This is a genomic window from Parachlamydia sp. (assembly GCF_050255895.1).
Lineage (GTDB): Bacteria > Chlamydiota > Chlamydiia > Chlamydiales > Parachlamydiaceae > Parachlamydia > Parachlamydia acanthamoebae.
In genome coordinates, this window is record NZ_JBFWIR010000014.1 from 1 (window position 1) to 46207 (window position 46207).

Genomic DNA, 46207 nt, shown 5'->3' on the forward strand with positions numbered 1-46207 from the left:
TTTCGAAACTTCGGGAAATAGTTTAAAGCGCAATAAAAGTGAAAAAGCTTTGCAAGCTGTGATTGATGGCTTAAATCAAAAAGATAACTTTTTAATCTATCCCGGAGGCGGTTTAAAACAAACTGCTCGCGAGATTTTGGGGGGAAATTCGGGTGTCCATCGTATTTTACAAGCGGCTCCCGATACTAATATTGTCCTTGTACGCGTTAAAGGATTGTGGGGAAGCTCTTTCTCACGCGCATTGACAGGCCAAACGCCAAATATGTTTAAAGTCATTATGGATGGAGTCAAAAGCGTTTTTAAAAACCTTTTGCTTTTTACTCCCAGACGTGAAGTTATTATTGAATATGAAGTTGCTCCGGCAGATATGCCTGTTCACGGTAGCCGCTTAGAATTTAATCGTTATTTGGAACATTGGTACAATCGCCCCGATGGACTAACGCAGCAAGAGGGTGAATATCCTGGTGATTCTTTAATTTTTGTTTCGACTAGTATGTGGGGAGAGGTTTATCCTAAAATAACCGTCGAAGATAACAACGATGATCCTGATGTAAACATCGCTTCAATTCCACCGGGTATTCGCGAAAGCGTTCTAAGCAAATTGCAAGAAATGACAGACATTTCGGCTGCGAATATCCATCCAGAGATGTCATTGTCCTCAGATCTTGGCTTAGATTCTTTAGATATTTCTGAATTGAATGTGTATTTAAAAGATCAGTTTGATGTCGATACCGTCCCTTTTAAAGAGTTGACGACTGTCGGTAAATTAATGGCTTTGGCATCCAAACAGATTGTCTGTAAAGAACAAACTCAAAACGAAGATAAAGATTTTTCGAAATGGAATAAAAAATTTCCTCGGCATGAAGTAAATTTAGCCCCAGGTCAAACGATTCCGGAAGTCTTTCTTAATCAATGTGCAAAAAAGAAGGGGACGATTGCCTGTGCAGATGAACGTTCTGGCATATTAACCTATTCACAACTGAAAATGCGTGTGTTGCTATTGGCCGCCTATATTCAAAAGCTGCCCGGTAAACGTATTGGTATCATGCTACCCGCTAGCGTTCCTGCCTATGTAGTCATTTTAGCAACCCAAATAGCGGGCAAAGTTCCTGTTTTGATTAACTGGACAGTGGGAGCTCGTCATTTGGAATCTGTAGTCCAATTAGCTGGTTTAGAGACTGTTTTAAGTTCGTGGGTTTTTATCGATAAGCTGCATAACGTCGATTTAACACCTATTGAAAACCAGTTGATTTTACTTGAAGATGTGCGACATGAATTTAGCCTCTCTGACAAATTAAAAGCCTTTTGGTGGTCGAAAAGAAGTACGCGAGCGATTTTGAAAAAGTTTAATATGCAAAATATCTCAAAAGACGATGAGGCCGTTCTACTTTTCACGAGCGGAACAGAAAGCTTGCCAAAAGGGGTTCCTTTGACACATGAAAACTTGTTAAGTAATCAGAGAACCATTTTTAATGTAATCAAAATTTATTCTGACGACGTTTTTTATGGATTTTTGCCTCCATTCCACGCATTCGGATTTAACATTTGTGGGATTTTATGCTTGCTTGCGGGAGTGCGAGTGGTTTATTCTCCAGATCCAACAAACGGCAAAGAATTGGCTCGAAATGTCGAAAAGTGGAAAGTCACGATTACCTGTGGGGCCCCTACTTTTCTAAGAGGAATGATTAAATCTTCAAATCCTGGCCAGTTGGATTCCTTACGTTTATGTGTAACAGGTGCAGAAAAAGCTCCCCCTCAGTTATTCCGAGAAATGGAGCAAATCGGAAAACTAGATGCGCTTCTTGAGGGATATGGAATTACCGAATGTTCACCTATTTTGACCGCAAACGAAGTGGGCAAACCGAATCGAGGTGTTGGAAAAGCTTTCCCCGGAATCGAGATTGTGATTGTGCATCCGGAAACATATGCATTTCTTCCGCAAGGTCAACAAGGATTAATTCTGGCAAGAGGTCCAAATGTTTTTCAAGGCTATTTAAACCCGGGACTTGCATCTCCTTTTATCGACATTGAAGGAAAAACCTGGTATAAGACGGGCGACTTGGGTTTCCTCGATCCAGAAAGTAATTTAACGATTTCTGGCAGAATGAAACGATTTATCAAAATCGGTGCAGAAATGGTGAGCTTGCCGGCTATAGAAGATGTGCTCTTGCAGACAGCTCTTGAAAAAGGGTGGTCGGCAGAAGAGGGGCCTATTCTTGCCGTAAGTGCCAAGGAGCACGATGGAGGAAAAACAAAACTCTTTTTATTTACGAAGTTTTCTGTCACGTTGGATGAAATTAATAAAGCATTGCGTGATGCAGGATTTAGCAATTTGGTGAAAATTTCAGCCTTGATCCAGCTGGAAGAAATTCCATTAATGGGAACAGGAAAAATTCATTATCGTGAATTGGAAGCAGAATATATAAATAAGCAAACAGAAACATCTGAGTAGGAACAATGACATTTGTGGATACCAAGCATTTATCATTAAATTTCACAAACTGCCCAATTCAACTATTTAACACTGAGAAACGTGTCAAAGAAACCTTGGTCGCAGAAAAGGGGCAAATCACATTGTATACATGTGGACCCACCGTGTATAACTTTGCACACATCGGAAACTTTAGAACCTATGTGTTTGAAGATTTGCTGAGAAGAACTTTGAAATTTTTTGGTTTGAAAGTTAAACAGGTGATGAATTTGACTGATGTTGATGATAAAACCATTAAAGGGGCTATTTCTAAAGGAATTACGCTAAATGCCTTTACACAGCCTTATAAAGATGCTTTTTTTCAAGATCTTGCAACTTTGCACATTGAACCTGCCGAAGTTTACCCGGCTGCCACTGACTATATCCAGCCGATGATTGAGATGATTCAAACACTCATCGATAAAGGATTTGCCTATAAAGGGCAAGATGGCAGCATTTATTACGCTATTCGAAAGTTTCCTCGCTATGGATGCTTGTCTCATCTTAAATTAGATGAGTTGAAGGTTGGTGCATCGGAACGGGTGGCTGCAGATGAATATGACAAAGAAAACGTATCAGATTTTGTCTTGTGGAAAAATTATGATCCGCAGAGAGATGGAAAAATTTATTGGGATAGCCCCTTTGGTCCTGGCCGTCCCGGATGGCACTTAGAATGCTCAGCCATGGCCATGCAATTGTTGGGAGATACCATTGATATCCATGTGGGTGGGGTTGATAATATGTTCCCTCACCATGAAAATGAAATTGCGCAATCTGAAGCATGTTCAGGAAAGACATTTGTTAAGCACTGGATGCATGCTGAGCACTTGATTGTGGATGGGAAGAAAATGTCTAAGAGTATGGGAAATTTCTATACGCTGAGAGATCTCTTAGCCAAAGGATTTTCAGGTGTCGAAGTACGTTACATGCTTTTGCAAACGCATTATAAAACACAGTTGAATTTTACTTTTGAGGGACTGGACGCTGTTCGGCACAGCTTAAGAAGAGTGCAGGATTTTATCAGACGAGTGCAAGAGATCAAGGGATCTGCAGACTCGGGATCAGTGGCACCAGTCATCGAAAGAACGCTCTATGCATTTGCTAAAGCTCTAGCGGATGATCTCAACATTTCTGTTGCATTAGCCGCTTTGTTTGAAATGATTCGAGAAATCAATACTTTGTGTGATAAGGGGCTTGTGGGAGATTCTGAAGCTGCAGAAATTTTAGAATTTCTGCAAAAAATTAATCAGGTTCTGGCCATTTTTACATTCGAAGTGCAAGCAGAGCAGATTCCTCAAGAATTACAAGACGCGCTTGAACAGCGCAATATTGCTCGACAGAATAAAAACTGGTCTGAAGCTGATCGATTGAGAGATTTGATTCATTCTCATGGATATATCATTGAAGACTCTGTTAAAGGGGCAAGGTTAAAAAAAATAGAAAGGTCTACTAAATGAGTCGCGCTAAAACAAAAGATGAACGCTTCATGATTGCTGTATATGAAGAGGTGCAGGATGATTTTGATCGAGAAGTCGATCGTTATGAAATGGGAAATCGGATCGGTTTACAATCGCGTGGTGTAGATGCCATTTGCAATATGCTTATCCAAGCAAATTTTCTTAAAAAAAGAAGCCCATTGACAGTTTCATTGACTGAAAATGGAAAGAATCTGGTTTTAAGAGTCCTTCAAGAATAAGGATGGATCGTCAGCATTTCTTTGCATCAGCTTTTAGGAAGATTGTTTCCAGTGGACTGAGTTTAATTGAAGACCATCCCATAGTGAAAAAATTGGAATCCATGGCAGACGAAACACAAAAAGTCCGCCCGCCAGGAGCTTCCTCTTCCGAAAGAACTTTCCAAGAATTATGTACAGGCTGTGATGCATGCATGGCAGCCTGTCCGGCAAATGCCATCTATATAGAAGATTTGGAAAAAAGGCATCCTTTGCTCTATCCGCAAAGGCAACCCTGCTTGCATTGTTCAGATTATCCTTGCATGAAAGTGTGTGAACCGCAAGCTCTATCTTTGACAAATGGGACTGAATTGCGAGAGCTGCTTTAATTACTGCATCGTTATATTTGCGAGAAGGTTGTCCAGTCCCTTTTGTAAAGGACACCATTTGAGTTTCATTTTGAACCATTCAATTTCTTTTAATTTAAATTCGACGGCATGATAAGCGGGTAGTCTCCACAGACCTAGAGCAGATCCTGGTTTTCCAAGAAACATGATGTGCATTGGCTTATTATTTTCATCAAATCCAATGACAACATCGCCTGGCTTTCCTTGTGTTGTCATTGACTCCATGTCTTCAAATTGATGTGTATCAAATCCATAAAAATGGGTAGAAATTGCAGAGGCTTGATCATCCATCATTTGTTGTTGTCTGGCACTTTGGTAGATCTGCAAAATTTGATCTTTAGTAATAACTTTTGCTTTGTACAATGATAAATAGAAAAAATCTGCACACGACATAAAAATAGGAGAAGGGTGCTGATTTGGATGTTCTAAAATCTGGGAAATGTTCATCTTTGAATCAGATAGTTGTTCACTATCAGATCTCTCATTTAGCCATTCCAAAAAATAATTCTTTGTGAATTTACTATTGAACAGTTTTAGTGTTTCTTCTTTTCCAAAATAGAACATACAATGGCGTGATCCATAAAAATCTGGAACATTCATATACTCGTCTGGAAAAGGACCCTCAGAATTTGTAAAAAGGGGATGAGGCATCCAATAGAGCAATTTTTTCTCGGCAATTTTCGCCGCCTGTGTATAAACCAGAGTATTTAATTCAGAAGTTGATATTGTTGTATATGTATCGGAAATTGTAGAGACTTTCTGCTGGGGCGAAATATCATTGAATTTCTGAGAATTTAAGCCATGAATTAGCGCCATGTCTGTAGAGGCTCTCTGCTCAGACTGAATTTTTCCAAATCCCTGGTCCACAGTGAGCTTTTTTTGAATTCGAGAAGCTATAAATTGGGTTAAATCCCCATTATTGCACTTTTTTTGTTTCGCTAGTTCTTTTTTACTAATTTCAAATCTTTTTCGCAAACTATTTGCATTTACTTTGATATAGCCTTCATTAGATTTTAGTAGAACAAACCTTTTGTTAGCAAAAAAACCTAGCTTGGGAGGCACCCCATTTTTTGTCTGAATAACTGAATCGTAAGCAATTAAGTATCTGTCTGTTCCTTCTAGACTAGAAAATTCAATCCGTTTTTTGCTTTTTCCTAAACTTTTTTCTGGAATAAAAAGTTTTTCAGCAGATTTATTTTTATAGAAAGCAACAGATAAAGTTGTCATGTGATTCTTCCAATTAAAGAAATAATTGTATTTTATCAAAAACCATCATTAACGACAAGAAGTGTAAAATATAATAACGTTCGGTTTTTATTTTGTTTAGTCAAACTATCTACTTATAAAAATGGACGGATAAGTTTTTTAAAGGAGGGAGTGTTACCATCAAATAAAAGAAGAGATTTAGCAGGATAGCCATTTGCTACCCTGCTTGAAAATGCTCTAGCTTTCACTCTTTTTGGCTGATAGAGCTAAGAGAACCCATGTCCAACCTAAGAGCAAAATGTCAATTCCTACAAACAATCCAATCACCCATAAACCTGATACAGGCCAATCGGATAAAATTAAAATACCCAAAATAAAAGTGATTAAACCATTAAAGAAAACCCAGCCCCACTGAGAAAAGCGAAGTACGATCGCATTAAACATTTTGACTAGTCCACTAATTAAGCAAAAAGCTGCTATCAAAAGAGTTAATGCTATAGCACTTGAAGTGGGCCTAGCAAAACAAATTACTCCTGTCACAAGATATAGAATCCCAAGAGCCGCGGAAAGGAACAAGCCGCTCCATTTTCTAGCCCAAAAACTTTGAATAATTTGAAGGATACCAGCCGAAGCCAAGAAAGCACCCAGAATAAAGATAGAAAAAAGAGTTGTAAAAACTGAAAATCCAATTGCCGCACTACCGATAATAATCAATAAAATGCCTATTGCAAGAAAACCGGTCCAATTTCGACGAATTTGATCGAATTCCTGGAACCTGTACCCGAGTCCATATTTTTCATCCATATAAATTCCCCTATAGAGATTTAGTTATCTTTTTTTTGCTTAAAATATATTTAATTTTTTTACAAGATCAAAAGATGAATATTATTCTAAGTTGAAGAATATAAGTTATCGATAATTAGATTAAGTTTTTTGAAGATCTTTCAATCCTTTTTCTAAAGACACCATTTAAATGTTGTTTAAGTTGTTTAAGTCGAATTCTAAAGCATGAAAGGAAAAGGGTTGGGATTGAAGAAATGGCTTCATTGCGATTAATGTTTTCAAATGGTTCTTTGTAAATGGATTTTGCGTCAATTTCAGTGTTTCTTCTCTTCCGAGGTTTTAAAAAGAGGGGTGAGGCTTCCAGAAGATCTGCTTTTTTTGAATGATTTCAAGCGCTTTTTTTCATACACTTTAGAATTTAATCCTGTATTTCTTCACATTTGTCAATTTTTTTCTTTTCATTGCATGCTTTGGCACATTCTTGTTTGTTGAAAATAGGTGGGAATGTAAAAGAAAGATTATATGTGCTTAGCGTGGTTTCGATGACTCCTGATTTTTTTTCTTGAGGATTTGAAGGAATAAACTTTCGTCCATCTAATGGTCCACTCTGAATAAAAGAGGCCGAGGTAAAACCTGTGGTTTGGCTAGAAGCGCTTAGCTCATTTGTATTAACCTCGAATGTATTATTTTGTCTAATATTTTAAACTAATGAAGACTAATTAATCCTGGAAATGTTTTCAGAAATTTAATAAGAAAATGAAGTTCACGATCAAATTTAAAGAGTAATAATGAAAAATACCATTGTTAAAATTGTCTACCTATTTATTTCATTGTTTCTTTTAACAAGTTGTTCATCTGAAAGAACAATTGTTCATGGAATTAGAGAGCAAGACGCAAATGAAATTATCGTTTTTTTGAATAGCAAAAATATTGAATCGACAAAAGTTGAAAGTTCAGAAGGCGGCGGAACTGGACCTCAAAAAGCCGTTTTTTGGGATATCCAAGTTCCCGAAAATAAAGCCATGGATGCGATGAGCTTTTTGGATGAGGAAGGGCTTCCAAGAAAGCATCAAGAAAGTTTACTCGATATTTTTGGGTCTTCGAGTCTTGTTCCTTCCGAAACGCAGGAAAGAATTCGATATCAGGCAGGATTAGCGCAACAGATTGCCAATACAATTAAAGAGATCGATGGTGTGATCGATGCAAATGTGATGATTTCTTTTCCAGAAGAAAATCCCATTACAGGGACGACATCTGGACCTATCACAGCTTCTGTTTACATCAAACATAACGGGATTTTAGATGATCCAAATAGTCAACTAAGGTCTAAAATTCGACAGCTTGTTGCGGCGAGTGTGACGGGATTAAAATATGATAATGTAACCATTATTGGAGAACGAGCTGCAATTACTGAACAACCTTTCCGGATGCATTCAAATGCATTGCAATTGGAAAATATTTGGTCGATCGATCTTGCAAAAGAATCAGTATCACGATTTCGTTTTATTTTCTTTTCGCTTTTATTTCTAAATTTAATTCTTCTCTTTTGTCTGATAGGGTTGATTTGGAAATTATATCCTATTTTAAAAAAGTTTATTTTCTCAGATTATTTGTCTTCTAAGCAGCTTGATCTCAAGCAAAAAGAACCTAGCGTTGTCAATGAAGATGCTAAAAAGAACTCTGAAATAAAAAAAGAGCATTAAAATTAATGAAGAAGGCAAGAGTGTATAGCTCTTGCTTTCTTCTACCGGTGTTTGACTAAGCTGAAGGGGCTTCTTTTCCCTGCATTAGCAATGGTGCAGTGAAGCATCCTTCTAGGTGTCGATATTTTCCCATATCCACAATTAAAAAATTAGCCAAATTGGCTGAAGTTTCACAATCAACCATTTATGTGTTGTTTCAATCAAAAATGGAGATTCTCTGTGCCCTTAATGAACGAAACTTTTTTTGATGAGTCATTTGTGCTTCTCGTATAGTTAAAACTCTAAATAGTTCGGATATCATCGAATAACTAATAAATTAATTTATTACTAAAAAATGGAAATATGGTATTATATTTTATAAAATTAATTTGTTTATAAGGGATTTATGCATGTCAATTTCATTTCCAAGTTTTAATTTTTATTCTAATCAGCTTGGAAGGGATTTATGCATGTCAATTTCATTTCCAAGTTTTAATTTTTATTCTAATCAGCTTGCAGAAAAACTTCCCAATAGTTCGGGCAAAAGAAAAAAGCGCATTGAATTTTGCCCGGAGGATTCTTCCAACCGGTATTTAATTGCCTACGATAAAATTATTCGTGCAAATGTAACTCCTCAGCTGGATTTTTTTGCAAGAAAACGATTTTTTTTGATCCAAATATCTGATACGGAATACGCAAAAGTTAACAAAAATAGTTTTCTTAAGCGATTTGGAATTAGTAAAGAAACATTTAAAGAAAATAATTCTAAGGAAAAGTTAGCAAAATTAATTTCTTCCCAAATTGCGCAAGCAGAATCCATTCACCGCATATTTGGGCAGCTCTCTCCGAAGCAGATGAGCAAGCTCAAATCTGATTATGTGATGAAAGAGCTAAAGGACGATGCTGTGTTTTTGGGATGCGAAAAAAATGGCCTGCGTACAGGACATTGTTTATTAAAAACATCCACTGGAGAAAAATTTGAAGGCACTTATGTAGATGGTAAAGTTCACGGGAAAGCAAAAATGACTACTTCTCAGGGAGACACTTACGAGTATACTTATAAAAATGGTGCTAAACATGGAAAAATGAAAGCGACCTTGAAAAATGGAACTGTATTTGTTGGGGCGCATAAGGACGATGTTTTAGTGTATGCAATGATTTCTCAATACGAAAAAAAGGCTAAAGGTCATGTTGTGCGTCTAGTGGATGGCTCATATCAAATAACCACACCAGGGGGACTCTCAGGTATTTATAGAGGAACGCTTGATGTCTGGGGACGTTTTCAAACAGGCCATATAAACTTCGGAAATGGGGCTCGCTTTGAAGGCTCATTTAAAGACTTCGACTTTTTGAAAGGAGAGTTTTCACTTCCTTCAGGCGAAAGTTATAAAGGAGATTTTGATGGATCTGGAAACTATGCTGAAGGACTCATGACATTTGCTGATGGATCTTCTTTTGAGGGAAAGTTTTTCAATAATAAACCTTTCTTAGGGATCAAACAACTCCCAGATGGTCGGGTCCAGGATGGTCAGTTTAGAGGAGGTCTTTTTTTCTATGGAAAGCTCACAAATAATGGTGTTCTTGTTTTCGAGGGACGCTTTAACGAAAATGAGCAATTTGAGAAAGGAACCTATTACGCTACAGACAGAACGATTTATCAAGGTCTTTTTGAAGGCGAACACTATACTGAGGGGACTATTTCATATCCCGATGGAATCAAATTTATTGGAAAATTTAGTCATTCAGAGCCTATATCTGGGGAGATGTTATTTCCTCCTGAGCATCCGCAGTTTGTAAGATTTGAAGGAACCCTTGAAGATGGAAAAATGCAACAAGGAACGTTACTATTTAAAGACGGTTACAAATACGTAGGCCATATAACGGATGAAGTGTTTGATAGGTAACAATAGAAAAAATATGAACTTGAAAAAGGCAAAGAGTAAGATCTTTGCCTTTTCTATTTTTATGACCTGATAGTTTATATATATAATTATTGATATCATATATTTAAAGATGTATTACAAATAGGAAATAATAATGCATATTCTTCCATTGGATTTCAAAATCCTTCAAAATGCAGCAAAAGTGCCTGCGCCTGGAAAAAGTAAAAAGCGGATTGAATTTACTGATCTGAGCCATTCAAAAAGCTATTTAATCGCCTACGATTCGATTCTCAAAAGTAAGGATGCTTCTTCTCCCAAATTAGGCTATCTTTCTTCTAAACGATTTTTCTTGATTAAAGTATCCGATTCTGAATATGTAAAAGTGAACAAAAATAGTTTTTTAAAAAGATTTGGAATTAGCAAAAGAGAATTTTCAAAACAAAAAAAACTTCATCACGGAGACATAAATCCTGTTGTTGTTGCCCAGATTGAAAAGGCCAAATTGCTAGAAGAACATTTTGGTTATTTGACGCCTACCCAAAGGTCTAAAATTAGGCCCGATTATGTTATTGAAGAACATACAGATGGAAGTGTTTTTTTAGGGCATAAAAAAGATGGAGAACGTTCCGGCTATGGTTTTTTGAAATTACCAGATGGTAAAATGTTCGAAGGTCATTTTAAGGAAGGTCAATTCCATGGTAAGGGATTTATGAGTGATCCTAAAGGGGATAGATACGCTTATACGTTTAAGAATGGTCAAAAGGAAGGAATAGCCAAAATAACTTTTGCAAATGGGAATATTTTTTTAGGAAAATTTAAAGCGGATCGTATGATTCAGGGGAAAATGACTCATATTCATGGAAAAAAACTGAAGGCTAAATTTACGATGTATTCACCCGCAGAAGGTGTTCTCGAGATTTCTAAAGCTGGCCGAATAGATCGCTTTAAAGGAACATTTGACGAATGGGGGTGTTTAAAAGAAGGCTCATTGATTCTTTTCGATGGAAGTGTATTTAATGGAAAGTTTGAAGGATGGGAACCACATGATGGGCATCTTAGGTATCCTCCAGGAAATTTATTTATTGAATACCAAGGGAGCTTACAGCCAGATGGAAAATACGACCGTGGAAAACTCACATTTCATGATGGGAGTATTTTTGAGGGTCTGTTCGAGCAAGGTCGCATAAAACAAGGTCATCTTATCTATGCAGATGGAAGGGAGTTTAGTGGGACCTATGACAGGCGGGGATATTGTGAAGGGCTTCTATATTTTCCAGATGGAAGGCTATTTGCGGGACAATGTAAAAATGGCGGAGCTCCTCTAAAGGGCTTTATGCAATTTCCTGAGGGACATCATTTGATCAGTTACAATGGAACTTTTCGTCATAACGAGAATTTTCTTATGGGCAAGGTCTCTTATCCAGATGGCAGCTGGTATGATGGGCTTTTTGATGAGCAAGGTGATTATAAGGATGGTGTTGCTTTTTATCGGGTCAATGGTGAAAGCCAAAATGGTATACGAGCACAAGGCGAGATGTTTTTTCCAGATGGGCGTGAACTTTTTGAATTCGATGGGACTTTTTATGACGATGGCAGGATGAAAATGGGGGAACTGGTATTTGCAGATCATCGCACATTTATTGGCTTGTTGGATCAAGCGGGGAATATTATTCAGGGTAAGATGACTTATCCCGATGGTCGAGAACAGGAATTCTTGGATGAGTAAATGGCAAAGGTTTACTAAATTAATAATCATTTATTGGAATTAATTCATAATTATGTTATACTTGCTGAATTAATTTGTTTAAATGGGAGATCCATATGTCAACTTCACCTCTTAATATTTCTTTCCATCAAAATACGTCTGCAGAGAAGCTTCTAAATAGCTCAGGTAAAAGTAAGAACCGCATTGAATTCACTGGTGCGGGAGGTTCTACAAGATATTTTATCGCTTATGATTCAATTATCACGTCCAATGTGGCTAAGCCCCCAAAATTAGGATTTTTCGAGAAAAGAAGGTTTGTTTTATTAAAAACAAACGATAATGAATATGTAAAAATAAACAAAAATAGCTTGCTAAAACGATTTGGAGTTAGTAAACAGGCATTTGCTGCTCAGGAAAAACTATCAGGGGACCTAACTCAATTTATTTCTTCTCAAATTGCAAAAGTTGTAGTTATCGAAGAAACATTTGGCATCCTTTCTCCCAGGCAAATAGCTAACCTCAAATCAGATTATGAAAAGTTGGAACTAAAAGATGGATCTGTATTTTTAGGACATCACAAAAATAAGGAACTACTTTCCGGGTATGGTTTTATAAAGGACCTTAATGGAGAGATATTTGAAGGGACCTTTAAAAGAGGGCTAGCCCATGGTAGAGGAAAATTAACAAGTCCGGGTGGGATTTACGAATATACTTTTAAAAATGATGATAAATATGGGAAGGCCAAAGCTACCTTAAATGATGGAAGTGTATTCGTTGCGAAATTTAAGAAAGACCGATTAATTCAAGCTGTAATGACTGCTCATAAAGGAAAAAAAGTCAAAAATGTGTTCCGCGCTCGAGTTCAAAAAGACGGGGAAACGTATCACCTTCAAAATAAGGGATATAATGCCTTCTTTAAGGGGACATTTGATAAATGGGGACGTCCAATAGAAGGAGAAATTGTCTGCCCAAAAGATAGTCAGTTTAAGGGGAAATTTAAAGATTTAATGCCAGATAGGGGAGCTTTGCAATTCGTAAACGGCCCGATCCAAACATTCGCCGGTGAATTTGAAGATACTCAACCGAGAAGAGGAACATTATTTTTCAAGGATGGCTTTGACTATACAGGAGATATAACGAGTGAAGCTTTGGGAGGTAAAATAACCTTGTTAGATGGAGTTCGGTATGTAGCATGTTCCGATCAAGAAAAAAACTTTCAAGGAACTTTTGAGTATCTGAATGGATCTAAATTTACAGGAAGATTTGAACGTCAATATCCTTTAGAAGGTAAGATGCAATATCCTGAGGATCACGATATTGTGGAATTCGTGGGCACATTTGAAGGTGATATACCCAAACACGGAACAATCATTTTTAGAGATGGCTTAAAATTTACAGGTGAAATAACTGAAGAAATTCTCAATCGAAAAGTATAGAATTCTAAAAAGTGAAGAAAAGGCAAAGGATGATCACCTTTGCCTTTTTTAATTTCTTTTATTGGGGCTTCATCCAAGGAAAATACAAGACATCACGGATAGAGTGCTCATTTGTTAAAAGCATCACTAAACGGTCAATTCCAATACCAATCCCACCAGTTGGTGGCATACCTTGGTGAATAGCTTCGATGAACTCTTCATCAACAGGACTAGCTTCTTCATCCCCAGAATCTCTGCGTTTTGATTGTTCATCAAAAAGTTTTCTTTGCAGTTCCGGGTCATTCAGCTCGGAGTAGGCATTGCAAATTTCTCCTCCCAAAACAAAACTCTCAAATCTTTCAATTAATCCTTCTTCATTCGCTTTTGGTTTGCACAGAATAGCAGTCTCGATTGGGTGATCCGTTATATGATGGGGCTGAATCAAATGTTGCTCAACAAACGTTTCAAATAGTGCAGCGATCAGAAGACCTCTTGTGAGGGGGGTAATTTTTTTAGGATCACATGTTTCACTTGCCAAAAGCATTTCACGCATTTCTTGATCAGTAAGATCGTCAGGATTGATTTTGGCGTACTCGATTAAACTTTCTTTCATCGTGAGACGTTTCCAAGGAGCTTTAAAATCGATTTTAATCGGTTGTTGTGTCTCGAGTGAAAGTGCAGGTACTTCCGTTGTTCCGTAGAGGTGGAGGGCCATTTTCTCGAAAAGATTCTCACAGAAAACCATCATATCTTTGTAATCCCAATAAGAAGCATAGGCTTCCATTAATGTGAATTCTGGATTGTGGCTGCGGTCAATCCCTTCATTACGGAAAACTTTTCCAATTTCGTAAACGCGGTCTATTCCCCCGACAATCAATTTTTTCAAAGAAGGTTCTAACGAAATGCGCATGAACATTTCTTGATCGAGAGCGTTGAGTTTAGTCAAGAAAGGACGTGCTTCTGCACCTCCATACACACTTTGGAGGATGGGGGTTTCAACTTCAGTGAAGTGGGCATCATCAAGGAATTTCCGTACAAAACGGAGAATCTGTGTGCGCAGAAGGAATGTATTTTTTACGTGCTCATTGGCGATTAGATCAAGCCATCTTTTTCGGTATCTTTGTTCCTTGTCACTTAATCCAGCATGTTTATCAGGTAGAGGAAGGAGTGTTTTACAAAGCAGAGTCACACGTTTTGCAAAAATCGTGAGTTCCCCTTTATTCGTATGGAAAAGATTTCCTTCAATACCGATGATGTCGCCTAAGTCAATTTTCTTTTCAATAAATTTAAAGGGACTTAAAGCTTCTTCTCCCTGTGGTGTGTAACCAGTCACTTGGGTGAGATCGCGATTGAACATGATTTGTATACGTCCTGATGCATCTTGAATATGACCAAAAGCATTTTTTCCCATAGCTCTAAATAAAATTAAACGTCCAGCTACAGAGGCTGTTTGAGTAGATCCAGCAGCCGCATCCTCACTGTGACCAATTGCTGAATGGCCATAAGTGGTCTGGAGTTTTTGTGCTGTATCTTGAGGTTTATAGGAAGCTGGATAAGGATCAATTCCTAATTCTCGAATTTCTCCAAGCTTTCTTTTACGATTTTGATATTCTTCATGCTGGAGATACTCAGGTGTAATCGACATAATCTAACCAAATATTCAACGATTTTCTATGTTTTTAATGGATTCAGAGCTTTGATAATCATCTGATTTGACAAATTCAAGGCGTCCATAAGCATAGAGAGTAGAAGCAATAATAGCAATCATATAGATAACCCAGGTTAGGATAAAATATTGCGTTTGTCGAGTCGCATTTTTAAATTGCATAATCCAATGATGTCCCATAGTCCTTTCTCCCTATATCTTCAAGTAATCTAATTATGTCAGTCGAGATTAATTTGTGCCAAAACATTTTTTCATGCTTGCAGCTTATATCCCAGATCGTCTAATATCTTCCATTTAATAAATACATCAATCTGCACCGATAGCTCAATCGGATAGAGTACCCGGCTTCGAACCGGGTGGTTAGAGGTTCGACCCCTCTTCGGTGCGTTTTTTATTCCTGTTTCTACGTGACAGAAAAAATCTCAATTTTAGCACACACAGAAGAATCCTTCATCCATGCTATTGCTGAACGCTTAGGCAAGGGGCGTGTGCATGCTTCCCTAATTTATCAAGAATTTTTCCGCTCAGGCAGTTTAAATGCTGCACATCCTGCTTTTAATAATGCTCAAGAAATTCGCACTGCTATTCTAGAAAATGTGAGTGTTTCCCAACTTTCATTGGGAGATCGGAAAGAAGACGGAAAAACAGGAAAATTTTTGGGTAAAACCGCTGACGGTTTGGAAGTCGAATTTGTGCAAATCCCGATGCAGTCGGGTGGAACATTGTGCATTTCTTCGCAGGTCGGCTGTCAGATGGGATGTGCTTTTTGTGAAACTGGCAAAATGGGGCTTTTACGCAATTTAACAACTGAAGAGATTGTTTCACAAGTTTACCTTGCTAAACACCACAATCAATTTTCGTTTCGCAATCTTGTTTTTATGGGAATGGGTGAGCCCTTAGATAATTTTGATGCTGTGATGCAAGCAGTCCGCATATTTAATGATCCAAAAGGGTTTGGGTTTGGAAGACGGCGAATGACCATTTCAACAAGTGGATGTGTCGACGGAATTGATAAACTTGCAAATCTGGGTGGACAAGCACCTAATTTGGCCGTTTCAATTAATGCACCTACAGATGAATTACGCAATCGACTCATGCCCGTAAATCGCAAATACGATCTTCAAACACTATACGAAGCCATGCAGGGCTATTGTATAAAAACGGGACGGCAGATTTTAATTGCCTATGTCCTTTTGCAAGGACAGAACGATCAGATTGAGCATGCTCTTCAACTGTCGGAATATTTGAAAGGATTGAATGTTAAAATTAATTTAATTCCTTACAACCCACAAAGTCGCGATCGCTTTCAAGCTCCTGATTTAAATACGATTGAAGCTTTTACCCAATCTTTGCGTCAAAAGGGATATTACACGTTGCTGCGTTTGACAAAAGGGCAAGATATCATGGCAGCCTGTGGGCAGCTAGGGAATTTAAAGTTACGTAAGCAAATCTTTGAAAATCAAAAAAATGCTCTCATAACATTTCCTACAAATTCTCACTAAATATTGATTCTTAAAGGTTAAACACTGGAAAAGTCTTATCACGATCTGTCGATTACGGGCCTGTTGTATGATTTGCAGCAACAAAAACTGTTTGTGCAGGCGGAGTCAGAATCGAAAAATAAATTTTTACTAGAATTTAGCTCGGTTGAAGGTTGGGGGCTAAGCCCATTTGAAAATCAAAATATCCTCTTCGACTTATATGAATTTGATATAGATCGACTTCCAGAGCAGTTAAAAAATGACTGTCATATCCCCAGAAAATATCTAGAATGTATGAGATCTGACGAAAAAAAACTGTTTTATCTTGAGTCATCGGTTGGTATGAGCGGTTATGTCATAGCGACTAAGCTTTCGCATTTAGAGCAAGTTTTGGAGCCCATATTGATACAAAGACAACCCTTGTGTTAGGCAATATTACATATGAAAGTATCACAAGAAAATTGCATGAAATTAATCCTAAATAAATTTCCGGATTTTCTTCCTCTTTGGACTGCTTATAAAGCTGAGGAAGATGAATATTTTAAAACCTCTCTATGGGGGGAAATGAGTGAATTTTCTCACTATATATGGACATTGCTTGGTGCTAAAACTTTGGATCCAGCACGGGTAAAAGAAATTTTCTGTTACATGGAAGAGCTTCTTGTGAATGGAGACGATGATGTGCAAAATGCCATATGCACCTGTTTTTTAGAGAACATTCTCAATGTAACTCCTGAACAAGTTGATCCTAAGCAATTTGTTTCCCATTTAGGTCCAGAATCGCGCAAGTATTGCCTTGCTTGGGATGCATTTACAGGGGTTAAAACGGAAGGTCTTGATAAGTTAGATGTCCATTAATGGGCTATTCCGTGTATAGTTCCTCCAAAAAATCTCTTATATCAGGATCCATTTCTGGATCTAAGTCATTAAACCACTCTCCTGTGGCTTCCCACCGCTCAAGATATTCTTTTCTATCTTGGTCTGTTAAGGACTTCCAGTGGGCTTGAAAAACAGTGTGCATATAAGATTCACCACCAAATCTCCAAAAAATATCTCCCGGTGGGATTCCTGGATAAACAATCCATGGAGGCCTGACTTCATTTGATGGATTTTCAAAATGATTTTTCATTAGTTTAACTTCTTGATTAGGATGAAAGCAGAGTCTTTTTGTGATAAGATATTAAGAGAGAGCAGGTAAGTGTGCAAGTTGTTTTTTTTATCCATTTGGATGGGGGCGGAGATTAGATAACATATGGCAAATCTTTGAAAATCAAAGAGGTCCTCTCATTTCATTTTTATTGAATTTTCTCCAACTTTCTATTTCTGATTAAAAAACGGTTACCTCTTTTCAATATTTGTTCTAAAGGGTAGACTTCTAAATAAAGAGAGTTGATGCGCACTTTAATCTTTTTTAACAGGAAAATCAAAGTAGAGGTTGCTTATGAATCGCAGCAAAGTGAAAATAGATGAATCAGTACAGCCATACAACATTACCGTAACAGGTCGACATGTCCTTGTAACTGAGGCAATGAAGAACTATGCGATCGAAAAAGTCTCTAAAATAGACCGTTTAAGCCATCGAATTATTGATGTGATAATTACAATGGATATTCAAAAACTTGAACACCGCGTTGATATCGTTTTAAAAGTAGATCATATTAAGATTAAGAGTCATGCAGTTTGTGACGATATGTATGTATCTATTGATAAGGCGGTTGACAAGCTTGAACGGCAACTATTGAAATATAAAAGTCGAATTAGAGATCATCAAGCTAAAAAACTGACTGTTGTCGATATGAAAGTGAATGTTTATCAGGCACCAGGTCAAGAAGAATTGAGCGATGTTAACGAACAAATCGAAGATGAAAGTCAGCGTCGTCTAGAAGAAAATTATAAACCCCGTCATATTCTCTCTAGCGAAACAATTCCGTTAAAAATTTTGACGAATGAAGAAGCCATTATGAAAATGGAATTGTCCGGTGATGCATTTTTAATCTTCCGTTCAGAAAATGATATGAAATTAAAAGTCATTTATCGAAAAAGCGATCAAAATTACGGGATTATTGAACCGGAAGCTTAAGATTAATGGCATCGGAAAAAATTTATTGTCCTATTCGTCAAGAATGGGTTGCAGCTTTGCCTGAAGAATATGTCAGGCAGTCACTTATTACTAAAATGATTCGTCAATTAGGATTTCCTGTTGGATTGATGGGGGTTGAAAGAGAATTAAGTCTCATGCCCCATCTGTCTCAGGCGAAGATGATTCCCGATAGAAGAATAGACATTGTGTGTTTTGGGCAAGGCATCCATCCTGCGCATGCCTTGTATCCTCTACTAGTTATTGAGTGCAAGGCCGTGAATCTGAGCACAAAAGTTATCAACCAAGTCACTGGCTACAACCATTTTTTGGGAGCCTATTTCATTGCCGTAGCTAACCAACATGAGATTAAATTTGGTTGGCAGAATGCTTTGAAGAAAGAGTATGCCTTTATCGATTTTATTCCCACCTACCAAGATTTACTCAAGTCATGCCAAGGACTTCTCAATCCACCAAATAAATAACTCCGTCCTCAACATGAATGGGGATTTTGCGTGCATTTTCACCAGGCATATTTTCGCAGTAACCTGTTTGGATGTCAAATTGCCAACCATGCCATGGGCATGTGACGGCCCCATGTTCTATACAGCCTTCACCAAGCGGGCCCCCCATATGTGGACACGCATTATCAAGGGCAAACACCTCACCATTTAATTTGAAAAGCGCAATTTGCAATCCTTCAGGTCCTTCTACGATGATGGATTTCCCCTCTGGTATGTCTGAAACCAAACCAAGTTTGGTGCAATCCTGATTAATGTTTTTTTTGATTGTCATAATAATGTGAAACTCATTTTAGGTATGTCTTTAAAATCATACCAATAATACGATTACGCTGCATTACCTTTGTTAAGTGAGTTAAAAACCATGATCACCTCCCACAATTCCTACTGAAGATTCTGTGAAATAGTAGGTTGTTGTATAAGGATTCGAGGATTGGACGGTTAGCCAGCCAATATGGTATCCAAAAAAATCTTTTAAATCTACATGTTTGCTCAAGTCCAAAGTGAGAAATCCATTGGCAGGCAGATCGAGATGATAGACAAGTGTTTCGGGGTCCTTTTCGCGGAAAAACGTTAGAGTGAGCTTAGCGGTTTGCTCATATTCTACCTGAGGTGAAGAGTTCATGATCCACACGGTTGGGCGTGGTTGATCTGCCAGAAAGGGTAGCCATCTAAAAGTACTGGGTTTCCCTTCATATGCAGGATTAAAGGGTTGAAGATTCACGCAAATATTGCAAGGAAGTTGTTTTTGAGTTGAGCCAATATCCAATCCAATTTTTATACGTGAAGGAATAGGGTGATTAAGAATTTCATTTGCATATAGCCTAGCCGCTAGATTTTCTTGAGGCGCAATGTTTAATTCTTCGCATAAATCTTTAAGAGAAATTTTGATCAATTCAGAAGAGGGAGATAAAACTTCTGTGGTTGGATTTTTTGCACCCAACAAATGACCTTTTTCGTTATAAATCTCTATTCCGACAGAGAAGTGGGTAGGGGAATAAATCGGATAAAAATACACATTGGTAAAATGTTTGGTATCGGCACACACAGGAATCATCAAAGAGGCTGGGTGCCAACCGGATTTGGGAGTAAACCAATAGTCTGTTTTGGAGACTGCTTTTTCGCAATCATAATATGTATGTGTAATATTTAAAGCTTGAAAACGGTGGTTCCAATTTCCTGCAACCAATCTTGGAAAAGCCCAGTTCACCTTAAAATAAATTTTGGCTGTTCCAACATCCCCTTTTAAAAAATGCTTCAGATCGCACAATCGGGCTGGAAAGCAAAAAAAAGTTTGATAAGGAGCTAAAGAACCAAGTTCTAAGGTATGCGTTAATACTTCTTGGTCACGATTATAAAATTCCATAGTCACAGTGTTATTTTCGCAAGCTGCCGCCCCATTGATAAGGGTAAAAAAAGGCTCTTGATCATCTTTGGCGTAAATATTAAATCCGGATTCAGGGACAGCGGTTTGAGAATTATTGCGCAAGTCGTCAAAGTCGTTATATACCCTCTGGGCTGTATGCACGATTGTGCTAAATTGAGGGCCGTAGTAGTTGATATCAACCGCGGGATAGGGAAAAACAAGATTTTGGGTGGAAAAAAATTCAATTTCGAGGCTTCCCATAAAATCATCTGTAATGGATAAGCCTGCTAAAGCTAATTGATCGTGGAGCTCGATCCGATAGGTTTTGGACTCTGTAATGGACATCGTGGAGCGAGAAAGAACAGTCCCTTCTGTTGAACGTAATGTGATAACACAGGCGATTTCTTTAATATTTCGCTTCAGAATCCAATATCCCATAAACAAAATACGAGAAGATATTCCTTCAGCCTGAATGACTGGAAAAATTGCAGATGAGCGATAAACAGGCTTTGAGGGGATTGTGTTTTGAACGGCAGGTTTTGCCTGTTCGAGATGGGCATAATAGCTACGCATATGTTTATCTCCTTTCTTTAATTTTATTCTTTTTCCTTAGGAAATGCAAATATAGATCCCGCATTAAGAAATAAATTTAAGCAGGAAAATTGCAAAAAAATACATTTTCAACACAGCGTTATTTCACAGTCGCTGGCGATCGTGTTTGACTCCAAAGAAGAAGTAAAGTGCATTTGCTATCCTTGACCAACGTTTTCTTCTTTCTATCAAGGTGATGAATTCACTTTTAGATATACATCTCGTTATGCTTCTGCGTTTTAAAACATGGGCAATACATTCCATCTCTAAATTTTAAACCTTGATTAAGAATCTATCTTTCTTTTTAAAATAAGGATGTAATGCCTTTCTATAGAAAGGGTAAAATCAATAAAATTTAGGATTATTTATGCACGCATACGACGCTACTTCCTCCTCTACTGCCAATCCTTTAAAAGCCTTTTATCAAAGTGCTAAGAGGTTTTTTAGAAAGAATAATGATCGAATAGAAGAAGATACTCACTCAGTAAGTAAACGCTCTTTGGTTCCAAAAGAACAAGAAAATAAGCGTAAATATAGGACATCTAGTGCCATTTTTTTTGATAAAACTAACGAAACAGGTAATCCTGTTAAGGAAATCAGAGCGGTGAGTGTACGCTCGTTGAAACCAAAAAAAAATTCTCTCCAGAATCCTAGAGTCCATAGCACACCTTCTTTTGAGGAAGTCAGGAAGGAAAAAAATACTTTTTCAGGAGAAATAGAAACCGTTGAGAAAGACCTCTTGAATAACAGCGGTGCATTGCGAAATCGTAAATCGAAAGGTGTCAGAGTCGATTCTGATCAAGACAAGAAGGGCATAGAGCCTAGTCTAAAAGAAATGGAAATGGCTAGCGGGCAACCTTCTGGAAAGCGGATTCGCTCAGCAAGATTTAGTCATAGAACTTTGAGTGAATATTTCCCAGGAACCAAGAAAGAAGAAGAAACTCAACTAGATGGAGACGTTCGAACAGCTAGTGAAGGTGCTTTAGGGACGAGAAACCTGAGTCGAAAATTTAGAACATTGAGTGGCTATTTCCCGGGAATCAAAAAAGAAGTGGAATCTCAACAAGACGGAGAAACCCGAGCAGCTAGTGAAGGCGCTTTAAAGACCCGAATTCGATCAGCAAGATTGAGTCAAAGATTTAGAAGATCATTGAGTGGATATTTTCTTGAGGTCAAGAAAGAAGAAGAGGAGCCCCTTTTTTTTGAAGATGATAACTCAAGGAAAGAATATGAAATTTTTAAAACTTATGGATTGCAAGAAAAGCTCAAGTGTTTAGAAAAAATTTTTGATGAAGAAAAAAGCAAGCCAGCAAAATTGCGGTTCTTGTCTTCAAATTTTCGAGCTCAGTACGTCAACGTATCGATGGGACTATCGCCAAGAAATTCTCATGAAAAATTAAACGCCGCCTACAGAGAATTTCTCTTAAAAAAAGAGAACAATCGAAAGCCGCTTTAAAATAAAATACGCTCTTCTTCAAGCCCTGCTAGTTTGCTTGCCAATGTTTTCGTAGTTATGTATCCTCCGAGGGTTAACTATCGAAAATCCAATCAAATGAAAGCAGGGCTTGTTATGAGTATTGAAAGTAGTCTTCCAGATTTTTATTTCCATCTTAAAGAAAATAAACCTCTCCTATTCTCAGGAAAACGTTGGCAGGCTCCCCATGTTATTATCCGTTATTTATTACCCTTCTTAGTCGCTTCAAAAGCAAACATTGGCTTAAAGCTTTTGCATGCCATTGATCGATTCGAATTGCAAGGTAAGTGGAGACAACCGAAAGAGAAAACAATTAATGATATGCAGATGTATATTGAATGTGTTCAATTAGTCGTTAAACAACTTAATCGTTTGAATCCTAAAGAAAAAGAGCTTCGAGAGGAGCTTAAAATGCGTGTGGATATCTTGAAAGAACGCTTAGGGCAAGGAAAAAAAATTGATGAAACACGTGCGAATGCTTGGTACAAAAAATTAGAGGGAAGAGTTGAAGAATGGGCAAAAAATCGATGGAATACTCAAGAAAAAGATTTAACAGCCTCCCAAAAAGCACAAATTGAAAAGCTGAGACAGCATCCTTTATTAATGAAAAGGATTTTGCATTGCGATGCCCTATTTCAACGATTTGTGCACTGGAATTTAACTTATCAATGCGGTGGAGAAGACAGCATAGAAATTTTCCAAAGTCTTCCAGGATTAACGCATAAATTGATGAAAAGTGAACTCCATCGCCCTATTGGTTACCACGGAGGACTAAAACTTGAAAAAGATAAAACTGTATCGTTAAGGGCATTGCTTGAAAATCACAAAGGTAAATTGGAGCAAGGGAAAGTGAATCTCTTGTCGCCAAAAGAGAAATATCGATTTAAAAATGGGTATGAATGCTCAACAGCTGAGATTCTCAGAAATTTTTCAAAGTTTTATTGTCGCGGAAACATTCGTGAAACACATTTTGTTTACGAAGGTGATGGAATACAAAATTTCAATCCTTATCAGCATGGCAGCTGGAATCCTGAGAGCAAAGATTGGAAAAAAATTGACTTAACAGATGCTCATTATTACGAACATTTGCCAAAGTTTTACAAAAAATATGACAAGGAAGCGCTTGAAGAGAACTATCATACGACGATAAAGGCTGGCGAATGGTTGGTCGTTTTAGAAGCAGGAAGAGATTCCAATAAAGTGGAACCAGGAAATTCGCATGCCTGGATTAAAATTTTTAAACCTACAGATGATGATCAAATGGAGCTTTTGATGGCTTTTAGCCAGGCAGCTAAAGCGAATACGAATTCAATTTTGAAACAATTAAAAATTTTTATGGGGACAGTGCTGGCTGGAATTTGTATGCATGAACCACGCATTTATGACCAAGAGCAGCAATTTGGGGGACAAGGATTCAGTATTCCAGAAGAAAAAGCGGATGTTTTATTAGATTCCGTTAGACAGATCTTGCAAAAGGCAGAAAAAGAGCAGCTCTATTATCAAGTTGTGGGAAATAATTGTTTCCAGTTTGCTGTTGACTTTACCCGAAATATAGTTGGAAAGAGCCATTTTCAAAAAAAATGTAAGGAGGAAGATCTTAAAATTTCAGCATTGGACTTTCCATTTAAAATTATTCAACCCGCGCAAGCATATCTGAAAGGTCAGTCCCGTCTAATTCAAAAAATTTTCTTGGATTTTTTTGCGTCGCTTTTCGGATGCCATCGTGTATTAGAAATACGAGCTGGAAATGAGGTGCAAAAAATTTCAGTCGCTTCTCATTCCACATTTGCAAAAAATGGGGAGGTTTATGCCCCTCATCGTTTCATCGAATTAAAGCAAGGTTCCTTTATTTGATTTTAACACTCTTATTCTGAGTGTGTTTGCAAATATAGAGGGGGTTTGATATGGTGAAATTAAATATTTTAATTAGCTTTTCACCCCCACAGCCGGCTTCCCATGAAAAAAGAAGATCCTTTAGACAAAATGCTCAGTCAATTTACCCAGCTATTGGAATTAATTGAGGAGACCAAAAATAAAAAAGTCGTTGATGATTTGCCTCCTGATCTTGAAGATCGATTAAAAAGACTTGAAGTCGGGATCAATCTCCTTAAAAAAATCAATGAACAGGCAATGAGAGAATCTGGTATTACTGAAGAAACTCTCTTAGAAATGCAAAATAATCCTCCTCCGCGACATTCAAAAGAAGGCATCACCCTTGAACGTGCTAAAAAACTGCGTGGAGTTGTGCAAGAGATTGAACAATCTTATAAAATAGCGTATCAAATTGCTAAGCGTCGTGAAGAAATTTATGGAAGGAAAAAAGGCGCTAAGAATATTGCAAAAAATCGCCAAAAAAAATTCAAACGTCTCGGTGGTGACAAAGACTGGGTTCCACTTTAACTAGAGGTATAGATCAATGACAACGCGTGATCCGATTTTTCAAAAAAACCTGGGAAGATGGGCAAAATTTTCTCCAGAAAAAGCAAAACGCTTAAAAGACTATACTCAACGCTCCATGTCGATTGTGGCTAATCCAAATCAAGAATTAAATGCACTTTTTCCCGTCGGGGAAAAAATGGTTCCTTTGCACTCTACGGAAGATGCCAAGAAAGAAGCCGCGGATTGGTTTAAGTCATTGGAATTAGAAGATGAGACGGTCTTATATGTCTATGGTGTTGGATTAGGCTATTACTATCAGGCCGCTCGCGAATGGCTAAGAAATAACGACCAACACTACCTTGTATTTTTTGAAGACAGTTTAGAGGTTTTGCATCGATTATTTGAAACAGACCTTGGAACCCAGTTATTGAGCGACAAGCAGGTCTTTTTATTTTATTTTGACAGAGTAGATGAAGAGGATGAAGAGATCGATAAGCTCTTTACCACGCTTTCATTTCTGGAATATAAAATTTCTGCCCTTGAAAGCTATGAAACCGTGCGAAAACCCATCTACCAACAACTTAGAGCTAAAATTCGGTACTACATCAATTTCAAAGAATGCAGCGCCATTGAGTATATGAATTTTGGGCAGTTTTTCTTTCGGAATTTTTATAAAAATATTTTGTCGTTGCCGGATTCGCACTTAGGAAATGGACTTTTTGATCAATTTAAGGGAGTCCCAGCCATTATTTGTGGAGCAGGCCCTTCTTTGGAAAAAAATGGGGATTTAATTGCCGGATTAAAAGATAAGGCTCTGATTCTTGCCGGAGGGACAGCCGTCAATACCTTGAATGCCAAAGGAATTTTGCCTCATTTTGGGGTACAAATCGATCCTAACTGGTATCAAATGACACGCCTCATTATGAACCAATGTTATGAAGTTCCTTTTTTCTATCGAAATCGTTTTTATCATAATGCGTTTAAACTCATTCATGGAGATCGCCTCTATATTACTGGTAGTGGCGGATATGAGATTGCCAATTGGTTTGAAAAGCATTTAGGCATCGATGAAACACAAAATGTTTCGGAAGGACACAATGTCGTCAACTTCAGCCTTGCCATTGCCACAGCTTTGGGCTGTAATCCTATTATTTTTGTGGGACTGGATTTGGCCTATACCGAAGATAAATCTTATGCAGGGGGTGTAATTAGCCATCCTTTACATGATCGTAAGCAGCACTTCCAGACAAAAAACAGTATGGATGAGCTTATGGTTCGAGACGATATCAATGGAGAGCCTGTTCATACTCTTTGGAAATGGATTGCAGAATCTGTGTGGTTTGCAAGATTTGGATTGAGTAATCCCAATCTTACGTTGATTAATGCCACAGAGGGTGGTATTGGCTTACCGGGGATTCCTAATAAGACTTTAAAAGAAGTTTCGGAAGAATACCTTCAAAATCAGTATGATCTCTCAAACTGGATTCAAGGGGAAATTCAAGAGCATCCGATGCCTCCAACGGTCACGCGTGAAAACATTGAAAAAGTTATTAATGAAATGCGTGACAGTTTAGAAAAATGTCTTTGGTATTGCCAGGCTTTAAGTTTGGAATTCAACAGTCAGGCTGAGAAAATCAAAAATAACGAAGAGGTTAATCTCGATTTTCAAGATGACAAAATGATCGCTAATTTGCAGGCTTTGAATGAAGAGCCTGGCTATATCCACTTACTCCGTGTATTTAGCGATATGTACTTGCAAGCTTTTACCAAAAAAATTGAGCTTATTCGAATTCAAAGTGCAGAGGATGAACGAAAAGCCAATTTAAAAAAGGCCGAGCTTAATACGATGCGCTACCAATTTTTAGCTGAAACGGCGCGCGTGAATCTTTCACTGATTAAAAAAACCTTTGAAAGAATCTTAAGAAATTCCTCAAGAGACATTAAGGAACCCGGAGAGCCAGCTTTAAGTAAAGATTTTTCTGGTGATGTCTATACTTTTGAGAAGGGAGTCATCAAGATCGTAGATTTGGAATTAAAGCTAAATATCGAAGAAAAATTACCTGATGGGAGCTATCAAACGCAGAAAGTGGAATATCCAAATGGCCAGGTAAAAAAAGAATGGACTTGGAGAAATCATCTTTTGGAAGGCCCTTCCTCTTTTTACAGTGAAACGGGCGCACTATTAGGTCGAGATTGGTATGTGAAGGGAAAAAAACAAGGGAAATCCAAATGGTTCTATGCCACAGGTGCTTTACATAGCATACAGCGTTTTAAAGATGGTTTAGAAGAAGGGACTCAGGAATACTTTTATCCGAATGGGCAACTCAAAACGCACTTAGATTACCGGCAAGGTAAGTTGCACGGCGATGTAAAGCTCTATTTCTCAAATGGTCAGCTTAAGCGAGAGCTGCATTATGAGAATGGTAAGCGCAATGGGGTCGAAAGAATGTGGGCTCCGGATGGAAAGCTTGAGATTGAAGCGCATTTTCAAAATGATCAACCTGTCGGAATTTCGCGTGAATGGCGTGAAGATGGTCAACTGTCCAAAGAATATGCCTATGATGAGAACTCCAAAAAGTTGTACGCCAAGCAGTGGGATAGCAAAGGAGTTGAAATCGCCTCGCAAAAAATCAATCGCATGGATTATTTCGACCAAGTTGCCATCCAAACAGATGTTCTTACGCAATCGTTAGATAATGTTTTACAGCAACTCAATCGCTTTGTTCCCATTGTCAGCCAAGACAAAACAGTTGGATTAAAAGATGAAAGTGCGAAAGATATTCAACACGATCTAGAAGTTGTTCAAAAAGAAATGGAGCATCTGAAGAAAGTCGGACAAGATATGCTGGCTGAATCAGGCATAAATGTGGAAGGAGAAAAGGAGCAAATTTGGAAAACACCTTCTTCTAAAAAGGAAGTTGAAAAAATGCTAGATGAAGCCACCTCGAGAATGGGTGAAGAGATGGGAGAGCTTATGCAGCTTCTTCATGAAACCACTTCTCTGATAGCACATAAATTTAAAGAAGCTGCAGAAAAGAAAGAAAAAGAAGACAAAAAGTAACCTTTTAGGAAGTCAATAACATCAATTGCGTTAAATGCAATTGATGTTATTGAGTGGATCTTTATGCAACTGACTCTTTTTGAAAAAAATCTCGCCCTCTTCGCCGATACCCATCCTGAGGAAGCTCTCAGACTTAAAGATCCATCTTTAGCAGAAATCGAATTACGCCCTACCTGGGCCGGAGAAAGCAATCTCTACAATCAGGAAAATCACTTTTTTTATCATTCCAAACAAAATGCAAAGTGGGAAGCCAAAAAATGGTTTGAGAGCTTGAATTTAGAAGGTGTTCAGGCTTTATTTGTTATTGGTGTAGGTTTGGGATACTATTACTTGCCTCTTATGGATTGGCTTAAAAGGGATCCTGCTCGATTCGTTATTTTCATAGAAGATGATTTACGCGTATTTGGAAGGTTGCTTGAAACTGAAATTGGCACAGCTATCTTGACTCATCCACAAGTTGTTTTAAAATACTTTGAGACACCTACTGAAAGGGGATGGGGAGCTTTTCGAAGCCGGTTTAATTGGGTTTTTGAGGCATTTGCTTCTGCGACAGTGACAATTTCTGGCCTAAAAGAATATGCCGAAAATCGGAGAGCATTTTGCTTAGAGGTTAGCAATCAAATTTTGATGAATCTTGCCGAAAAAAAAGAGTTTTTAGACTATTTTCGGTTGGAAACACAGAAACAAGTTTTCACTAACTTTTATTACAACGCGCCCTACGTCAGTGAAGTTGGATGGGCACATGCGCTATACGGGCAATTCAAAAATGTGCCTGCGATAATTTGTGGAGCTGGTCCTTCACTTTCTAAGCATTTTGAACGTTTAAAACAGATGCATGATCAGGCAATCATTTTTGGAGCTGGTTCTGCTTTAAACGCGCTCACAACAAATGGGATTACGGCTCATTTTGGAGCGGGAGTTGATCCAACGGAGATTCAAGAAAATCGCATGCGCACCAATCATGCTTTTGGCGTGCCTTTTTTTTATCGGATGCGTTTTAATGCAGGAGCTTTTCAAGAATTACCTGGCCCCGCTTTGTATGTGGCATCTGGTAGTGATTATTACAGTACAGATTGGTTTGAAAGGCAGTGGGGGATTCATTCCCCAAAACAAATCGAGGCAGGTACCAGCACAACTCATTTCTGCCTGAAAATTGCCGAAGCCTTAGGATGTAATCCGATTATTCTCGTAGGAATGGATTTAGCTTATACACAAGGTAAACAATATGCGGAGGGTGTTCTAGTGCACCCAAGTTCGGGAAACAAAGAACGAGAGCAAATTTCTCGACTCAAACAGGAACAATGGGTCAAGGTCAAAGGGATTAAGGAGTCAGAGGTAAATACGACCTGGAATTGGATTCAGGAGGCGGCACTCTATACCGAGTTTCTGTTAGAAAATCCAAAGATACAATTAATCAATGCTACAGAAGGGGGAATGTCCATTTGGCAGATTCCTAATGAAAGTTTTGCCGATGTTTATTCCAAGCGATTAACCAATCAGCTCAATTTAGAGGGCCGTATCCAAACTCTTGTTCAAAATAGCCTGAAACAGCCTATTGATATAGACAAAGTTCTTACTTCGCTGAAAATATGGTCAGAGTATTTAAGACAGGCCATTAATTGTTGTCAGGATATCTTAAGTATTTTAAATGCAATGCGAGATGCAGTACTTTTTCAGAAATCTTCTTGGGATGAATTGCATACTCAATTTGATGCATGTCTATTTCAGCTTAAAAACGAGCTTGTTTACAAGGAATTTTTCCATAAAGTCGATGAGATTTTTACCAAACTTAGTTTGCGCGAAGAGTACCTTAACCAAAAGCGCGCAGATACTGAGAATAAAAAAGGAAAAAAACTCAAGTCTGTTCAGTTAAGAATCAAACGATATACATTTTTACTAGACCACCTCCAAATTCATCTGGAAGGCTGCTTAAAAGGGATAGAGTCTTTTTTAGATAATCAAAGGATCCTTCAAAAAAAAGAGCCCCATTCTTATACTTCCCAGCTGCATGATCATTCTCACTATGAGGTGAAAGAGGGGATTTTACGCCTGGAAGATCCTGAGCTTAATCTCTTCATTCATGAAATTTTTGAGGCAAAGGAAGTGGCTTTTTCAAAAGAGACCTGGAAAGATGTGTCATATTATCAAGGGGCTCTTTTGCATGGACCTTCGCGTATTTATGACTCTTCTAGAATACTTTTTAGCGAAACATGGTATGTGCATGGTGTGAAGCAAGGAAAAGCGAAAGATTATGACTTATCTGGACAACTTTGTCGACAAAGAGGCTATAAAAATGGGCTATTGCATGGTCTTCAACTTGAATTTTATCTTCCAGGCATATTGAAAAGCCAGCTTATGTATGTTGAGGGAAAGCTTGAAGGCGAGGCCTTGTTTTTTCACAAGAATGGAAGATTGCGCAGAAGATCAGAATTTCAAAATGGAAAAGCCGATGGTATAGAACAGTATTGGGATGCAGCTGGAAAGCTCATCATTGAATCGACCTATCGCCAGGGGATCTCAACAGGTATGTCGCAGAGGTGGTATAGCAATGGACAATTAGCCCGTTTGGTTGTCTATGGAGATCAGGGAGAGCCTGTGGAAATAAAAGAATGGGATGAGAAGGGATACGTGAAAACATGACTCAAATGATGGAAGCTCTTAGACGTTTTGCAGAAGATTGTGCACAGACACATTTCCAAAGGCTTCCACACGAAATCATCATTGAAAGAGCTGTCGATTTTGTGGAGAAAACGGAAGTTCAGCCACGAGTTTTTAGAATTAAAAATCTGCATAGCAATCTGCTTTTTGTGGTGAAGTTTTACCCATCCGAACGTTTTGATATCACGATGATTGAGCACTTAGCTGCGGCTGGAGGAATGCTGGGTCAATTGAAATTGCAAAAAAGCGTTATTAATTTACCTTTTGCTATCAGTCAATGTATCGAAGGTCAAACCATGTATTACCTCATCGCGTTTCCTGCTGCTGAAGGGCATTCTCTTTGGTTTTATCTTGAAAATGGGGATGCAGATATTTTACATGTAGCCATGCAAAAAATGGCCCTATCGCTTGCAGAGTTGCATTTAAAAGCGCTTAATGTTGCGGGAGAAATATCTTCCACATATGCATTGCAAGAGGAACATGCTTTGCGATTTTTTCAAAAAATGATGAAAAACTCTCCAGAAGTGCTTCCTTTAGACGTGGCGACCATTACAAAACGGTTCCATCAGTTACGTATAGAGATGTTAGCCTTTCCCTCTCCTACAGGATGGATTCATGGAGATGCGATGATTCACCACTTCTTTTATGCAATTGAAACGGATAAAATGACTCTCATTGATTTTGATCGTTTTATTTTTGCCATTCTCACGGATAAAAAAATGGGAGGGCCGATTGCTTATGATTATGCCTTTGTGATCAATTCCTTGTGGCAATTAGGCATTTATGCAGGAATTGATCAAAAAGTATTGCAGAGACTTGAGAAAGATTTTACAGGAACTTATCAAGCCCATATGGGAAATCTCTTTCCTTCCGAGCAATCAATCCGTTACTATTCCTTTATTTATTGTTTAAAAAAAGCCTGTTTAACCTCCAAACGACTGGAGCATTTTAGTCACGAAAATTCGACTTTTATTAAATTGAATCATATGCTCCAACATCTTGTGAATAAATTATGAATTTATATCAAAACATTGAACTCTGGTCTCAGACAGAGCCTCGTATCGCGCGCTTACTTGCCTATCAAGAGCCACAGAATGTGGAATTTTGTGAGTCTCAAAATGGACAGCTCAATTTAAAGAGAGGGGAGCTCCATTACCATTCACCTCTGAACCCTCTTGAAGAAGCTAAAGGATGGTTTTCAACAATCAATCAAAAAGATGTGCGCGTATTGTATGTCTACGGTGTGGGTTTGGGCTATTATTATGAAGCTGCTAAAGAATGGCTTCATCTTGATCCGCATCGACATTTGGTTTTTCTTGAAGATGATCTAGAAGTTATTTATCGGCTTTTGGAAACAGAGGGAGGAACGGCTCTTCTTGAAGATCCACAAGTCACATTGCATTATTTTGAAGAATTAACAGAAAAGTCGGAAGTTTTGGATGCCCTCTATTGGAATTTTGTGCTGGCTAGATTGCAAGTTTCAGCTTTGTTGCTTTATCAAAATGCGCGCCAGGAAAAGTATATAGAATTGCATCACAAAATTGTCTACGATGCCACGGTCAAAGATGCTTTGGTTGAAGAATATCTTTTATATGGGGCAGGCTTTTTTAAGAATTTTTATCCAAACATGCTGATGCTTCCGGAATCTTATTATGGTAATTGTTTTTTCGGCAAATTCAATCAAGTACCCGCCATTATTTGCGGGGCAGGGCCTTCTTTAAAGCATTCTTTGGAAGCATTGAAAGGGCTTTCTGATCGTGCCTTGATTTTTGCTGGTGGATCGGCACTCAATGCGCTGGATGCTGCGGAAATTACTCCACATTTGGGTGCAGGGATTGATCCCAATGCTGAACAATATGAGCGGTTAAATCGACACCAAGGTTATGAAGTCCCTTTTTTCTACCGCAATCGTTTATTTTACGGAGCTTTTCAGCAAATTCATGGTCCTCGGTTATACATCACCGGGTCGGGAGGCTATGATATTTCAGAATGGTTTGAAGAAAAATTTGGATTAGACACCACCTTTTTTGATGAAGGACATAATGTGGTCAATTTTTCTACTCAAATTGCACATGCCATGGGATGCAATCCCATCATCTTCGTTGGAATGGATTTAGCTTATACAGATCTACAAGCATATGCAGATGGAGTGTTAAAAGATGCCCAAGTGACTCCACAACAAATTGTCGAAACAGAAGATTTTGATAATGCCGCCTTTTTGAAAAAAGACATTTTTGGAAAACCCATTTACACGATGTGGAAATGGGTAGCGGAGTCTGATTGGATTGCAAGTTTTGCCGAAGAGCACCCCGAAACGGCCTTCTTTAATGCAACTGAAGGAGGACTTGGTTTTGAGGGCATTCAAAATCAGTCTTTGGCTTATATTGCAGAGAAGTATTTGAAAACAAGATATAATCTAAAAGATCGTATTTTTGGTGAAATTCAAAACAGTCAAATGCCTCAAGTCACAGAGCTGGCTGTGCGGGAGGCAATCGAGGAAATACAAACCAGTTTAAGAAATTGTGTGGAGCATTTAGACATATTAATTCAAGATGCCCAAGAACTAAGTGAAAAAATCGAGAAAGGGCATGAGGTTCCCCACCAGATGCAAAGCGGGCGAGCAGCCCTCGCCGAAACCGATTTGGCCGAAGAACCAGCTTATGAATATATTTTGGCTATTTTTAATGAGGTCTATTCTCGCATGCTCAATCATGAAGTGCGTTTGCTCAAGCTTTCCAAGGAGAACGAATGGAAGAAAAAGCAACAGGTTCTTCATATTTCAATGAAAAAACTTACGTTTTTGAAAGATGTGGCAAGCGCAAACCTAGAACTGATGCGCATGGGATTCAAAGAAGCGAATCGGAAGGCGGAATAATGGAGAACTATCAATTTAATGAAACGGAATTAGTAATTCAGGATTCTGAATTGCAGTTAGATATTAAAGTCGAATTTCGTCCTGTTTTAATTCCCAAGAATCCAGTTCCTGGACAATACGTGCAAACGCATACCATACAGATGGATCTCAGTGGTGGATTTTATTTGGAAAAAGACCAGGTGCGAGATGGACAAGCTCTTCTTTTATATCCTGACGGAAAAAGTAAGATGGAGTGTTACTATCTAAAGGGCTTTTTACATGGACCCTCAAGTTTTTTTTCTGAGACTGGTCAGCTTTTAGCAAAAAGTTGGTTTTATGAAGGAAAGCAAGAGGGTAAAAGTTTTTGGTATTATCCTTCAGGTCAACTTTACAGCATTCAGCGCTACCGAAGAGGGCAATGGCATTTGTTACAGGAATATTATTATGAGTCAGGAAAGCTGAAATCCAGCATTCATTATCAAAATGGTCATCTAGATGGGGAAGTGCGTCTTTACTTTTCTGATGGAACTTTGAAAAGGACAAGACAATTTTCTCAAGGAAAAAAACTTGATTAAATACATTAACAAATTGCCAAAGATTTTTTTATTGAAAGTTAATGAACTACTATGTTTTAATTAGTTCAAATTAATTTAGACCTATTTATTGGTTGGTGTCTCTTATGAAAAGCTTCTAATCGATTAGCAATCTATTGCTATTTTTATACTTGCAGTTTTAGCTGTTTTTTCATAAGAGGTTGAATTCAAAATATCTCACTTCTTATTTTTCTTAATCTTTAGAAATTCAAATGGACATTTTGAATATGACACACCAACATATCGTTTATTCCTCCGGAAATATAAAAGAAGTTTGGAAGACTTCTTTACCTCTCATGTTTTCGTGGCTTTCCGTAGTTTTAATGACCTTCGTTGATAGGCTTTACCTCGCCCATTATTCAACCGATGCGTTAAATAGTACGGTGACTTCTGGTACAATCGCGATGGCTTTTACTTATGGACTCCAAACCCTTTGTGAAATGGGTGGCGTTTTGGTCGCTCAATATAATGGAGCCCAACGCTACGACCAGATTGGAAAAGTCATTTGGCAGGTTCTTTGGATTACGCTTGGCTCCTTCGTCTTTTTCATTCCACTTTCCTTTTTTGGGGGAGATATTTTATTTGGCAATTCTAGTCAGGGGGCTCTTGAAAAAGAATACTTTTCTAAGCTTGTTTTATTCGGGCCTGCTCTAGGGTTGATTGGATCCATTTCTGGTTTTTATATTGGACGAGGATTTACCGCTGTTATCACGAAAGTTGTGATTGTAGGAAATATTTCCAATATCTTTTTAGACCCTTTATTTATTTTTGGATGGGGGGATTTTCAAGGAATGGGTGTCAAGGGAGCTGCTTTAGCGACAGGAATCAGCTGGATTGCCCAAGGTTTAATTTTATTGGGGTGTTTCTTAAGAGCAAGTAACCAAAAAATATTTAACGCTTTTGCTTGGAGAATCGATTTTAAACTTCTCTGGGACTGTATTAAAATCGGATTGCCCACAACATTATTTATCGTTCTTGAAATTGGCGGATGGGGTGTTTTTTATATCATGATGCGCGATGCAAGCCCAACACACATCCTCGTTGCAGGTATTTGCCAAAGCATTCTCATTTTATTTGTCTTTGTGGGGTGTGGGGTTCAAAAAGGGATTGCTTCGATTGCAGGTAATTTAATTGGGGCTAAAAAAACGGAACATTTAAATCAACTGATGCGATCTGGAGTATGCATCATTTCTGGTTATTTTTTGTTTACTTGTATTCCATTAATTTTATTTCCAGACTTCATTATTAGCTGCTTCTTACATAATCCTGAAAGTCTTGAAGGGGCAAGTCAATTGGCTGATTTAGAAAGCCTTAGGCCTTTACTCCGTTTTGGCTTGGTTTGCACATGCATTTATTTGTACCTCGAAGATTTACGCATGGTTTTTTCGGGTATCCTTTCCGGTGCTGGGGACACATTCTTTTTAATGGTATCAGGTGTTATTGCAGTTTGGTTGTTTTTATTGCTTCCTTCTTATGTGGGGATCGTACAAAACCACGTGTCTGTCGAGATGGCAATGGGAATTTGGGTTTTTTATAGTTTTACCGCTTTGCTTATTCCGTTATATCGTTTTTATTATGGGAATTGGAGAGAGCGCAAAGTGATAGAAGCTGCCTAGTGTTCTTTTAGAAGGTTGCTGGTTCTTTTTCTAGCAGCTTTTTTTCAATTCCCTAATAATAACTTGTTAGAGAATTATATCTATTTCATCATTAATGATTTTAATTTAGCTGTCCGAAAACGGCTAGTTCTATTTGATGCAACGCATTATAATAAAAGAATGGAACAAGAAAACTACCAATTATATCGAGCCTACTTAGCGAGAGATCCTCGTTTTGATGGCGTGTTTTTCATGGGCGTCACATCGACGGGCATTTATTGTCGACCGATTTGCACAGCAAAAACACCCAAAGAGGAAAATTGTCGTTTTTTTAGAACAGCAGAAGCTGCTGAAAAAGCAGGCTTTCGACCTTGTTTACGATGTCGGCCTGAAATGGCTCCAGGCCATGCTCCAATTGATGAGGCGCAACGAATCGCTAATCTGATCGTTTATCATCTTGAAGAAAGCATGCTTGAGGAAGAGCACGGATTGGAAGAGGTTGCTGCTTTTTTTCACCTAAGTTCTCGGCACATTCGGCGTATCATTCAAAAAGAATATGGCGTTTCTCCTATGGAGCTGGTTTTAACACGCCGCTTATTGCTAGCCAAACAATTAATGACTGACACATCCCTGTCAATTACCGAAATTGCCTTTGCAAGTGGATTTTCAAGCATTAGACGTTTTAATGATGCTTTTAAAATTCGCTATAAAATGAATCCTTCCCAATTGCGCAGGGCCATCGAGGAGAGGCCTGAAATGGCGGGTGTGGATACGTTGATTCTGCAATTGACCTATCGTCCTCCCTATGATTGGAAAGGGGTGATCAATTTTTTGCGTGTTCGTTTGATGAAAGGGGTAGAGCACATTGAGGGTGATCGGTATTTGCGTACAATTCAGCTTGGAAAAACTAAAGGCTGGATTCAAATCTCTCATGCGGAAGAAAAACAATCTCTGATTTTTGAACTTTCGCATTCCCTCTTGCCCGTTTTACCGGCTTTGTTAGGAAGAATACGTAGTGTCTTTGATCTGAATGCCCGCCCAGACGTGATTTCTACACATCTGAGGCAGGATAAATGGCTAACCGAAGCAGTTAATGTTAATCCAGGCTTACGCATTCCCGGGGCATTTGATGGATTTGAATTAGCTGTTCGCGCAATTCTTGGACAGCAAATCACCGTCAAAGCAGCCACGACTTTAGCTGGACGCCTAGTTCAAGCTTTTGGCGAAAAAATTCAGACACCTTATCCTGAATTAAAACATCTCTCCCCGACTCCTCAGCGGCTTACCATCGCCACTGTTGATGAGCTTGCCAGCCTTGGGATCATTCAATCTCGTAGTAAAAGTATTATTCACTTGGCGGAAGAAGTTGTATCTGGGCGTTTGCAACTGGATGCGGATGTGTATCCTGAAAAAACGATGCAAAAGCTTGTCCAAATCCCCGGAATTGGAAAATGGACGGCACACTATATTGCGATGCGTGCCCTACGCTGGCCAGATGCTTTTCCAAAAGAAGACATTGTCTTGCGCAAATGCTTAGGAAACGTCACAGCTTCTCAAGCAGAAATCCTATCTCAGTCTTGGAGACCTTGGCGCAGTTATGCCGTTTTGCATTTATGGCAAAATTCTTCTATCTAAACTTCTGAAAATTAAATTTACTGCGTTGCTTAAAAAAATCAAAAGAAATATCAATAGCTTTGTGAATATTCCACACCTAAATAATTGGGGTTTCTTGTGAGTTTTAAACGTCCTTCATGGATGTATCTTTGCTTCTTTTGCTTTATTTTTCAGATAAACGCTTTTGAATTAAATGATTTAAGGCTGGGGGGTGAGCTACCAGACCGGAAGATTTATCCGTATTGATCGAGATTATTTGGATTTTAACGTGTTTTGCCTGTGGAAATCAAAGATTTGGATGTTTTTATTGATTTGGACGGATATCGATTTAATGATGGTAAATGGGGCGCTAGTACTGGTATCGGGATTCGAAAAGAGTTATCTGATGGGTGTGTACTGGGTTTAAATACATACTATGACTATCTGAGAGGGCGGGGAAGATTCAGTTTTCATCAGGTGGGAGTCGGATTTGAAATGCTTAGCGATTGTTTTGATGTTAGAATCAATGGCTATTTACCTGTTTCTGAAAAAGTACATTCGCATCAATGTCTTTCTTTTCACTATTCTGGAACGGATTTTCATGCCAGCCGCTGTAAATTAGAATATGCTTATGGAGGATTGGATGCTGAGATAGGGAAACCTTTATTAACGTATTATGATTTTGACTTATATGGTGCGGTGGGCCCTTACTATTTTTATCGGCGAAATTTCAAGCATTTTTGCGGAGGATACGCGCGCCTCGAAGTGGATTGGAAATCTATTTTATCTGTTGGTGTGCAAGCAAGTTATGACAAGTTTAATGCAATACGGCTACAAGGGATTTTTGCGGTTTCAATTCCTTTAGATTTTTGTAAAATAGGTGCGATCTGCGAAGACTCGTCCCTTTTCTTGCAAAATGTGAGGCGTAATGGGGTGATATTAACAGATCACTGTTGGGATTGGGAATGGAATTGGTAAAAGAAACGGATTATTCAATTAAAAAACCAGGCTGAGGATTTCAGCCTGGCTTTTTTCTGATTAGGAAGAGTGAGGCGCTTTTTTGCCTTCACGTGAGCGATAAGGAGCTCCGGATCCAGATGAGCGTGATGGGGGACGACGACCTCTATCACGGAATCGATTGTTAGAATCTCTTGAAAATCCACCTCTTTTTCTCTTTTGATGAGAAGAGCCACCTGATCTTTCAATATCTTGGGGGTGAATCCCAATATGCTCAGGACCTTCGACTTTTTTATAGTCTAGTAACAATGAAAGAAGGTTTACGCTAATTTCTTCGAGAGACATTTCTTTTTGTAATTCTGTCAAAAGGGCATGTGCTTCTTGATCAAAATGACGTTGTTGAACTTTCTTCAAAAACTTCTCTGCAAATTTGCGTTTAACGTCTTGAAGAGTTGGAATGGATTGATACTCAATGTTTCCACCGTGTTCACGGAAAATGTGTTTTAATCCGCTTACTTCACGAGGATTCAAAAGTGTAATTGCAATCCCTTTATTTCCGGCACGTCCTGTACGGCCAATGCGGTGAACATAGCTTTCTGTTTCGTATGGAAGATGGTAGTTATATACGTGAGTGACGTCTAAAACGTTTAAACCGCGTGCAGCAACGTCTGTGGCAGCCAATATTTGAAACTCATTCTGTCTAAAGCCATCAATAACACGCTGACGTTGAGGTTGTTCCATATCTCCATGCAATCCTCTTGCACCGTAACCACGGCTTGTTAAGAAAGAAGAGACGCGGTCAACATCTTTTTTAGTTCTGCAGAAAATAATCGATTTAGCTTCTTCTTGCGCATCAAGTAAACGCACGAGAGCATCATCTCTTTCTGATTCATGAATCACATAGCAGATTTGCTGAATGTTTTGGCTAGCTGTCTCTTTTTTTGTGATTTTAATGAACTCTGGTTCACGCAAGAATGTCTTTGCTAACTTCTGAATAGGAAGTGGCATTGTTGCGGAGAATAAAAGTGTTTGTCTTTCTTTTGGCAAGAATGTGAAGATTTCTTGAATGTCTTCTAAGAAACCCATATTCAACATTTCGTCAGCTTCGTCAAGAACGACGATAGGAGGAGAAAAGTGACTTAAGCGTCTGGATTTAAGAAGATCTAAAAGTCTTCCGGGTGTTGCTACAACGACTTGAGCTCCCCGTTCAATTCCATCAATTTGACGTTGGATAGATTGTCCGCCATAAACAGCGATTGTGCGGATGCCACAATATTTGCCTAAGCGATAAAGTTCATCACTCACTTGCACTGCAAGTTCACGTGTAGGAGTAATGACGAGAAGACCGACGCCAGCTGCTTTGTCTAAGCGATTTAGGGAAGGAAGGCCAAAAGCGGCTGTTTTTCCTGTTCCTGTCTGCGCTTGAGCAACGACATCTTGTCCATTGAGAATAATGGGGATAACTTTTTCTTGAATTGGGCTAGGTTGCGTGAATTTAGCTTCTGCAATAGCTTTCAACAAGGAATCATTGAGGCCAAAATCGGTAAAAAGAAGTGTCGATTGAGGGGTTTCTGAAGATGTTGTGTCATTCATTTTGTAACCATTTTTCCTTTTAGGTGGTTTTTTACGAGGCGTAATATCTCCTCCTCGCAAAAGGAGTTGCGCTTCCTGTTTGAACCTCTTGAGATCAAGGGACATCTGGACTGACCCGTTTAATTAACGAGTTTCTTGTGAGAATTACGATTTATTTAGATGCAAGAACTAATCATACAAGGTTCTTTAATTTTTTTAAATACATTTCTTGTGTTTTATTATTAAAAAATTAATTAAATCAATCGTTTAATTGATGAATTAAATTTCTGAATTTGAGCAGAGGTTATCTAGAGGATAGCTAAAATCCAATTTGAAAAATCATGGTTGCCAAGGGAGCAAGCTGAATACTAACTCCAACTTTTTTTCCGTGTGAGTCAACGTGAATATGTGGATTGAGATTACGCTTTCCCGATCCCCCATATTTTTCATGATCTGTATTAAAGCATTCTGTTATCCAGCTGATGTTTTGTAGGTGGATAAAGTAATCGGAATGATAGGCCGGTGTAAAATTATGTATGCACAGCAGCGCGCCTTGGCTACTTTTACGCAAATAACAAATCACGCTATTTTTCGTATCATTAAAGTCGACCCATTCAAAGCCGGTATGGTCGAGATCTTTTTCCCATAATTCTCGCGAAGAAAGATAAAAGTGGTTGAGCTCTTTTACCATTGTTTGGATTCCTTGATGAGAAGGGTACCGAAGGAGATCCCATTCGACTTCCTTTTTGCAAGACCATTCGTTCCATTGACCGATTTCGGCACCCATGAAAAATAACTTTTTGCCGGGTTGACACATGGTATAACTGAATAATAGACGTAAATTGGCAAATTTTTGCCAAAGATCGCCGGGCATTTTCCCCAGCAGGCTATTTTTTCCATGTACCACTTCATCATGAGATAAAACCAAAACAAATTTTTCAGTGAACGCGTATAAAAGCCCAAAAGTGAGGTCATGGTGATGGTGACTTCTGAAAAGCATGTCTTTAGAAAAGTAGCGAAGAGTATCATTCATCCATCCCATATTCCACTTGAAATCAAAGCCGAGTCCATTTTGTTCAACGGGATAGGTGACTGCAGGGAAAGCGGTGGATTCTTCAGCGATGGTATAAACGCCAGGGAAAAATTTATGAACAATAGAATTTAAGTGTTTGAGAAATTCGATGGCGTCGAGATTTTCTTTTCCACCGTATTGGTTTGGAATCCATTGTTGCGGTTCGCGTCCATAATCTAAATAAAGCATGGAGGCTACGGCATCAACGCGTAGTCCATCAACGTGCATTTTGTCGAACCAAAATAGGGCATTAGCAATTAAGAAATTAGATACTTCATGTCGGCCAAAATTGAATATGTGGGTGTGCCAGTGGGGATGAAAGCCTTGTCGAGGATCGGCATGCTCATAGAGAGAGGTGCCATCAAAATTTCCCAGAGAAAAATCATCGGTTGGAAAATGGCCTGGGACCCAATCGAGAATGACACCGATTTGATGCATGTGGAGATGATTGACAAACCATTGAAAGTCTTCTGGTGTTCCAAAACGGCTTGTCACAGCATAAAAGCCGGAGACTTGATATCCCCAGGATTCATCTAAGGGGTGTTCTTGAATGGGCAAAAGTTCGACATGCGTATAACCCATTTCTTGGCAATAACGCGCGAGTTCAACAGCTAATTCTCGATAATTGAGAAAATAGCCATTTTTTGTTTTCCATGATCCCAAATGGACTTCATACACATTGAGGGGTTTTGGATCATTTCTTTTCAGAATGCGTTGTTCCATCCATTGTTGATCTTCCCATTGAAAGCGATCCACATCGGTAACCATAGAGGCTGTTGCGGGACGTAACTCACTCCTAAAAGCAAAAGGATCCGCTTTAATTTTCAGCTCTCCGGATTGAGTACGTATTTCGAATTTATACTTTTCTCCTTCTCCAATTCCAGGGATAAAAATCTCCCAAATTCCTGATTGACCCAAAACGCGCATCGGATTGGTTCGACCATCCCAATGATTAAAGTCTCCTACAACAGATACAGAGCGGGCAGATGGTGCCCACACCGCAAATTTGGTACCTTTATGTCCTTGATGCTCGGCCAAACGAGCGCCCATAATTTGGTAGAGTTTATAGTGAACTCCTTTGCTAAAAAGGTATTGATCCACTTCGCCAATGGTTGGTGCAAAAGTGTAGGGATCGCTGCCGCTTAATCCATTTTGGTGAAAGACTTCATAATCTGTTTGTTGGAGGGTATTTGGCACTTTTAATTCAAAAAGACCAGCTTGGTGGATCTGTACGGCTGGAATGATTTGATCTTGAATTTTTAAATGGATTTCCTTTGCACCTGGTCTCCACAATCGAATGACTTGTTGATCCTCTGAAGCTTGGTGTAGTCCTAAAAATTGGTGGGGGTCAAAGGCTTCTCCAGCAAGTAATGAATCAAATTGAGTGTGGGTAAGGGGAGATGTGTGCGTTTCCATACTTTTTCCATTTGCTTAGCTTAAGTCGCAGATTAGCTTATCTCTGAAAATTATCAAAGAGATAAAGTTGATCTTGCTGGACATCAAGAGGAGCGTGGCAGGAAATGAAGGTTCCTTTTTCAGCATGAAAAGTGCGCAATCGCATTCTTTTTAATTCGCTCTGCAATGAAAAGTGCAGTGTTTGTGTTGCGTTAGCATGTAAGATCACACGACGTAAAGTTTTTTTACTCCATTCAAAATGAAGCTCGCCGATCCCTTCACAGTGCCACTGAACAGCTCTTCCACTGTGAAACTCCGGGGGTAGGGCGGGCAGTAAAGAAAGGGTGTTTTGTTCAACCTTTAAAAAAAGAGAGCGAATGAACTGAGCTCCCTTGGTCAAAATCTGAAGGGGAGAAATGTTGGCAGAAACGGGCGGCAGCTTAAACCCTTGGTGTTCAGAATCGAGTGAACGGGGAGAGAGAATGCCTTCCAATCCGGCAGCAAAAAGAGGGTAAAATGCTTCCAGAATTTTTTCAGGGGGATGTTGATGAACCGCATTTTCGCAATTCAGCAATAAAGAAGGGGTTTGGTCTTCGTTTAGATTCAGTGAAGGAAGTAAAGAAGCGAGTCGAAACCAATGGGGAAAAATTTCAGCAAAATTTGCCCGTCTTTTAACCAAATCCCAGTCCTGTGCTTTATGATTGCCAAGTGAGAGTCTTTCTAAAGAAGAAGCCTGATTAACTTGATCTGGGCAATTGAATGTGATCTTATTTGTTTCCGATTGGCAATCAAATGAAGGGGAAAATTTTAATTCAAAGCCTCTTGTCTGAATGATTTGAATCGAATCATTCTCAATAAAGATATGATATTCAAAGTACCCTTCGATGGCGTGTCCCCAAACTTTTATTTCTCCCTTTTCCAAATCTTGCTGAACTGTAAAATCTTCCACAGGACCTGTTAAATGTAAATTTATATGCCCGATCGATTGGGGGGAAGCACTTGCGAGAGAATCAATTTGTATGCAAGTTGGAAAAATACGAAATCGCAAGGAGGTGCGAGGAAGTAGGCAATAGGTGCCAGGAAGGTGTGAAAAAGGGCGTAAACGTTCAGCAATAGAAATTTTCATGTGATTAGACTTTGCGTACAAATTTTCCAATAAGGCCTTGTGGTGTGTTTTCAACTAAATCAACTTCGATAAGCTCATTTGATTGAAAATCCCCTGTGATCCAAACATTCAAAAAGTTTTCGGTGTGGCCAGATATTTCGCCGGGACGAGAAATGTGGCCAGATTCAGTTAGAACAGTCATTCTTTGACCAACGAAACGTTCTCGTAATAAGTAAGCTTGATGTTCAGCAGAACGCAACAGTTCCTGTTTACGTTTTTTAATGACATCTGGAGGAACTTTATTAGGCATAAGGGCTGCACGTGTGCGTTTACGTTCGCTATAGGGAAACATGTGTACTTTAGCAAATTGCACTTCCTGCATGATTTCCATAGTTTCTGCAAAATCTGTTTCAGTCTCACCCGGAAAGCCGACAATGATATCCGTTGTAAAAGTAAAGTTGGGGTCTGCTTGACGAAGGCGATCAATCGTATTTAAAAAGATTTGTCGTGTGTATTTGCGATTCATACGCTTTAAAACAACATTAGAACCTGATTGCAGAACAATATGCATAGAATGACATGTTTTAGCTCCATTTAAAACAGCATCTGCCAGTTCATCATCAATTTCGTCGGGGTCAATTGAGGAGATACGCAAGCGTTTTAGGCCAGGAACTTGATCGACGGCTCTGACAAGATCAACTAAGCGATGAGGAGGCATTCCTTCGACTGGGTTTCCATCAAAATCGCCAATATTAATTCCTGTTAAAACAATCTCTTTAAACCCATTGGAAATGAGGTCCTTGACTTCATCGATAATTTCAGGAATGGTACGAGAACGAGAGCGCCCTCTCACGTAAGGGATAATGCAATAAGTGCAGAATTCATTGCAGCCATCTTGAACTTTCACGAAGGCTCTTGTGTGGGCATCAAAATTTTTGATTGAAAATTCAGGAACATCTTCCTCGGGAAAGAGGGTTTGAACGAGCTGATCTTTCTCTTTGTTAAGAACGACGTGTTCAACACCTTTAATAGAGGCAAAGATTTGAGCATTTTGCTCAGCTGCACAGCCAGTCACTACAATTTTTGCTTGTGGATTCTCTTTCGACAATTGTCGGACATCATGTTTGCTTTGTAAATCAGCTGTTTCAGTTACTGTGCATGTATTGACGATGCAGACATCTGCTTCTTCGTCTTCTCTTGCGGGGCGATATCCTAGCGCAATTAATTGATCTTGATAGGCTTGCGATTCATATTGATTCGTTCGGCAACCTAAAGTTGCGATCTTAAATGTTTTTTGGGGAAGAGAGGATTCGTTCATTAAACTAAAATTAATTAAATTAAAAAGATTGTAGCATAGCAGAGATGAATTGAGGACGCAAGCAAAATTAAAAGATCTGGCTATCTCCTAATATCTCGGTAAATAAAGGAAATTATTTTTATGACTTAGTAAACATTGAGATCAGCAAAAAGTGTCACGCTTTAATTTATAAAAATATTTGTGTGTGTAATGCGTGTTAAGATTAGTTTATTAGCATTGATGTTTTTTGTGTTTGTTGTTATTTTTTTGAAAAAATATGCCAAAGCATGATTATACAATTTTTCTCATTTAACAACTTAATTAAGCACTTTTAATCAACTTTATTTTAACTATTTCTATGAATCCTTTCATTCCAGCTGTGCAAGCTCTTTTTGATGCTGCTCAATTTACCAAAATACCGCCTGTACATGAATACTCAAATATTCCCGACAGTCATCAGGAATCTACCGTTGTTCCTAAAGATCATTATCACGATTTTGAACCTTGCGAACTTCCGGCCGATCAAATGATCGCGATTTTTAAAAGCTTGGGTAGAATTGACATGTATGGATGGGTTACTTATGCATATCATACAGATTTTAATTACGCAGATTTGGTTCTTGAAACGAATGAACTAAAAGCTCTTTTTGATCAGCTGAATTGTCAAATCCAAGTGCGTGGGTTAGATTTTAAAAAATTTACTATAACTACACTGTTTGGTCACATTGTTCAAAACTTAGAAGCTCATGAAATCCAGATTTCCTATATAGGAAGCGGGGTAAAAAAGAAGATACTTGGAGAAGCTTACTTTGTAAAAATCTTAAGACTTTTTACAAAAGACCCATTAATAAATTTGGATGAAGACACACTATCTGAACTTCAAAAGAAAGACTGTGATGATGACTATCAATTTATTTTTATAAACCAGAAAAACAAAAATATTTTAAAAGCATCTACTAGAGAAGTTGTAAACTTTCTACAAACTCAAGTGAAAGATGCCCGGTATAAAGAGTGGGTTCAAAGCAGGAGCTTAAAGCATTTTCATGTTGTCGACTCCCAATTTTCATTAATTTCTTGGGTGAACAAATACGATGTTTCAAATTCCGGGATTTCAAAGGAAGTTGATTGTGATCTGTCGTTTGTTCTTATTCCAGATGCCTGTTTTTTAGAATCTGAATTAAAAATATCGCTTAATCATTTTTTAAGAGATGGAGTAATCAAAAAGCTTAAACAAAGCCGATTCATTTGTCCGAGTGGAGGTCATTATATCCGAAATGGTGAAACGATTTCAGATGATGGTTTACAAGGACTTTTTGATTTTTATACAAAAATTTTGCACATTCACGATTTAGAAAAATTGAATAAACACAGCTTTTCCAAACTCATTTCCCTGATTTCGATGGGAAGGCGAGATTACGGTTTCGGTGTCAAATATTCACAACAAGATGCGAAAGGGAGAAAAAGTTTATCGTGGCAAATTGTCGATCGGTTTATCAAGGGAAAAACAGAAGAGATCACACTTACAAATGCCCTTCAAATTTCACATTATTTGAAAAACCATTGTCCAGGGGATGAGAAAATGGCCATTGCAATGGCTAGTAATGCTTGTCTGTGTCTTAGCGAACACGTTTCCGGAAAAACTTTAAATACCTTTTATAAAAGCATTCTTTCCCATCC

34 protein-coding genes, 1 tRNA gene and 1 pseudogene are annotated in these 46207 nt (G+C 38.5%); 25 read left to right on the forward strand and 11 right to left on the reverse strand.

What is annotated here, in order from left to right; translation table 11 throughout:
* The 4 genes from AB7E63_RS03695 to AB7E63_RS03710 form a co-directional block, all read left to right on the forward strand.
* Positions 1 to 2452: AMP-binding protein (locus AB7E63_RS03695; protein ID WP_428418735.1), on the forward strand; the 2452-nt coding region annotated here is incomplete at its 5' end.
* Positions 2453 to 2457: 5 nt separating this feature from the next.
* Entirely contained in the window at positions 2458 to 3927 is a 1470-nt protein-coding gene (gene cysS / locus AB7E63_RS03700) for a cysteine--tRNA ligase (RefSeq protein WP_006341046.1), read from the forward strand.
* A complete protein-coding gene (locus AB7E63_RS03705) occupies positions 3924 to 4166 on the forward strand; it encodes a hypothetical protein (RefSeq protein ID WP_006341045.1) in 243 nt (80 codons plus the stop codon). Before cysS ends, AB7E63_RS03705 begins: the two co-directional genes overlap by 4 nt.
* A 2-nt stretch (positions 4167 to 4168) precedes the next feature.
* Positions 4169 to 4531 (forward strand): 4Fe-4S dicluster domain-containing protein, encoded by a 363-nt coding sequence (locus tag AB7E63_RS03710; protein ID WP_006341044.1) that lies wholly within the window; start codon positions 4169 to 4171, stop codon positions 4529 to 4531.
* Here AB7E63_RS03710 and AB7E63_RS03715 read toward each other — a convergent pair whose 3' ends face one another.
* Complete coding sequence (locus AB7E63_RS03715; protein WP_006341043.1) at positions 4532 to 5776, reverse strand: hypothetical protein; 1245 nt, start codon at positions 5774 to 5776, stop codon at positions 4532 to 4534.
* Positions 5777 to 5992: 216 nt separating this feature from the next.
* Complete coding sequence (locus AB7E63_RS03720) at positions 5993 to 6559, reverse strand: HdeD family acid-resistance protein (protein WP_006341041.1); 567 nt, start codon at positions 6557 to 6559, stop codon at positions 5993 to 5995.
* Between the two features lie 767 nt (positions 6560 to 7326).
* On the opposite strand from AB7E63_RS03720, the gene sctJ reads away from it, so the two are divergent.
* The 4 genes from sctJ (at position 7327) to AB7E63_RS03740 (ending at position 13244) form a co-directional block, all read left to right on the forward strand.
* Positions 7327 to 8241 carry a type III secretion system inner membrane ring lipoprotein SctJ gene (sctJ, locus tag AB7E63_RS03725; protein ID WP_006341039.1) on the forward strand — a complete coding sequence of 305 codons (915 nt, stop codon included), beginning with the start codon at positions 7327 to 7329 and terminating at the stop codon, positions 8239 to 8241.
* 449 nt (positions 8242 to 8690) lie between these two features.
* The gene (locus tag AB7E63_RS03730) at positions 8691 to 10124 is read left to right on the forward strand and encodes a hypothetical protein (RefSeq protein WP_006341037.1); all 1434 of its coding nucleotides are present in this window, start codon (positions 8691 to 8693) and stop codon (positions 10122 to 10124) included.
* 133 nt (positions 10125 to 10257) lie between these two features.
* The gene (locus tag AB7E63_RS03735; RefSeq protein WP_006341036.1) at positions 10258 to 11829 is read left to right on the forward strand and encodes a hypothetical protein; all 1572 of its coding nucleotides are present in this window, start codon (positions 10258 to 10260) and stop codon (positions 11827 to 11829) included.
* Positions 11830 to 11924: 95 nt separating this feature from the next.
* A complete protein-coding gene (locus AB7E63_RS03740; RefSeq protein ID WP_006341035.1) occupies positions 11925 to 13244 on the forward strand; it encodes a hypothetical protein in 1320 nt (439 codons plus the stop codon).
* Positions 13245 to 13302: 58 nt separating this feature from the next.
* On the opposite strand, the gene lysS is transcribed toward AB7E63_RS03740, so the two are convergent.
* Positions 13303 to 14868, reverse strand: coding sequence for a lysine--tRNA ligase (gene lysS / locus AB7E63_RS03745; protein WP_006341034.1), 1566 nt, complete (start codon positions 14866 to 14868; stop codon positions 13303 to 13305).
* A 15-nt stretch (positions 14869 to 14883) separates the two neighbouring features.
* Complete coding sequence (locus tag AB7E63_RS03750; protein ID WP_006341033.1) at positions 14884 to 15069, reverse strand: hypothetical protein; 186 nt, start codon at positions 15067 to 15069, stop codon at positions 14884 to 14886.
* A 133-nt stretch (positions 15070 to 15202) separates the two neighbouring features.
* Between AB7E63_RS03750 and AB7E63_RS03755 the strand changes: the two genes are divergently transcribed.
* From AB7E63_RS03755 to AB7E63_RS03765, 3 genes are all read left to right on the forward strand, one after another.
* Positions 15203 to 15276 (forward strand) — tRNA-Arg (locus AB7E63_RS03755).
* Positions 15277 to 15296: 20 nt separating this feature from the next.
* Positions 15297 to 16391: a 23S rRNA (adenine(2503)-C(2))-methyltransferase RlmN gene (gene rlmN, locus AB7E63_RS03760; RefSeq protein WP_039377063.1), complete on the forward strand. Its 1095-nt coding sequence runs from the start codon at positions 15297 to 15299 to the stop codon at positions 16389 to 16391.
* 444 nt (positions 16392 to 16835) lie between these two features.
* Positions 16836 to 17228: a DUF7674 family protein gene (locus AB7E63_RS03765; protein WP_100067507.1), complete on the forward strand. Its 393-nt coding sequence runs from the start codon at positions 16836 to 16838 to the stop codon at positions 17226 to 17228.
* A gap of 4 nt (positions 17229 to 17232) precedes the next feature.
* Here AB7E63_RS03765 and AB7E63_RS03770 read toward each other — a convergent pair whose 3' ends face one another.
* The gene (locus AB7E63_RS03770; RefSeq protein WP_039377041.1) at positions 17233 to 17499 is read right to left on the reverse strand and encodes a hypothetical protein; all 267 of its coding nucleotides are present in this window, start codon (positions 17497 to 17499) and stop codon (positions 17233 to 17235) included.
* 312 nt (positions 17500 to 17811) lie between these two features.
* On the opposite strand from AB7E63_RS03770, the gene hpf reads away from it, so the two are divergent.
* Positions 17812 to 18450 (forward strand): ribosome hibernation-promoting factor, HPF/YfiA family, encoded by a 639-nt coding sequence (gene hpf, locus AB7E63_RS03775; RefSeq protein WP_006341027.1) that lies wholly within the window; start codon positions 17812 to 17814, stop codon positions 18448 to 18450.
* 5 nt (positions 18451 to 18455) lie between these two features.
* Positions 18456 to 18932, forward strand: coding sequence for a type I restriction enzyme HsdR N-terminal domain-containing protein (locus AB7E63_RS03780; RefSeq protein ID WP_013925121.1), 477 nt, complete (start codon positions 18456 to 18458; stop codon positions 18930 to 18932).
* Here AB7E63_RS03780 and AB7E63_RS03785 read toward each other — a convergent pair.
* Together AB7E63_RS03785 and AB7E63_RS03790 are read right to left on the reverse strand one after the other, a co-directional pair.
* Positions 18913 to 19242, reverse strand: a complete 330-nt coding sequence (locus AB7E63_RS03785) for a Rieske (2Fe-2S) protein (RefSeq protein ID WP_013925120.1) — start codon at positions 19240 to 19242, stop codon at positions 18913 to 18915. The two genes, AB7E63_RS03780 and AB7E63_RS03785, sit on opposite strands and share 20 nt — an antisense overlap.
* 81 nt (positions 19243 to 19323) lie before the next feature.
* Positions 19324 to 20907: a hypothetical protein gene (locus tag AB7E63_RS03790; protein WP_039377037.1), complete on the reverse strand. Its 1584-nt coding sequence runs from the start codon at positions 20905 to 20907 to the stop codon at positions 19324 to 19326.
* Positions 20908 to 21292: 385 nt separating this feature from the next.
* Between AB7E63_RS03790 and AB7E63_RS03795 the strand changes: the two genes are divergently transcribed.
* The 11 genes from AB7E63_RS03795 to AB7E63_RS03845 all read left to right on the forward strand — a co-directional run bounded on the left by AB7E63_RS03795 (position 21293) and on the right by AB7E63_RS03845 (position 38110).
* Complete coding sequence (locus tag AB7E63_RS03795) at positions 21293 to 22381, forward strand: hypothetical protein (RefSeq protein WP_013925118.1); 1089 nt, start codon at positions 21293 to 21295, stop codon at positions 22379 to 22381.
* A 114-nt stretch (positions 22382 to 22495) separates the two neighbouring features.
* On the forward strand, positions 22496 to 24253 hold the full coding sequence (locus tag AB7E63_RS03800) for a hypothetical protein (protein WP_232503187.1): 1758 nt from the start codon (positions 22496 to 22498) through the stop codon (positions 24251 to 24253).
* A gap of 102 nt (positions 24254 to 24355) precedes the next feature.
* The gene (locus tag AB7E63_RS03805) at positions 24356 to 24799 is read left to right on the forward strand and encodes a hypothetical protein (RefSeq protein ID WP_006341021.1); all 444 of its coding nucleotides are present in this window, start codon (positions 24356 to 24358) and stop codon (positions 24797 to 24799) included.
* Between the two features lie 16 nt (positions 24800 to 24815).
* Positions 24816 to 27839 (forward strand): 6-hydroxymethylpterin diphosphokinase MptE-like protein, encoded by a 3024-nt coding sequence (locus AB7E63_RS03810; protein WP_013925116.1) that lies wholly within the window; start codon positions 24816 to 24818, stop codon positions 27837 to 27839.
* A 63-nt stretch (positions 27840 to 27902) separates the two neighbouring features.
* Positions 27903 to 30479 (forward strand): 6-hydroxymethylpterin diphosphokinase MptE-like protein, encoded by a 2577-nt coding sequence (locus AB7E63_RS03815; protein WP_428418743.1) that lies wholly within the window; start codon positions 27903 to 27905, stop codon positions 30477 to 30479.
* A complete protein-coding gene (locus AB7E63_RS03820; protein WP_006341018.1) occupies positions 30476 to 31513 on the forward strand; it encodes a phosphotransferase in 1038 nt (345 codons plus the stop codon). Before AB7E63_RS03815 ends, AB7E63_RS03820 begins: the two co-directional genes overlap by 4 nt.
* A complete protein-coding gene (locus AB7E63_RS03825; RefSeq protein WP_006341017.1) occupies positions 31510 to 33372 on the forward strand; it encodes a motility associated factor glycosyltransferase family protein in 1863 nt (620 codons plus the stop codon). The genes AB7E63_RS03820 and AB7E63_RS03825 overlap by 4 nt, the downstream gene beginning before the upstream one ends.
* On the forward strand, positions 33372 to 33926 hold the full coding sequence (locus AB7E63_RS03830; RefSeq protein WP_013925115.1) for a toxin-antitoxin system YwqK family antitoxin: 555 nt from the start codon (positions 33372 to 33374) through the stop codon (positions 33924 to 33926). Before AB7E63_RS03825 ends, AB7E63_RS03830 begins: the two co-directional genes overlap by 1 nt.
* Positions 33927 to 34156: 230 nt before the next feature.
* Positions 34157 to 35560 (forward strand): MATE family efflux transporter, encoded by a 1404-nt coding sequence (locus AB7E63_RS03835; RefSeq protein ID WP_006341015.1) that lies wholly within the window; start codon positions 34157 to 34159, stop codon positions 35558 to 35560.
* 159 nt (positions 35561 to 35719) lie between these two features.
* A complete protein-coding gene (locus tag AB7E63_RS03840; protein WP_232503186.1) occupies positions 35720 to 37174 on the forward strand; it encodes an AlkA N-terminal domain-containing protein in 1455 nt (484 codons plus the stop codon).
* Between the two features lie 258 nt (positions 37175 to 37432).
* Positions 37433 to 38110, forward strand: a complete 678-nt coding sequence (locus AB7E63_RS03845; RefSeq protein WP_006341013.1) for an inverse autotransporter beta domain-containing protein — start codon at positions 37433 to 37435, stop codon at positions 38108 to 38110.
* A 60-nt stretch (positions 38111 to 38170) separates the two neighbouring features.
* Here AB7E63_RS03845 and AB7E63_RS03850 read toward each other — a convergent pair whose 3' ends face one another.
* From AB7E63_RS03850 to mtaB, 4 genes are all read right to left on the reverse strand, one after another.
* Entirely contained in the window at positions 38171 to 39787 is a 1617-nt protein-coding gene (locus AB7E63_RS03850) for a DEAD/DEAH box helicase (protein WP_006341012.1), read from the reverse strand.
* Between the two features lie 193 nt (positions 39788 to 39980).
* The gene (gene glgB, locus AB7E63_RS03855) at positions 39981 to 42149 is read right to left on the reverse strand and encodes a 1,4-alpha-glucan branching protein GlgB (protein ID WP_006341011.1); all 2169 of its coding nucleotides are present in this window, start codon (positions 42147 to 42149) and stop codon (positions 39981 to 39983) included.
* Positions 42150 to 42186: 37 nt separating this feature from the next.
* Positions 42187 to 43254: a hypothetical protein gene (locus AB7E63_RS03860; protein WP_006341010.1), complete on the reverse strand. Its 1068-nt coding sequence runs from the start codon at positions 43252 to 43254 to the stop codon at positions 42187 to 42189.
* Between the two features lie 4 nt (positions 43255 to 43258).
* Entirely contained in the window at positions 43259 to 44551 is a 1293-nt protein-coding gene (gene mtaB, locus AB7E63_RS03865; RefSeq protein WP_006341009.1) for a tRNA (N(6)-L-threonylcarbamoyladenosine(37)-C(2))-methylthiotransferase MtaB, read from the reverse strand.
* A gap of 337 nt (positions 44552 to 44888) precedes the next feature.
* Between mtaB and AB7E63_RS03870 the strand changes: the two are divergent.
* A pseudogene (locus AB7E63_RS03870) lies at positions 44889 to 46207 on the forward strand (hypothetical protein); the annotation flags it as partial.

What these genes read in the sequence shown, in the direction of transcription:
- AB7E63_RS03835 (WP_006341015.1), top strand. Translation starts at nt 34,157, where the DNA reads ATGGACATTTTGAATATGACACACCAACATATCGTTTATTCCTCCGGA.
- AB7E63_RS03780 (WP_013925121.1), top strand. Translation starts at nt 18,456, where the DNA reads ATGGCATCGGAAAAAATTTATTGTCCTATTCGTCAAGAATGGGTTGCA.
- hpf (WP_006341027.1), top strand. Translation starts at nt 17,812, where the DNA reads ATGAATCGCAGCAAAGTGAAAATAGATGAATCAGTACAGCCATACAAC.
- glgB (WP_006341011.1), bottom strand. Translation starts at nt 42,149, where the DNA reads ATGGAAACGCACACATCTCCCCTTACCCACACTCAATTTGATTCATTA.
- AB7E63_RS03750 (WP_006341033.1), bottom strand. Translation starts at nt 15,069, where the DNA reads ATGGGACATCATTGGATTATGCAATTTAAAAATGCGACTCGACAAACG.
- AB7E63_RS03705 (WP_006341045.1), top strand. Translation starts at nt 3,924, where the DNA reads ATGAGTCGCGCTAAAACAAAAGATGAACGCTTCATGATTGCTGTATAT.
- mtaB (WP_006341009.1), bottom strand. Translation starts at nt 44,551, where the DNA reads ATGAACGAATCCTCTCTTCCCCAAAAAACATTTAAGATCGCAACTTTA.
- lysS (WP_006341034.1), bottom strand. Translation starts at nt 14,868, where the DNA reads ATGTCGATTACACCTGAGTATCTCCAGCATGAAGAATATCAAAATCGT.
- AB7E63_RS03785 (WP_013925120.1), bottom strand. Translation starts at nt 19,242, where the DNA reads ATGACAATCAAAAAAAACATTAATCAGGATTGCACCAAACTTGGTTTG.
- AB7E63_RS03795 (WP_013925118.1), top strand. Translation starts at nt 21,293, where the DNA reads ATGCACGCATACGACGCTACTTCCTCCTCTACTGCCAATCCTTTAAAA.
- AB7E63_RS03720 (WP_006341041.1), bottom strand. Translation starts at nt 6,559, where the DNA reads ATGGATGAAAAATATGGACTCGGGTACAGGTTCCAGGAATTCGATCAA.
- cysS (WP_006341046.1), top strand. Translation starts at nt 2,458, where the DNA reads ATGACATTTGTGGATACCAAGCATTTATCATTAAATTTCACAAACTGC.
- AB7E63_RS03810 (WP_013925116.1), top strand. Translation starts at nt 24,816, where the DNA reads ATGACAACGCGTGATCCGATTTTTCAAAAAAACCTGGGAAGATGGGCA.
- AB7E63_RS03765 (WP_100067507.1), top strand. Translation starts at nt 16,836, where the DNA reads ATGAAATTAATCCTAAATAAATTTCCGGATTTTCTTCCTCTTTGGACT.
- AB7E63_RS03825 (WP_006341017.1), top strand. Translation starts at nt 31,510, where the DNA reads ATGAATTTATATCAAAACATTGAACTCTGGTCTCAGACAGAGCCTCGT.
- AB7E63_RS03770 (WP_039377041.1), bottom strand. Translation starts at nt 17,499, where the DNA reads ATGAAAAATCATTTTGAAAATCCATCAAATGAAGTCAGGCCTCCATGG.
- AB7E63_RS03830 (WP_013925115.1), top strand. Translation starts at nt 33,372, where the DNA reads ATGGAGAACTATCAATTTAATGAAACGGAATTAGTAATTCAGGATTCT.
- AB7E63_RS03730 (WP_006341037.1), top strand. Translation starts at nt 8,691, where the DNA reads ATGTCAATTTCATTTCCAAGTTTTAATTTTTATTCTAATCAGCTTGCA.
- AB7E63_RS03800 (WP_232503187.1), top strand. Translation starts at nt 22,496, where the DNA reads ATGAGTATTGAAAGTAGTCTTCCAGATTTTTATTTCCATCTTAAAGAA.
- AB7E63_RS03790 (WP_039377037.1), bottom strand. Translation starts at nt 20,907, where the DNA reads ATGCGTAGCTATTATGCCCATCTCGAACAGGCAAAACCTGCCGTTCAA.
- sctJ (WP_006341039.1), top strand. Translation starts at nt 7,327, where the DNA reads ATGAAAAATACCATTGTTAAAATTGTCTACCTATTTATTTCATTGTTT.
- AB7E63_RS03815 (WP_428418743.1), top strand. Translation starts at nt 27,903, where the DNA reads ATGCAACTGACTCTTTTTGAAAAAAATCTCGCCCTCTTCGCCGATACC.
- AB7E63_RS03850 (WP_006341012.1), bottom strand. Translation starts at nt 39,787, where the DNA reads ATGTCCCTTGATCTCAAGAGGTTCAAACAGGAAGCGCAACTCCTTTTG.
- AB7E63_RS03740 (WP_006341035.1), top strand. Translation starts at nt 11,925, where the DNA reads ATGTCAACTTCACCTCTTAATATTTCTTTCCATCAAAATACGTCTGCA.
- AB7E63_RS03860 (WP_006341010.1), bottom strand. Translation starts at nt 43,254, where the DNA reads ATGAAAATTTCTATTGCTGAACGTTTACGCCCTTTTTCACACCTTCCT.
- AB7E63_RS03820 (WP_006341018.1), top strand. Translation starts at nt 30,476, where the DNA reads ATGACTCAAATGATGGAAGCTCTTAGACGTTTTGCAGAAGATTGTGCA.
- AB7E63_RS03710 (WP_006341044.1), top strand. Translation starts at nt 4,169, where the DNA reads ATGGATCGTCAGCATTTCTTTGCATCAGCTTTTAGGAAGATTGTTTCC.
- AB7E63_RS03840 (WP_232503186.1), top strand. Translation starts at nt 35,720, where the DNA reads ATGGAACAAGAAAACTACCAATTATATCGAGCCTACTTAGCGAGAGAT.
- AB7E63_RS03805 (WP_006341021.1), top strand. Translation starts at nt 24,356, where the DNA reads ATGAAAAAAGAAGATCCTTTAGACAAAATGCTCAGTCAATTTACCCAG.
- AB7E63_RS03735 (WP_006341036.1), top strand. Translation starts at nt 10,258, where the DNA reads ATGCATATTCTTCCATTGGATTTCAAAATCCTTCAAAATGCAGCAAAA.
- AB7E63_RS03715 (WP_006341043.1), bottom strand. Translation starts at nt 5,776, where the DNA reads ATGACAACTTTATCTGTTGCTTTCTATAAAAATAAATCTGCTGAAAAA.